Below are 56856 nucleotides of genomic sequence, written 5' to 3' on the forward strand. Positions count from 1 at the left end.
GCGGGTCTCCTCGGCGGCAGTCAGCAGCCGACTGTCCATGCGGCGCATCTCTTCCTTCAGCAGACCGGAGGCGGAGTCCAGCCGCTCAGCCTTCAGGCTGTTGGAGCAGATCAGCTCCGCAAAACCCTCGCTTTTGTGGGCGGGGGAAAAGTGGACGGGCTTCTGCTCGTACAGCTCTACCTGCACGCCCTTGCCCGCCAGCCAGAGAGCCGCTTCGCAGCCCGCCAGACCCGCGCCCAGAATGGTTACTTTATATTCGTTCATTTAGTCTTTCCTTTAATCCAACCCTCTCAGTCATTGCCAAAGAGGGAGGGTGTAGCGTATTCTCTGAAAAGCTTCCCCCGTCCGGGGGAAAGCTTTCCATCTGCCGGTTCAGTCCTTTTTGGGCACCGGCATCTCAAAGCCGCAGCCTTCCTTGGCGCAGTACAGCTTGCCGCCCTTGCGGAACAGGGTGCTGCCGCACTTTTCGCACTTGGTGGCCACCGGCATATCCCAAGTCATAAAATCGCAGTCCGGGTAGCGCTCGCAGCCGTAGTAGATGCGTCCCTTGGAGCTCTTGCGTTCCAACAGACGTCCCTTGCCGCACTTGGGGCAGATGCCGCCGGTATCCTTGACAAGGCGCTTGGTGCCCCGGCACTCCGGGAAGCCGCTGCAAGCCAAAAACTTGCCGTACTTGCCCACCTTGATGACCATGGGACGGCCGCACAGGTCGCACACCTCGCTGGAGGGCTCGTCCGGCACCTTGACCTTTTTGCCCTCCATGTTCTTTTCGGCCTGCTCCAGACTGGCCTCAAAGCCCTGATAGAAGTCGTCCACGGTCTTGCGCCAGTCGGCCTTGCCGCTTTCCACCTTATCCAGATTCTTCTCCATCTGGGCGGAGAAATCCACGTCCACGATGTGGGGGAACTGTTCCAGCATCAGCCCATCCACAGCCCTACCCAGCAGGGTGGGCTTGAGCTTTTTCTGGTCGCGCTCCACATAGCCGCGGTCGATGATGGTGGTAATGATAGGTGCGTAGGTGGAAGGGCGGCCGATGCCGTTTTCTTCCAGCGCCTTGATGAGGGTAGCTTCGGTGTAGCGGGCGGGCGGCTGGGTGAACTTCTGCTCGCTCTTCAGCTCCCGCAGCTTGAGCACCTGTCCCTGCTCCAGCGGAGGAAGGTTCGTTTCCTTCTTTTCCTTTTCATCGGTGGCTTCCTCGTACAGGGCGGTAAAGCCGTCAAAGGTCACGGTGTAGCCGCTGGCCTTGAAGTGGTAATCCGCCGCGCTGACGGTGACCGACACGGTATCCTGCTGGCAGTCTGCCATCTGGCTGGCCATAAAGCGGCTCCAGATCATGCGGTACAGCTTTGCGGTATCGCCGCTGATGCTCTTGTCCACCTCGTCCGGGGTCAGGGACGGCACAGAGGGACGGATGGCTTCGTGGGCGTCCTGTGCTGCCGTGGCGCTCTTGGTCTTCCATGTGCGCTTATAGGGGCAGATATACGCCTCGCCGTAAGCACCGGCGATATACTCCTTGGCGGCAGCTACGGCTTCGTCCGAGATGCGCAGACTGTCGGTACGCATATAGGTGATCAGACCCATCATGCCGTGTCCGGCAATGTCCACGCCTTCGTACAGGGTCTGGGCGGCGCGCATGGTGCGGGTAGCCGTAAAGCCCAACCGGCGGGAAGCCTCCTGCTGCAGGGTACTGGTAATAAAGGCCGGGGTGGGCTGCTTTGCGCGCTTGCCGCGCTTGAGCTCGCTCACCACATAGCTTGCACCCTCCAAGCCCTTCTCGATGGCGCGGGCCTCCGCCTCGCTTTTGGGCAGCAGCTTTTTGCCGTTGGCGTCCGTGGCAAGGCGTGCCACAAAGCTTTTGTGCCCGGCACCCAGGGTGGCGTCCACGTTCCAGTATTCATCGGGTTTAAAGTTTTCGATTTCCTTTTCCCGGTCGTCGATCAGCCGCACCGCCACGCTCTGCACACGGCCTGCGGACAGGCCACGGCGCACCTTGCGCCACAGGAATGGACTGAGCTTGTAGCCCACCAGACGGTCCAGCACGCGGCGCGCCTGCTGGGCGTTGAACAGATCCTCGTCGATGGCGCGGGGGTGGGCCATGCCCTCCTTCACGCCCTTTTTGGTGATCTCGTCAAAGGTGACGCGGTTGGGCTCGTGGGGGTCCAGCCCCAGAATGTTGGCCAGATGCCAGCTGATGGCCTCGCCCTCACGGTCCGGGTCGGTCGCCAGCAGCACGCCGTCGGCGTGTTTGGCCTTGCTCTTCAGTTCCTTGATGAGCTTTTCCTTGCCCTTGATGCTGATGTATTGCGGGGTATAGCCATGCTCCACATCGATGCCCAGCTGAGATGCGGGCAGATCGCGGATATGGCCCATGCTGGCGGTGACCTCGTAGTCATCGCCCAGATATTTGCCGATGGTTTTCGCCTTTGCAGGCGACTCCACGATAACCAGTTTCGCCATTTCTTTTTTTCTCCTCTATCTGCAACGTGCCCCCAAAGGGATGCACGGTCATTCGCTCATATTATTGTACCACAGCTGTTGTGTGCTTTACCAGCGGAAATATTCCACAATTTTACCGCAGCACATACCGCTGCCCCGGCTGCTTGTACACCCGGCCGGTCAGTTCCAGCTTCATCAGGGTACCCAGCAGTGCGGACATAGGCAGGCCGGTGCTCACGCACAGTTCCTCGATGCCCACGGGCTTTGGCCCGATGCCCGCCAGCACCCGGCGCTCGGTATCGCTCAGGGGTGCAGGTTGCTTTGCAGCTGCCGGTGCCGCCTGCCGGGTGTGCAGGCCCAGCGCCGCCAGCAGGTCGGCTGCACCCGCCACGGCCCGGGCGCGGCCGTCCCGCAGCAGGCCGTTCGTGCCTGCGGAGTTGGGGGAGTAGATACTCCCCGGCACGGCGTACACCGGCTTGCCGTAGCGCTCGGCGTGGGCAACGGTGGACATGGTGCCGCTTTTTTCCCGCGCTTCCACCACCAGTACGGCAGAGGACAGCGCTGCGATGAGCCGGTTGCGCTGCAAAAAGCAGGTAGGGCCAATATATTCACTGTAAGGCGGGTACTCGCTGATGACGCAGCCCTTGCGCTCGATCTGCTGGCGCAGGGCGGCATTGGCTGCCGGGTAGGTGCGGTCGATGGGTACGCCCATCACTGCAATGGTGGGGCAGTCGTTCTTCACCGCCGCCCGGTGTCCGGCGCTGTCCAGCCCATCGGCCAGACCGCTGACGATGACAGCCCCGTTTTTTGCCAGTTCCCCGCCGATGTCCGCCGCCGCGTTCAGGCCGTATTCCGTGGGCTTGCGGCTACCCACGATACCCACCGCCCCGGGCTCGTTGAGCCAGCGGGGGTTGCCGGTGCAGTAAAGCACCAGCGGCATATCCGGAATGCGGGAAAAGGCCAGCGGGTAGTCCGGGTCGTCAAAAGGCAGAATGCGCACCCGCAGGGCATCGCACTGCATCACCAGCGTGTGGAAGCCTTCTGCATCCAGCTGTACTGCACGCTTAAAGGCCGTATCCCCTGCCGCCTGCCGGAACTCCTCGGTCTCCCGCGCTTCCCACGCCTCCTGTGCGCCGCCAAAGGCGTCCAGCACCTTTCCGGCGTGGAGGCTGGCGGGTCCCAGCACCTGCGACAGCCACAGCCAGCACAGCAGCGGGTCAGGTGCAGGCTCCGGCGGGAACAGGCTGGTCTGCCCGGTCACAGGCTCTCCTCCCGGAAATGCCACAGCAGGATGCTGCCCGCAATGCCGGCGTTCAGGCTTTCCACCCGGTCGGTCATGGGAATGCGCACCGTGCTGTTGCAGGCGGCGATGGTCTCATCGGTCAGACCCTGACCCTCGCTGCCGATGACCACGCAGACGCCGCCGGGATACCCGGCCTTTGCCGCGCTGAGCGGCTGGGACTGGTACAGCGCCGCCGCAAGGCAAGTGATACCTTTTTCCCGCAGCAGGGCGATGGCCTGCGGCATGGCACCGGTCTCGATGACCGGGATGCGCACCGCCGCGCCCATGGAGGCGCGCAGGGTCTTGGGGGCGTAGACACTGGCGCAGCCTTCGCTGAGGATGACACCGTCAAAGCCAAAGGCGGCCGCACTGCGCAGCAAAGTGCCCACGTTGCCGGGGTCCTGCACCCGCTCCAGTGCCAGATACCGCCCGCCGGGGCGCACCTCCTCCAGAGTGTGCACCGGGGTGCGGAACACCCCGAACACCCCCTGATGGGTGCCCACGTCAGCCAGCTTGTCCGCCACATGATCCTCTACCAGATAGTGCTCGCCCGGCAAAGCGGCAAGCTCCGGGCACTTTTCCAGCGCATTTTCGGTATAAAACAGGGTCTCCAGCTCTGCGCCCCGGGCAAGCTCCGGGCACAGTTTGCGCCCTTCGGCCAGAAAACGCCCCTCGGTGCGGCGGAATGCTGCACCGGAAGCAAGGCGGCAGGCGTATTTTATTTTTGCGTTTTCCCGGCTGGTGATCTTTTCGTCCATGCGTTCCTCCCGAACAGGTGTGTATGCTTTGGATACAATAGAAAAAGGGCAGCGTCTGCCGCAGATTTCTGCGGCAGGGCGCTGCCCCGTTGCCTTGTTTCCCTGGCCGCAAAAAATGCCCGGATACAAAACGGACGCCCGCGTATACGCGCGGGCGTCACGATGCAAGGTCTTTATCAGGCGTTCTTCACGGTCTCGACCAGAGCGGCAAAGCTCTTGGGATCGTTGATAGCCATCTCGGACAGCATCTTGCGGTTCAGCTCGATGCCTGCCTTCTTCAGGCCAGCCATGAAGGTGGAGTAGTTCATGCCCAGAGGACGAACTGCGTTGTTGATACGGCAGATCCACAGGTTGCGGAACTGACGCTTCTTCATGCGGCGGCCAGCCAGAGCGTAGTTGCCGCTCTTCATGACCTGCTGCTTGGCCATCTTAAAGTGCTTGCTCTTGCAGCCGTAGAAGCCCTTGGCCAGCTTCAGCATCTTCTTACGACGTTTGTGGGTCATGGTTGCGCCTTTGATACGTGCCATTTTTTATATCTCCTTTAGTATCTCGTAGAAAGTTTTGTGTACCTGCGGCTCGCTCTTAGGCGTAGGGCAGCATGCTCTTGATGGTAGCTGCGTTGGTCTTATCAACGTAGCTGGGCTGACGGTAACCACGGGTCAGCTTGGTGGTCTTCTTGGTCAGGATGTGGCTGCGGAATGCATGACCGCGCTTGATCTTGCCGTTCTTGGTCAGCTTAAAGCGCTTCTTAGCGCCGGAGTGCGTCTTCAGTTTCATCTTAGCCATTTTAGTTTCCTCCTAAAATTAGTCCTTATTGGGTTTCGGGATCAGCAGAATGGACATCGTGCGGCCCTCGAGCACGGGCGGCTTATCGGTGGATGCCTGAGGCAGAGCCTCGGCAAACCGCTTCAGCACGTCTGCGCCCAGAGCACTGTGCGCCATTTCGCGGCCGCGGAAACGGATCGAAACCTTTACCTTGTGTCCGGCTGCCAGGAACTTGGCAGTCTGGTTGAGCTTGGTGTTGAAGTCGTTGGTGTCAATATTGAGCGAAAGGCGGGTCTCCTTAACCTCGACCACCTTCTGGTTCTTCTTGGCTTCCTTCTCCTTCTTCTGCTGTTCAAAACGGTATTTGCCGTAGTCCAGCACCTTGCACACAGGCGGCACAGCCTGCGGTGCGATCTTTACCAGATCGAGCCCGGCTTCTTCTGCAGCGCGCATGGCCACCTGAATGGACACAACGCCCTTCTGCTCGCCGTCAGCACCGATCAGGCGAACCTCACGATCACGGATCTGGCCGTTGATCTCCAGTTCCTTCGACTTTCCAGCGGTAGCGATAATGAATGCACCTCCAAACAAAATCCATAGTGTTGCAATATTTGGCATAGAAAACGCGGCCGCCCATATTCTGGACAGCCGCGCGAAATTTCACACAAAGCCGCAGCATTCACAAAGGAATAAGCTGCTGTTTCGGGTATAGCCCGGGGACATCCTCCCGCAAGGCGAGCGCGGCACAGGCCGTAGCTGCTTTCTTTACCCGGCTATTCTACCACGCTTTATCTGCCCTGTCAAGCACTTTTTATGCGTTCTTTGGAAAAAATATGACTTTTCCCTTTTACGCTTCGATCAGTTTGCCCAGTGCAAAGGAGTAGATGCCCTTATAGGTCACCTTTTTCGGTGCAAAGCGCTTTTCGATGGCAATGGCGTAAAGGTTCAGCTGGGCGCGGTAGGCGCGTAGGAAGTCACTTTCCGCCTTGCGGTGGTCGGTCTTGTAGTCCAGCAGCTCCAGATGGTCGGTGTACACCAGCACAAGGTCGGCGATGCCCTGCACCAGCACCTGCGCATCTGCGGCAGCGGGCAGTTCCTCGTGCCCCTGCGCCGCCAGCACAGCACCGGCGGGCAGCGCGGTGATAAAGGGCAGCTCCCGCAGCACCTGCTCGGCGGCGCAGATTTTTGCAAAGGCCTCGCTTTCCACAAAACGCCGAATACACACCGCATCCAGCTTTTCCGCGATCTCCGGGGCGGTCAGCTGCACCGCCACCTGACGGTCCCGCTCTGCCGGGATGGCCGCGTCCAGCGTGCCCGCAGCCTTGGCCTCAGCCAGCCGGGCAAAGTCTGCGTGCTCCAAAAAGGCGTGCAGCGCGGTGCCCATCTCGGCGGCGGTCAGGCCGTCCTTGGAAAGGAAGCCCGGGCGCTCCAGCGTGGTCTGTTCGGCCTTGTGCACGATGCTGGTCACGCTGACCTTGGCGGGCACCTGCGCAAGCGCTGCCGCCGGGTACTGCCACGCAAAGTTCTGCCGCAGCGTTTCAACCAAGGCCGAGTCCGTTTCCGGCGCTTCGTCCGGCGTATCTGTATCTATTTCTTCGGACAGCTGCACGGCATCGTCACACACTTTGATTGCCATCGTACTCTCGGTCTGCACAAACAGCAGTTCCCGATTGCAGGAAAGCTGCCGCAGCACCCCGCCGTCCGGGTGCACCAGCAGCGCCGCCCGCAGCCAGTCGGCAAAGCTGTTGGCCTGCTGGTGCAGTGTGGCCCCCGCCCCGGCAGCCAGAAAAGCCGCCGCCTTGGCAAAGGGCTTGGCGCTCTTGCCGCTGCTCAGGGGCACGGTGAGGATGAGCTTATCCTGTGCACGGGTGAGCGCCACATACAGAAGGCGCATCTGCTCGCTGCGCAGTTCCCTGGCGTGGACATTAGCCAGTGCGGTGTAGGCGGCGGTCTTGTAGGCGCCCTCGCCGTTTTCCGGCCGCAGCCGCAGCCCCGCGCCGAAAGTGCGGTGCACCAGCACCGGCTGACGGATATCCGAGGCGTTGAACTTGCGGGCTGTATCCCCCACGAACACCACCGGGAACTGCAAGCCCTTGGAGCGGTGGATGGTCATGATGGACACGCACCCGGGGTGCACCCCGCTGGGTACGGTGTCCTGTCCGGTACTGCCGGCCTGCGCGGCGGCATCGATGGCGCGCACCAGCGCCGAGATGCCGCCTGTACCGGAGGCGGCGCAGAAGGAGGCAAACCGGCGGGCATCCTCCCGGCGGCGGGCACCGTTTTCCAGCACGCCCAGCGCCGCCAGATAACCGGTGGAGGCAAAAATTTCTTCCAGCAGCTGCTCTGCCGGGGCACTGCGCGCCATCTGCCGCAGGGCGGTGAGATGAGCGTAGAAGTCCTTCACCTTCTCGGTAAAGGGGTCGTCGGCCGGGTCCTCCAGCGCCAGCAGCAGTGCGCCGTACAGGCTGATGCGGGCGGGCTTTTTGTCCGGCTCGGCCTGTACCTGACGGCTGCGGGCGCGCAGCCGCACAAGATCATCCTCCGTAAAGCCGAACATGGGGCCCAGCATGGCGGCGGCCAGATAGATGTCCTGCGAGGGGTCATCGATGACCTTGAGCAGGGCGATGAGGGGGCGGATGTGGGGCGCAAGCATCAGGTTCTCCCGGGCGTCGGCATATACCGGGATGCCCCGGGCGGTCAGTGCCTCCACATACGCCGGGAACTCGGTGCGCGCTGCCAGCAGTACACAGCAGTCCTCGTACCGCACCGGGCGGGTGGTACTGCCCTCCCGCACCGGCTCTCCGGCAGAAACCAGCTGCGCGATGCGCTCCGCGATCCAGCCTGCATCAGTCTCGGTCTCGTCGTCCGGCAAAAACTGCACTTCCACGCTGCCCTGATATTCCCCGGGCGCGCCGCAGACCAGACGCTGCCCATCTCCATAGGCGGTATCGCCCAGCTCCGGGGTCATGAGCTGCTCAAAGAGATAGTTGATGCCCGCCACCACCTGCGGTGCGGAGCGGAAGTTTGCATCCAGCGCCAGCAGAGCGTCCATGCCCGGGGTGCCCTCCGGCGGGCGGGGACGGGCTTTTGCGCCCGGCAGCAGCGGCCAGCTGTCCAGCTTTTGCCGGAAGATGCCCGGCTCTGCCTGCCGGAAGCGGTAGATGCTCTGCTTTAAATCGCCCACTAGGAAGAGGTTATCCCCCGCCGGGGCGGCAAGGCAGCGGTAAAGGGCGTCCTGCAGGGCGTTCGTATCCTGATATTCGTCCACCATCACGGCGGCGTAGTCCTGCCGGATGTTCTCGCACAAGGGGGTAGGCGTGCCCTCCGGGGTGCGCAGCAGCCGCAGGGCAAGGTGCTCAAAATCGCTGAATTCCAGCAGCTTGCGCTCCCGTTTTCTGGCCGTGAACCGGGCATCGAAGTCCCGCACAGCAGCAAACAGCGCCCGCAGCCGGGGCAGGGTGATCTGCCGGTCGGTCTCGGCCTCGGCCTCGGAGCAGCAGATGAGCTGGGTCATCTGCTCAAACAAAGCGGCAGCTTCGTCCGAGCGGGTCTTGATCTCCGCCTTGTGGTCGCCGCCCAGACGCTTTTTCATGCCCTTCAGGCCGGGGGCTTCCTCCATACCCAGCACATAGGGGGTAAGCAGGTCATACAGCGGGTCCCACTGTCCGGCAGCGGCCAGCTGCTCCGCCTGCGCAAAGAGGGCGGCGGCTTTTTCCAGCCTTGTACCGGCCTCTTCGTATTTTTCTGCCACCGCAAGCTGTGCCTTTGCCCGGGCGGATGGGGTCTTTTTTTCCCCGGCAGCTGCCTGCTCCTGATCAAAATCCGCATGGCAGTCGGCCAGCGCTGCCGTCAGCAGTTCCCGCGCAGCCTTGGCGCAGCGGGCAGCTTCGGCCAGCAGCAGGTCGTGCCAGCAGGTGGAAGCAAAGCCGTTTTCCTGCTCGTATGGCGCAAGAAATTCATCCAGCTTGCGGTCGTAGTCCGGCAGTGCCCGCAAAAAGTCGTAGATCTGCAAAATGGCATCGCCCGCCGGTTTATCCGTGCGTCCCTTGCCGTACAGGTCTGCAAAGGCGCAGAAATCCGGGTCGCGGTAGGCGTTTTCCAGCGTTTCAGCCAGTGCCGCCCCCCGCAGCAGCTGCACGGTGCCGGGGTCTGCCGGGGCAAAATCCGGCGGGATATCCAGCGCCTGAAAGTGCTTGTGCAGCAGGTTCAGACAAAAAGCATCAATGGTGCAGATAGGCGCACGCTGCAGCAGCATCCGCTGGCGGCGCAGCATGGCGTTGCCGGGCTGCAGCTGGCTGCGGTGCAGCAGCGCCTGCCCGATGCGGGCGCGCAGCTCTGCCGCCGCCGCGTTGGTAAAGGTGACGATGAGCAGCCGGTCGGCGTTGACCGGGTGCTCCGGGTCGGTGATCAGCTGCACCGCCCGCTCGGTCAGCACGGCGGTCTTGCCGCTGCCTGCGGCTGCGCTTACCAGCAGCGCACCACCCCGGTCGGCAATGGCGGCCTGCTGCGCCGGGGTCCATTTGGGTCCGCTCACGGCTGTTCCTCCTCTTCTTCGGGTTCTTCCTCGGGTTCAAAGGGCTTTGCAGGGGCTTCCAGCGCACGCTCGTGCACCCCGGTCTCATGGCAACAGATAAAGCTGTAATCGCACCAAGTACAGGGGCTTTTGCTGCTGCTCACCACCAGCGGCTCGGCGTCGATCTGCCCGCCGTAGAGCTGCTCGCCCATCTGGGTAACAAGGTCGTCCAGATGCAATTGAATGCGGCTGAGCTTGGCGCTGTCCGCCCGCTTGTCCTTCTGGTAGGGGCTGGGTGCGCCGTTGCGATAGCCAAAGGGCAGATACTTGCCCGTTTCGTCTGCGTCCATCGCATCAAAGATCTTCTGCTCGTCCCGCACAAGGCCGTCCAGCTGGTACTCCACCGCCCGGGCGGCCTGTCCACGGGGCAGGGTCTGGGGGGCGGGGTCGGCCAGCAGATACAACACGCCCGCCGGCTGTGCGCCGGTAAAGCGCCCGCCGGCATCCCGGGTCAGGCTGAACAGATACAGCAGCATCTGACAGTCCAGCCCGCAGTAGACTTCCTTCAAGTCCAGCTTTTTGCTGCCGGTCTTGTAGTCCACCACCCGCACCCAGCGGGTGCCGTCGTCCTCGATCCACTCGTCTGCGCGGTCCACCGTACCCACCAGCTGCACCGTGCGCCCGTCCGACAGGCGGTACACCTGCCCGGGCACGGCATCCTCGCCCCGGCCTATTTTCAGCTCGCAGGCCACAGGCTTGAATTGGGACTGGTTCTGCTCGTCCCGCAGATAGCACAGCAGGCTGGTCATGCTCTTTTTCAGCCGGGAGAGCAGGTAGGCAAAGCGTGCGGTATCCTCCGGCAGATAGCGCCGCGCGTACTCGTCCACCAGTGCGGCGGCAAGGTCGGCCATGGCGGCATCATCCAGCTCCAAAAAGGGGCGCAGCCCGGCGCATGGGTTGTCTGCCCCGGGGTGGGGGTCCAGCGCCATTTGCAGCACCCAGTGCATCAGGGTACCGCTCTGGTCTGCCGAAAGCTCCGCACGGCGGCGGGGTTTGAGCCCCAGCACATACTGCAAAAAGTAACCGTAGCGGCAGGTATAGTATTTTTCCAGCTGGCTGGGCGAGATGTGCAGCCGCCTGCCCAGCAGCGCTTCCAGCGTGGGCAGATCCTGCACCTGCCGGGGCGGGTCCTGCTCCATGCGCTGTAACAGTGCCAGCCCCCGGGGTGCCTGCACCCCCTCGCCGGGGGCGCGCAGCGCCTCGGTCAGGCTGGCGCGTTCCAGTTCGGTCAGCGGCCAGCCGCCGCCCAGCACGTCTAAGCCGTCTGCGGGGGTGGCGGCAAGGTCAATGAGTTCCAGCTGCGGCGCAGCAGGTTGCAATGTCTCCACGATGGGTTCCAGCGCAGCGCACAGGGTCTGCCCCTGCCCCTTCGGCCAGCTCATCCACAGCCCCTTTGCCGGGGCAGTAAGGGCCTTGTAAAAACAGACCTGTTCCCGCACCACACGGTTCTCAAAACAGTCCGGCAGATCGATCTGTTTTGCCATCAGCAAATCGCGGTCGGCGTGGGTCAGCAGGCCGCTTTCTGCGGGGGTACAGGGAAATTCGCCCTCTGCCAGCCCCAGCACGAACACATAGTCCGGCGCATCCAGACGCATTTTACCGGCGCTTGCCAGCACCACCGCGTCCAAGGTCTGCGGGATGTGCCCCAGGTCAGAGGAGCGCAGCAGCAGGCTGAAAAGATCCTCGTACTCCGGCACGGTGATGCCCTGACTGCCCAGCAGCCGCGCCATCTCGTCCAGCAGCTGCATCACCACATTCCACTCGCGGGCGGCTTCCTCTGCCGCCGGGATGCCCCGAGCGGTGCGGATATCCTCCACCTGTGCGGCCTGCTGCCCTTCTGCGCCCAGCTCCTTCAGGCAGAAATACAGCGCCCGGCTGATCTGTTCCGCGTTGGCGCTGCGCACCTTGCCGCGCAGGGTATCCACCGCCGTCACCAGCTTTTTGCGGGCATTCTCGGCGCGGGTAAGGTTCTGGGTATCCTCCTCGGTCAGCTCAGCATCGCCAAAGCCCCGGGGGCTTTTGGTAAATTCTGCCCGCCACGCCGCTGCATTAGGCGACCATGTGTAGGCGTAGTTTTCCAGCGCGCAGACCTCCGGTTCGGTCAGGGCGCACAGGCCGGTCTTGGCCAGCACGGTCAGCTGCTCGGTCATGTCCGCACCCCGCAGTAATGCCAGCAGTGCCCGCACCGCCGTGGCGGGGGCGCTGAACTCCGGGGTGGTGGGCTCGTCGCAGTACAGAGGGATCTCTGCCATGCGGAACTCGTACCGCACCGCAGCCCGGTACAGGCTGATATCGCGGCAGACCACCGCAATTTTCCCGCAGCGCACCCCCTGCCGCATCAGGCGGCGGATGGCGGCTGCGGCGCAGCGGGCCTCCTCCTCCCGGCTGGCGGCGGCAAACAGCCGCAGCTCCGGGGCGCTTTCCGGCGGGGTGCAGCTGCCTGTCTCCAGCAGCTCGGTCAAGGCGGCAAGCCCCGGGGCATCCTTATGGCGCAGATCCCGCCGCAGCAGCTCCGGTGCGGCCACCTGTGCGCCGTTTTTGCGCGCCAGCTGGCGCAGCTGCGCCGCCACCTGTTTTGCACCGGAGAACAGTTCCAGGTCCCCGGGCTGCATGGGTGCGCCGTCCTCGCACAGCGCCACCGTTACAGCGGGCAGCGCAGCCAGCATGGCACCCATCAGCCGCTTTTTGGGCGCGTTGAAGGTGTCGAACTCATCAATGAACACCTCGCGCTCGCGCAGAAAGTCCGGCAGCTCGTCCCGGGCAAGCGCAGCTTCCAGCCGGTCGGCAGCCAACTCCAGACGGTCGGCAGGATCCATGCCGGTGCCCGCCAGCAGGCTCTCGTAGCCCTGAAAGATGAGCGCCAACTCGCCCAGCTTTGCGCTCTCGGTGCCGCAGTCCCGGGCAAGCTCCTGCAACTGCTGCCCGGAAAGCCCGGCGCTTTTCAGCTCGTCGATGGTCTCTGCCGCCATCTGGCAAAAAGCTGCACGGCGCCGGTGGCGGTAGTAGTAGTGCACGTTATCCTGCAATTCCTCCAGCGCACGGCGCACCAGCACCGCCCGCCCGGCATCGGTCAGGGTCTGCACCGCCGCGCCGCCCTCTATCGCAAGGATATGCTCGGCCAGACTGGTGAAGGAATAGCTTTCCACCATGCCGGAAAGGGCATCCCCCAGCTCCCGGTAGATGCGTGCTTCGGTGCTGGAGGTAAACTGCTCCGGCACCAGCAGGATGCTGCGTTTCCCCGCCTCGGCACGGGCGCGGATGCGGGCATACAGCAGGGTGGTCTTGCCGCTGCCGGAAGTGCCCAGAACCAGTTTCAGCATTTCGGTCTCCTCCCGCTCATTGATTTTTGCCTTTATTGTAACACGAAAGCGGAGATAAAACCACCGCTTTTCTTTGCAATCCCGCCGCCGCTGTGGTACACTGAAAAAAACACTCTGCACACCGGAAAGGGACTTTGTATGAAGATTTTAGCCGTTGACTACGGGGACAGCCGCACCGGCCTTGCCACCTGCGACCGCACCGAATTTCTTACCACCGCCATTACGCCCCAGATCACCTTAAAGGCGCGCAACAAGGTTGCCGCCCGGGTCTGCGAGGTAGCCAAGGAGATCGAAGCCGAGATGATCCTGATTGGTCTGCCGCTGAATATGGACGGTACCGAGGGCGAACGCGCCGCCAAGAGCCGCAAGCTGGCAAAAACTGTGGAGCTTTGGAGCGGCCTGCCGGTGCGGATGTGGGACGAGCGTCAGACCACCTGCGCCGCCGCCGATCTTCTGGACGAAAGCGGCACCTACGGCAGCCGCCGCAAGGAGATCTTGGATTCGGTCAGTGCCACGGTGATTTTAGAGGACTACCTTGCATGGCGCAAGGAACACCCCGGGGAGATATAAAAAAAGATGCCTGTGCTCACGCACAGGCATCTTTTTTTTGCTATACTATTTACCCCTGATAGGTCTCGATGCTCACGCTGTTGATGGTGATATCGGTGGTAGGCTTCTGGTTTTCGTCCACGGCGGTCTGGGCGATGGTGTCCACGATGTCCATGCCCTCGTACACCTGCCCGAATACGGTGTCGGTGTAGTCCAGATAGGGCGCACCGCCCGCCGTCTGGTAAGCGGATACCACCTCGGCGCGGTAACCGGCGGCGTTCATCTGGTCTGTCAGTTCCTGCGTTACCGACTGGTCTCCCGGCAGCGATTCCACCACATAGAACACGCTGGCGCACGCGCCGGAGGCGTCCACGCCCATGCACAGCGCCCCGGCGTAATGGTGCAGGCTGTCCGATGCTTCCACCGGGTAGCGGCTGCCCTTCCAGATGGTAGAGCCCTTACCGTCTGCGCCCTGCCCGGCTTCCACCACGAACTGGTTCTCCACCCGGCTCACGGTAAGGCCGTTATAATAGCCCTGCTGTACAAGGCCGATAAAGTTATCGCAGGCCTGCGGGGCCTTTTCCGGGAAGAGCACCGCACGGAAAACACCCGCAGAGGTATCGAACACCGCAACCGTGTCCCCTGCTGCCGGGTGGGTGAACTGCAGCTCGGCGGATTCCACCGCCGGGCGGCTGATGCTCTGGACCTTGCTGCCGTTTTCCTGCGGCCGCAGACTGCAGCCCGTAAGCAGCAGCACCGCCGCAAGACAGACTGCCCCGAATTTTTTCAACATACTCCCGCTCCCTGTTCCATATACTGTACTACAACGCCGCACAGCGCAGCGCAAAAGCTTTAACCAGTAGTATACCATATTCTGCGCGGCAGTGCGAGAGGAAATTGCGTGAAAATTTATCCAATGATTTCTGTGCGAAAAAGCATCTTGACGAACTGCGCAAAACACGCTACACTATAAGCAGACCAAGCGGGACGCAGCCCGCTGCATCAACTGCTTTTTGTGATAAAGCAATACAGGAGCGTATTATGTCTGACGAGATCAAGAACCCCAATACTGAGGAAGAATATCAGCCCGACCTGATGACCCTTGAGGACGAGGACGGCAACGAGGTCACCTTTGAGGTGATCGATGCGCTGGACCACAAGGGCGTGCATTATCTGGCTGTTGTGGAATACGCCGAGAACGAAGAGGACCTGAACGAGGACGCCCAGCTGGTAATCCTGAGTGTCGGGGAGGACGATGAAGGCGAATATCTGGACGTTGTAGAGGACGACGAGGTGCTGATGGAAGTCAGCAAGCTGTTCGAGCAGCGTCTGAGCGAGGACTACGATATCGAGTAAGTCCTTTGACGGATTGACCCGTGCAAGACTTCCTGCCCGGCTCGATTTGTTGCGGTTTGTATGATCCTACTAATCATTCAACGGGAGCCCGGAGTTCTCCGGTGGATTGCAGACCTCCCCGCCATGGGTCGACCATGGAGGTTCGATGAGGAAGCGTGATTCCGGAGACAGGGCACCCACCTGTCCGTAAGGGTAGGTTTGATTGACCGCAGACGACCGGGCGGGATCTTTATAGTAATCCAATCCACCGCTTGTGCCCCTGCAAACACAGGGCACGGCTGTGGATTTTTTTATCACCATTTGAAAGGATGTGCAATTGCGGCATGAGTTCTGAGCATCTGGTTGGTACTTCCATTCCCCGGTTCACCTTCGACACCCCCACCACCCCGGGCAACGATTTTTACGCCCTGTGTGCGGGCACCGAGCCCCTGTGCATGATCTTTCTGCCCGGGTTCGACCACCCGGTCACCCGGGAATACCTGACCCGCTACTTAAAGACCCTGCCGCGGCTGCGGGGTGTGCGGCTGGCCTGCGTGGTGCGCTCAGCGCCCCGCGCGGTGGCCGAGGCTACACAGGGGAAGGAGTTTCCCTTTCCCATCATCTGCGATGCGCCGGGGGTGCTGTACAGCTATCTGGGGGTGGAGCAGGCACGCGGGCTTTTGAGCTGGAGCTTTTCTGCCCAGCGCATCTACAAAAGTGCCCGGGATGCCGGTTATCACTACGACCGCAATGCCCCGCAGATTTTGCCCATGACCCTGATCGTAGGCCACGAGGGCAAGATCCTGTTCACCCACTCCGGCCGCAGCCAGACCGACCTGCCGGAGGACTGCATTGCCATCCGGGAGCTTGCACGCGAGGTGGTGCACACCAAGGCCGCCGACCAGCGCCGCGCAAGCCACCACTGCTCGGACGAAACACTGACCCTGCCCGACCTCATTGGCTGGGACGATGTGGATAACGACCAGTAAACCACACAGAAAATATTTTATATTTTCGCTGGAAAAACTATAACCTGAAAACGGCTGCTGCACGCAAAGTGCAGCAGCCGTTTTGTTATTCTTCCTCCGGTTCTTCGCTGAACAGTTCCGGAATGCAGCCAAGGGCAGCCAAGCCCACCAGCGCAAACACGATGCGGGACCACACCGAGGTGCTGCCGCCCAGCAGCCAGCCCACAAGGTCGAACTGAAAAAGCCCCACGAGCCCCCAGTTCACACCGCCCACAATGAGCAGCAGCAGGCAGATTTTGTAAAAGGTCTGCACAAAAAAGACCTCCTTCCTTTGGGGCCAGTATGCCCTGCGGGAAGGAGGTTTATACTTTTTTATCGGATCACCCGTGCACCGCCGCGGTCGGGCTTGGCAACGTAGACCTGCGGCCACTGCCGCTTTGCTGCCGCTGCGGCGGTTCTGGCGGCAGCTTCGTCCCGGAACACGCCGAACACCGCCGCGCCGCTGCCGGTCATCAGGGCGGTGACAGCGCCGTGCGCGCGAAGAAGGGACTTGATCCTTTCGTTGTCTTTTGCGCCGCTGCACTCTTCCAGCGCATTCCCGGCGGCAGCACATACGGCATCCAGGTCTCCGGCGCGGATGGCCTTTTCCTGCGCCTCACAGTCCGGGTGGGTGCGGCTGCCCACGGTATCATAGGCGGCAAAGGCCTCCGGGGTGGATACGCCGTAGTCCGGCATCACCACCGTGAACCAGCAGTCCGGCACAGGGGGCAGCGCCTTGAGCAGGTCGCCCACGCCCTGCACCCGGCAGGTGCCGCCCATCAGGGCAAAGGGCACATCCGCACCGATGCCTGCGCCCAGCGCGCACAATTCGCTCATGGAAAGCTTTGCGCCGTACAGGGCATTTAAACCCACCAGCACGGCGGCGGCGTCTGCGCTGCCGCCCGCCATGCCCGCCCGCACCGGGGTATTTTTGTAGATGGTGATATCCACCCCCGCCAGCAGGCCGGTGTAGTGGAAGAACGCCAGCGCTGCCTTGATGGCAGTATTTTTATCGTTGGGCTGCACAAGGCTGCCCGGCAGACGCAGACTGAGCCCGGCGCTGCGGCGCAGCATCACCCGCTCGTACAGGGTGATGGTCTGCATGGTCATGTCCAGCGCATGATATCCGTTAGGCAGCAGCCCTACCACATCCAGTGCCAGATTGAGCTTGGCCGGGGCCAGCACGGTCACTGCGTTTTTCCGCTCTCGCCGTTCCATCTGTGTTCCTCCTCAGTTGCCGTGGTAGATGTTGTTTTCCACCAAAAACTCTCGGATGCGCTTCAGCGCCTCGGTCAGGTGTTCCACGCTGTAAGCGTAGGAAACGCGGCAGTACCCCTCGCCGGAAGCGCCAAAGGCATCGCCGGGGATGATGGCAACGTGCTTTTGCTCCAAAAGCTTTGTGCAGAACTCCTGACTGCTCATGCCGGTGCTCTTGATGCAGGGGAAGGCGTAGAACGCGCCCCGGGGCTCAAAGCAGGTCAGACCCATATCGTTGAAGCTGCGCACCACCAAGCGGCGGCGCATATTGTATTCGTCCCGCATCCGGTCGATTTCGCCATCGCACTCCTTCAAGGCGGTGATGGCGGCGTACTGGCTGGTGGTGGGGGCGCTCATGATGGCGCTCTGGTGGATCTTGGTCATGATCTTAATGACCGCCTCCGGGCCGCAGGCGTAGCCCAGCCGCCAGCCGGTCATGGCATAGCTTTTGGAAAAGCCGTTCACCACGATGGTGCGCTCTGCCATACCGGGCAGGGTGGCAATGGAAACGTGCGGCCGCAGACCGTAGTTCAGCTCTGCGTAAATTTCATCAGACAGCACCATGATATCGGTGCCGCGCAGCACCTCAGCCACTGCTTCCAGATCCTCCCGCTCCATCACTGCACCGGTGGGGTTGTTGGGGAAAGGCATGATGACCAGCTTGGTCTTGGGGGTAATGGCTGCCTTCAGCGCCTCGGCACGCAGACGGAACTCGTCCTCCTGACGGCAGGCAACGTGCACCGGCACGCCGCCGGACAGGGTGGTGATGGGCTCGTAGCACACAAAGCAGGGCTCCGGGATGATCACCTCGTCCCCGGGCTTGACCAGCGTGCGGATGCACATATCAATGGCCTCGCTGCCGCCCACGGTCACAAGGATCTGCCGCATGGGGTCGTAGCGCAGGTTCATGCGCCGCTCCAGATACCGGCTGATCTCGGCACGCAGCTCCTTTAAGCCGGCGTTGGAGGTATAGCGGGTGCGGCCGTGCTCAAGGCTTTCAATGCCGGCTTCGCGCACAGCCCACGGGGTCTTGAAGTCCGGCTCGCCTACGCCAAGGCTGATGCACTCGGGCATTTCGGCGGCCAGATCGAAAAATTTGCGGATGCCGGAGGGGCGCATGGCCTTGGCGGCAGGCGCGATCAGTTTATCATAATCCATCACAGCACCGTGCACTCTCTTTCATCAATTTCTTCATCCTGATACAGCCGCCCTTCTTTTTTGTAGGTGCGCAGCACAAAATGGGTGGCGGTGGACAGCACATCGTCCAGCGGCGAAAGCCGCTTTGCCACAAACAGGGCGATCTCCTGGAAGGTCTGTCCCTTGATCACCAGCTGCAGGTCGTACCCGCCGCTCATCAACAGCACGCTCTCCACCTCGTCAAAGGCGGCGATGGTGGCGGCGATCTCGTCAAAGCCGCGGCTCTTTTTGGGGCTGACGTTCAGCTCGATGACCGCCTCCACGCGGTTCACCTTGGCCTTTTCCCAGTCCACAAGGGTCTTGTAGCCCTTGATGATGCCCTGCGCCCGGGCAAGATCCATCATCGCCGCCACCTCGGCGGGGGATTTGTTCAGCATGGTGGCAATGTCCTCCACGGGCAGCCGGGCGTTGTTTTCCAGAATCTTCAAAAGCTGTTCCATTGTCATATACTCCTTATCAACCCTCTACACGGAAATCCGCGGGAAATTATGTATAAGTATAGCACAAGCCCCGGCAGATTGCACTTGATTTTTATATAGAATGTCTTTTGCCCCCGTATTCTGCTCTTTTTTACAAAAAGTGTGTTCAAATTTTGCTAAATCTGCTATACTGGAAGGGTAAGCGTGTGCCGGGTCTTTGGCGGCACCAATCACTATAAGGAAAACGAGGGTGGAAACCATGAAAGCTTTCATTACCGTCATTGGACACGATACCGTGGGCGTTGTCGCAAAGGTGGCCGGTCTGTGCACCGAACTGAACATCAACATTGAGGATGTGACCCAGAGCATCCTGCAGGGGATGTTTGCCATGATCATGCTGGTGGACCTGAGCAACTGCAATGTTGACCACGACCAGCTGCACAAGCGCACCGATGCACTTGCCGCCGAGATGGGGATGCAGATCAACGTGACCCGTCAGGAAGTTTTTGACGCCATGCACACCATCTGAGCCGGAAAGGAGCCCGCAACCGCTATGAGTATGTTTAACACCGGGGATATCCTGGAAACCATCGAGATGTTCACGCAGGATAATCTGGACGTGCGCACCGTGACCATGGGCATCAGCCTGCTGGACTGCATCGACCCGGACCCCAAGAAGGCCTGCGAGAACATCTATAACAAGATCACCACCAAAGCCGCGAACCTTGTCTCCACCGTGGAGCGCATCAGCGCCGAGTACGGTATTCCCATCATCAACAAGCGCATCAGCGTTACCCCCATCGCCATGCTGCTGGGCGCCTGCCCGGAGGCAGACCCCGTGGACTTTGCAAAGACGCTGGACGCCGCCGGCAAAAAGGTGGGCGTCAACTTTGTGGGCGGCTACAGCGCACTGGTGCACAAGGGCTTTTCTGCCGGTGACCGCCGCCTGATCGAGTCCATCCCCCGCGCACTGGCCGAGACCGACATCGTGTGCAGCTCGGTGAACATCGGCGCCACCAAGGCCGGTCTGAACATGGACGCCATCAAGCTGATGGGTGAGGCCGTGAAGAAGGCCAGCGAGCTGACCGCCGACCGTCAGTGCATCGGCGCTGCCAAGCTGGTGGTGTTCTGCAACGCCCCGGAGGATAACCCCTTCATGGCCGGTGCTTTCCACGGCCCCGGCGAGCCGGACTGCGAGATCCATGTGGGTGTTTCCGGCCCGGGCGCTGTGCGCGCCGCGCTGGCACGTCTGCCCAAGGACGCCCCCATCGATGAGGTGGCAGAGCTGGTAAAGCGCACCGCCTTCAAGATCACCCGCGTGGGTCAGCTGGTGGCAAACCTTGCCTCCAAGGCACTGGGCGTGCCCGCCGGCATCATCGACCTTTCTCTGGCTCCTACCCCGGCCATCGGCGACAGCGTGGCCAATATTCTGGAAGAGATGGGTCTGGAAACCTGCGGCTGCTGCGGCACCACCGCCTGCCTTGCCCTGCTGAACGATGCCGTGAAGAAGGGTGGCGTGATGGCCTCCAACCACGTTGGCGGCCTGTCCGGTGCCTTTATCCCGGTCAGCGAGGATGCCGGTATGATCCACGCTGCCGAGATCGGCTGCCTGACCATTGAAAAGCTGGAGGCCATGACCGCCGTCTGCTCTGTGGGCATCGACATGGTCATCATCCCCGGCGACACCACCCCTGCCGTCATCAGCGCCTTGATCGCGGACGAAGCCGCCATTGGCATGGTGAACAGCAAGACCACCGCCGTGCGTGTGATCCCCGCCATCGGCCGCAAGGCCGGTGAGGTGCTGGACTTCGGCGGTCTGCTGGGCTATGGCCCCATCATGCCGGTGAACAGCCACGACCCCTCGGTGTTCATCAACCGCGGCGGCCGCCTGCCCGCACCCATGCAGTCTTTGAAGAACTGATACGAACCCTCTCAGTCATTGCGCAGCAATGACTGAGAGGGTTTATTTTTTTGTATAATCCCGCTGCAACAGACCCATCCTCTGGTTATCATTTCCAGAAGAGGGGTCTGTTTTTTATGCTTCGCTGGTTTTTAAAGCCGCTTTCCGTCCGGCAGATGCGGCTGCTATGCGCCAGTGTGCTGGTAGGCTTTGCGCTGTGCGGCGCTTTGCAGGGGCTGTGCTGGGGGCGCACCCAGCTGGATGCCGGGGCAGCGCTGTGCGCCGACACCCTGCGGCTGCACATCCGGGCGGCCAGCGATGCCGTGGCTGACCAGAGCGCCAAGCTCCGGGTGCGGGACGCGGTGCTGGCCGTGATGCAGCAGTGTCCGGCGCACAGCGCACCGGAGGCGCGGGCGTGGGCGGCGGGGCGGCTTTTGCAGTTTCAGCTGGCGGCGCAGCGGGCACTGGCCGCGCAGGGCATCCGTGCCCCGGTGCGGGTGTATCTCGTGAATATGTACTTTCCCGCCCGGCGCTACCCCACTGGTCAACTGCCCGCCGGACGGTACGATGCCGTGCGCATTGATATTGGCAGCGGCGGCGGGCGCAACTGGTGGTGTGTGCTGTACCCGGGGCTGTGCAGCTTTGCGCAGGGCGGCTACGCCCTGCCTGCGGAGAACGACCTTGTCTGCGGGCAGTACATCCTGCGGTTCCGGCTGGTGGACTGGGCGCACCGGCTGACTGCCCGGCGGCAGACAGTGCTGCTGGTGGGGTGACGCCGTGTCCCGCCGGAGCATAGCATGGAGGGAAAGGAGGGATCCCTCTATGGCGATTCCCGGTTATTATTCCCTGCTCCAGCGCGGCTCCTCCGGGCCGGACGTGGCACTTGTGCAGACGTGGCTCAACGGTGTGCGCGATGCGTGCACATGGTACGATGCGCTGAAGGCAGACGGCAAGTTCGGCGCAAGCACCCAGCGTGCCGTGCAGGAGTTCCAGCTGAAGAACAAGATGAACATGGACGGCAAGGTGGGACAGAACACATGGAACGTGCTCTACACCCGCTACACCGCAAAGCACGGACTGAAGGTGCCCTACCCCGGCATCGTGCTGCACACTGGCTCCTCCGGCGGCACGGTGCGGCTGGTACAGCAGAAGCTCAACTCTCTGGGCGAGCGGCTGAAAGATGACGGCAAGTACGGTGCGGCCACCGCTGCCGCCGTGCAGCGGTTCCAGCGGCGCAACGGTTTGACGGCAGACGGCAGTGTGGGCTGCGCCACTTGGGAAAAGATGTTCTGATATACGCAGGCCGTAAAACGATTTGGAATGGCCTCCGCGTGCGCTTTGGCCATATTCAGCGGAAGAATCATTTTAAATTTCGGGACACCGGAGCGTCCGCAGACGCTCCGGTGTCCCATTTTCACAGAAGGGGTCGCAACGGCAAACAGCAGTTGTCCGTTTTTCTGTTCTCCTTGGTTGCGCGTGCAGCGGCGGCTGCGTTATAATAGGGCAAAGCATTTTTTGAAAGGCGGTGTTCCTGTTTGCGTTTTCTGCATTTATCCGACCTGCATCTGGGCAAGCGGGTGTGCGAGTTTTCCATGCTGGAGGAGCAGCGGTATATTCTGGAAGAGATTTTAGCCCTGCTGGATGAGACCCCTGTGGACGGCGTACTGCTGGCCGGGGATCTTTACGACAAGCCCGTTCCCCCTGCCGAAGCGGTACGGCTGCTGGACTGGTTCCTTACCCAACTGGCGGCGCGGAAGCTGCCGGTGTTCGCCATCAGCGGCAACCACGATTCCGCCGACCGGGTGGCCTTTGGCTCTGCCCTGCTGGCCGACAGCCGGGTCTACGTCAGCCCGGTGTTCACCGGCGCGCCGCAGCCCATCCCCCTGCAGGATGCCCACGGCACGGTGGATGTGTACTTACTGCCCTTTTTAAAGCCCGCCATGGTGCAGCACGTCTGGCCGGACGAGCCTATTGAGAGCTACAACGACGCCCTTGCCTGCGTGCTGCGGCACTGCACCCCGGACCCCGGCCACCGCAGCGTGCTGGTGGCGCACCAGTTTGTGGCGGGCGCTGCCGCCTGCGAGAGCGAGGAGCCCTCGGTAGGCGGGGTGGACAGCGTGGACGCCGCCCTGTTCGATGCCTTTGACTATGTGGCGCTGGGGCATCTGCACAGCCCGCAGAAGGTGGGGCGGGAGACCTTGCGCTACTGTGGCACACCGCTGAAGTACTCCTTCTCGGAGGCGGGGCAGTGCAAAAGCGCTACCTTTGTGGAGCTGGGTGCAAAGGGCGAGGTGCACATCACCACCGCGCCCCTGACCCCCCGGCACGAGTTGCGCGGGCTGCGGGGCAGCTACATGGAACTGACCGACCGCCGCTGCTACGAGGGCACCGCCGTGGACGACTATCTGTACATCACCCTGACCGACGAGCAGGATGTGCCGGATGCGCTGGCGCGGCTGCGGGTCATCTACCCCAACCTGATGCAGCTGGACTACGACAACCAGCGCACCCGCCAGCAGCAGGAGATCTGCGCCCCGGAGCGCACCGAGAGCATCTCCCCGCTGGAGCATCTGGCTGCCTTTTACCAACTGCAAAATAACCAGCCCCTGACCGCCGAGCAGACGGCATTCTGTCAGGAGCTGATTGAGGAGATCTGGAAGGAGGGCGACACTGTATGAGACCGCTGCGACTGACCCTTTCGGCCTTTGGCCCCTATGCCGCCCAGACCACCCTCGACCTTGAAAAGCTGGGCAGGGGCGGACTTTACCTCATTACCGGCGACACCGGCGCGGGCAAGACTACCCTTTTTGACGCCATCACCTATGCGCTGTACGATCATTCCAGCAGCGGCATCCGGGAGGGCTCCATGCTGCGCTGCAAGTACGCAGACGACAAGACCCCCACCTTTGTGGAGCTGGAATTTGAGGTGCACGGCGTGCGCTACACGGTGCGCCGCAACCCGGAGTATCAGCGCCCCAAGGCCCGGGGCGAGGGCATGACCACCGAAAAGGCGGATGCCACCCTGACCTACCCGGACGACCGCCCGCCGGTGACCAAAGCCAAGGACGTGACCGCCGCCGTGCAGGAGATCATCGGGCTGGACTACAACCAGTTTTCTCAGATTGTGCTCATCGCGCAGGGGCAGTTCACAAAGCTGCTCAACGCCTCCACCGAGGAGCGCAGCCGCATCTTCCGCAAGCTGTTCCGCACCCAGCGCTACGCCCAACTGCAAGAGCGCTTACAGGCCGAAGCATCCGCGCTGAACCAGCAGCGCACCGCCCAGAACGCCAAACTGGACAGCCTGCTGGGCGGGCTGCAATTCAGCCCGGAGGACCCGGACGCCGAGGCGCTGCGCGCCCTGTGCGCCCAGACCGTGCCGGAAACGGCGCTTGCCTTGCTGGACGCCCTGACTGCCCGGCAGGCTGCGGCGCTGGAAGAAGCCGGCGCCGCCCTGCACACCACCGAAGCCCAGCTGGACACGGTGCAGCAGCAGCTGGGTGCTGCCGCGCAGGCGCAGCGGCTGGCGCAGCAGCTGGCTGCCCGTCAGGCAGAGCTTGCCGCCGCAAAGCCCGCACTGGATGCTGCCCGCGCCGAGGCCGACCGCCACGCCGGAGATGCTGCGCAGCTGGATGCCCTGACCGCGCAGGTGACGCAGGCGCAGAGCGCCCTTGCAGCCTATGACGCACTGGACGCGCTCTGCCGCCAGCAGACCGAAGCGCAGGACGCTGCCCGGCTGGCGGCGGCGCAGGCGCACAAGCGGCGCACCCAGCTGGACAGCCTGAACGCCGCCCTTGCCGCTGCTGAGACCGAGCTTGCCGCGCTGGCAGACGCGGACACCCGGCTGTTGGCACTGCAAAACCGCAGCGCCCAGTTGACACAGCGCGGCGAAGCGCTGGCAAAGCTGGAACAGCGCCTTGCGGACTGCCAGCGACAGGCCAAGGCTGCACACAAGGCGCAGGAGAATTACCGCGCCGCTGCCGCCGCACAGGACGAAGCCCGCGCCCGGCGGGACGCGCTGGAACGGGCATTCTTGGACGCACAGGCCGGACTGCTGGCCGAGAGCCTTGTCGAGGGCGCACCCTGCCCGGTGTGCGGCAGTACCCATCACCCCGCCCGCGCCCTGCTGCCCCATACTGCGCCCACGCAGGCACAGGTGGAAGCCGCACGGCAGGCCGCTGCGGAAGCTGACCGGCAGGCGCAGAACGCCAGCGCTGTCGCCCAGAGCGCCCTTGCCGCTGCCAATGAGGCGAAAACTTCTCTCCGGCGGGACGCCGAGACCCTGCTGCCGGAGCGCTTTACCGCCCCGGAGGGCACAGTCCCCCTCACCTTTGCCCTGATGACCAACGTTCTGGCCGAAGAGAATGCCGCTTTGCAGACGGCACAGACAGACTGCAAAGCACAGTGCCGACAGGCCGAGGCCGACTGCCGCCGCAAGGCACAGCTGGAAGCCGACCGGCAGGCCAAGACCCGCCAGCGCCCGGCGCTGGAGCAGGCCGCTGCCGAGGCCGACCGCAGCGCCGCCGCCCAGAATGCAAGTGCTGACGCGCTGGAGGGTCAAATCGCAGAGCGGCGCGCCGCCCTGCCCTACTCCCGGCGCGCGGACGCACAGGCGGCGCTGGACAAGCTGGAGGCTGACCGCAGCACCCTGCGCACCGGTATGGACACGGCACAGCGCAAGCTGAAACAGGCTGAACAGACCGTTGCCGCCGCCGAGGCCGCTGTGGAGGCGCTGACCGCACAGCAGACCGCCGCCCAAAAGGAGCTGCCCGCCCGCAGCGCCGAGGAACTTACCGCACAGCAGACCGAACTGACCGCCGCGCGGGAGACCCTACGCAGCCGGGAAAAGCAGCTTTCGGCACAACTGCTGCCCAACCGCAAAACAGCGGCGCAGTACCGCGCTGCCGCCGAGGCGCGGCAGACGCTGGAAAGCCGGTGGCAGTGGGTCAGCGCACTGGCTGCCACGGCGGGCGGCACTCTGACCAGCAAGCAGAAAATCAAGCTGGAAGCCTACATCCAGATGAACTATCTGGACCGCATTCTGCGCTACGCCAATACCCGCCTGATGCAGATGACCGCCGGGCAATACGAGCTGGAGCGCATCGGTGCAGAGAACCAGCGCAGCCAGTCCGGGCTGGACCTTGGCGTCATCGACCACTACAACGGCACCCGCCGCAGCGTAAAGACCCTTTCCGGCGGTGAGAGCTTCAAGGCTTCGCTGGCGCTGGCGCTCGGCCTTTCGGACGAGGTGCAGAGCAGCGCCGGGGGCATCCGGCTGGACACTTTGTTCCTGGACGAGGGCTTCGGCTCGCTGGACGAGGAATCGCTGGAACTGGCCATCCGGGTGCTCTCCGGCCTGACCGAGGGCGACCGGCTGGTGGGCATCATCTCCCATGTGGGGGCGCTCAAGGACCGCATCGACCGGCAGGTGGTGGTGCACAAGGCCCGCACCGGCGGCTCCACCGTAGAGCTGCGGGTGTAAAACGCCGCCGACGGGGCACACTAGGGGCGGAGGTGAATTTGATGAATTCTCTGGAACCCTTCATCCGCCACGAACTGGAAAACCAGCCCGGCACCGCTGCCGCCCCGCAGGCAAGCAGCACCCGCAATGCCCCGCCGCTGGGCAGTATGCCCCTGCAGCCCCCGGCTGCGCCGGACACGCCCGGCACCCAGCTGCCCCCGCCGGAGCTGCCGCAGCCCGAAAAGCCCGGTGTCCCCATGACTGACGGCACCCCCATGGCCTGCCGCCAGAAGAATGCCGCCGCCTTTCTGGCCGGGGACGTGCAGACCAGCGTGATGGCGCACTACGCGCCGGGGCTATTCAGCACAAAGCAGAAGCTGCACAGCCGTCACCCTGCCCCGGACGAGGACACCGCCGCCGTTTTAGAGCTGGTGGAATGGCGCGAGGATGCCCCTTACGGCTGAGCGTAACAAAAATTTTTTAAAATATTTCAGTTTACCTGTTGAAATCTCGCCGCACTTCCCTTATTATGGTAGCATACAAACATAAAGGCAGGTTTTGCAATATGGCAGAGATCAAATACGAAGTTGTCCAGCGTGTAGCCGTGCTGAGCCAGCGTCCCCGCGGCTGGGAGCGTCAGCTGAACCTTATCAGCTGGAACGACGGCGAGCCCAAGTACGACATCCGCGACTGGTCCCCGGACGGCACCCGCATGGGCAAGGGTATCTCCCTGAGCCACGATGAGCTGGCCATCCTCAAGGGCATTCTGGAGGACATGGAGCTGTGAGCGGGGGCGACCGCGCAGAGTTTCTGGACGTGTGGCAGCGAAACGTCACCCGCCCGGGCAGCGAAAAGCTGCTGGACTGGCTGGACAAAAAGACGGATTTTTTCACCGCACCGGCGTCCACCCGTTTTCACGGAGCTTGTGAGGGCGGGTTGTGTATGCACAGCCTGAACGTCTACCACGCGCTGCACGACAGCTTTTTCACCGAGGGCGAAAGCGAGGAGAGCTACGCCATCTGTGCCCTGCTGCACGATCTGTGCAAGGCCAACTACTACAAGCTGGGCACCCGCAACGTGAAGAACGAAGCCACCGGACAGTGGGAGAAAGCGCCCTTTTACAGTGTAGAGGATCTGTTCCCCTACGGTCACGGCGAAAAGAGCGTGTTCCTGATCGAACGGTTCATGAAGCTGAAGGTGGAGGAAGCGGTTGCCATCCGCTGGCACATGGGCGGCTTTGACGATGCTGCCCGGGGCGGCTGTTTTGCCATCTCGGAAGCCTACGACAAGTACCCGCTGGCGGTCAAGCTGCACATCGCAGACCTGCAGGCTACCTATCTGATGGAGCATCGCACCAGCAATATGCGCTGAATAAACTAAACAGGCGGCTGTACAGCATTTTGTACAGCCGCCTGTTTTGCTATGAAAAATCTCAGCAACGGTCTCTGCGGAGAACGGCAGCAGGATTGCCTGTTTCCCGTTACGCCCCTTCTTGTGAAAATGGGGGACAGGAAAGTCCTCAAACTTTCCTGTCCCCCGAAATTCAAAATATTCTTCCGCTGAATATGGCCAGAGCGCACGCGGCGGCCATTCTAGATGGTCTATAGCACCTTTCAGCAACCTTCCCCGGCGCAGAGGGCTTTCACCTTCTGCACAGCGGCAGCTACAAGGCTGCCGATGGGCTGGTCGGGCACGCCGACAATATAGTTTTCGCAGTGGTTCACCGGGATCAGCACCCGGGTGGCGCTGCTCTGGCACACCGCCGTGGCCATGGCGGGGGTGATCTCCCCCAGCAGCGCGTCTGCAATGACGATGCCGATGGGCCCCACGATGATATCCGCGCTGCGGCAGTTCACCACCACGGCATTCTCACCGGTGGCGGCGCGCTGCGCCCCGGCCTTGTGCATGGCCTGCGCGGCAACGCTGTTGGTGCCCACGGCCACCAGCCGGATGTCCGGGCACTGGGCGCTGAGGGCGGCCACCAGCTGGCGGCCCAGTCCCCCGCCCTGCCCGTCAATGACAAGCACGTTCATGCCGTACCTCAGAAGTCGATCTCTTCCAGCCGCAGCAGCGCCAGAATGTAGATCTTGACAGCCTCCAGCAGCTTGTTGATGGGGGCAGCTTCGTTAGCGCCGTGCATCGGGCCGCCGAACTCCGGCAGCTTCACATCCTCATGCTCCGGGCCGAAGCTGACGGCATAGGGGAAGTGGCGGGCATAGGTGCCGCCGCCCATGGTGAAGGGGGTGGCGTTCTCTCCGGTCACCTCGTTGTAGGTGTCGATGCAGGCACGGATGGCGGGGCTGTCGGCCTCAATGTAGAAAGGCTCGGCAGCATCCACATCCTCCAGCTTTGCGCCCTCGCCCAGCGCAGCGGTGATTTGTGCGGTCAGCTTTTCGCCGTTGGTGCAGGTGGGGAAGCGGCTGTCGATGGTCTGCACCAGCTTGCCGTCCTCCATATAGATGCGGCCGCCGATGATGGTCAGCGGGCCGAAGGGGCCGTCGGCGCAGTCGATGCCAAGGCCGGTGCCTGCGGTGGAGCTGTGCAGCTTGCGCAGTGCCTCCAGATAAGCACGCTCGGCGTCGTTGCACAGGCCGTTGTCCAGCAGATAATCCGCCACCAGACCGATGGCGTTCACCGTGCCCTCCGGCATGGCGGCGTGGCCGGATTTGCCCCAGCCGCGCACCCGCACGCCGTCCCCTTCCGGTTCCAGCGTGATGTTGGGGGCGTTCTTCAGCTTGCGGATATCGGTCTTGACCAGTGCGCTGGCGCGGTCCGGCACCGCGTTGTTGGCAACACCGCCCTCAAACTCTGCAATGACGCCGTTGCACACCGGGCTGACGATCTTGCCGCCGAAGTGGCCCTTTTCGCCGTTGCACACCGGGAACTCCGCATCCGGGGTAAAGCAGAACACCGGGGCGGGATAGTTTTCCAGATAGTACTTCACATCGTTCATGTGGGTCTCCTCGTTGTCGCCCACAATGGCACGGATGGGGTAGCGCAGCTGGTAGCCCTGCTCCTTGAGGAACTTCAGCGCGTACAGGGTAACGATCATCGGGCCCTTATCGTCCGAGACACCGCGGCCCAGCAGCCAGCCGTCCTGAATGCGCATCTTAAAGGGGTCTGCCGTCCAGCCGTTGCCCACGGGCACAACGTCCACATGGCAGATGGTGGCCAGATATTTTTCCGGGTCCGCACCGGCCAGCTCGGCATAGCCGATGTAGTTTTCGCAGTTGCGGGTGGCAAAGCCCATGCCTGCTGCCAGCTCCAGCGTCTTGTCCAGTGCGGCCCGAGGGCCTGCGCCGAAGGGTGCGCCCTCCTCCGGGGTGCCCTCCACGCTGTCGATGGCGACCAGCGCTGCAATGTCCTGCAGCAGCTGCTCCTTGTTTTCCGCAATGTATGCGTCAATTTTCTGATTCAGTGCCTGATCCATGTTCTATAACGTCCTTTCTGACCGGGAGCAGATCCCGGTTTTCACAACTATTATCCAGTATAACACACTCCGGGCGGAAAAGCTACCGGCATTTTTCACGACAAAAGCGTCCGCGTTTTGTCAGCCTGCCGCAAACAGCCCGCTGAGCGCGCCCAGCAGCCCGGCGCTTGCCAAGCCCATGATGATGCCCGCCAGCAGTACACCGCCCATACAGGCGATCAATACATCCTTGAATTTCATATCCAGAATGGAGGCTGCCAGCGTGCCCGTCCACGCACCGGTGCCCGGCAGCGGGATGCCCACGAACAGCAGCAGCGCCACGGTCATGCCCTTGCCGGCCTTGGCCTCCAGTGCGCGGCCGCCCTTTTCGCCCTTGTTGATGCAAAAGCGGCAGATGGGGCCGATGAGGGGCTTGTGGTAGCCCCAGATGAGGAACTTGCGGGCGAACAGGTAGATGAAGGGCACCGGGATCATGTTGCCCAGTACGCACAAAAGATAGGTGGGCAGCACCGGCAGCCCCATGCCCAGCCCGATGGGGATAGCTCCGCGCAGCTCAATGATGGGCACCATGGAGATAAGGAAGATCAGAAGATAATTTTTCAGCATTGGCTTCTCCTTATATTACAGGTCGATCTGCAGCTCCACCGGGCAATGGTCGGAGCCGAAGATCTCGTTGTGGATCTCGGCGGCGCGGATGCGGTCTGCAATGCGCCGGGAAACGATAAAATAGTCGATGCGCCAGCCCGCGTTCTTTTCCCGCGCGTGGAAGCGGTAGCTCCACCAGCTGTACTTCACCTCGTCCGGGTGCACCACCCGGAAGCTGTCCGCAAAACCCGCCGCCAGCAGCTCGGTCATTTTGGCGCGCTCCTGATCGGTAAAGCCTGCGCTCATGCGGTTGGTCTTGGCGTTTTTGATATCCATCTCGGTGTGCGCCACGTTCAGATCGCCGCACAGGATCACCGGCTTTTTTGCGTCCAGTGCCAGCAGGTACGCCCGGAAGGCGTCCTCCCACTCCATGCGGTAGTCCAGCCGCTTCAGCCCGTCCTGACTGTTGGGGGTGTAGCAGTTTACCAGATAAAAGCCGGGGTATTCCAGCGTCAGCACCCGTCCCTCGTGGTCGTGCTGTTCCAGCCCGATGCCGGTGGTCACTGCCAGCGGTGCCGTTTTGCACCAGCAGGCTGTGCCGGAATAGCCCTTTTTCTCGGCAGAGTAGGTATATTCGGTGTAGCCCTCCGGCGCAAAATCTGCCTGTCCCGGCTGCATCTTGGTCTCCTGCACCGAGAAGATGTCCGCGTCCAGCGCGGCAAAACTCTCGGCAAAGCCGTGGGTCAGGCAGGCGCGCAGGCCGTTCACGTTCCAGCTGATCAGTTTCATGCTTTTCTCCTTATTGTTATGCCTGATATTTTGTTTTCCATGCGCCGCTGCGGAAGCGCAGCACAAAGCAGGTCACGCGGCAGGTCCAGTCGATGACCATAGCCACCCACACACCCACAGCGCCCCAGCCCATGCGGACGCACAGCAGATAGCTGAAGCCCAGCCGCCAGCATGCCATGCTGAGGATGGACACCACCATGGTAAATTTTACGTCGTTGGCCGCGCGCAGGGCGTTGGGCAGCACGAAGGACAGCGGCCAGAAGATAATGGCGCAGCCCGCATGGATGGTGACCAGCGTAATAGCCAGCTCCATGGTCTCGCCGGAAAGGGCGTAGATGCCCACCAACTGCCGGAGGAACAGCAGGATCGCGCCGTTGGAAAGCCCCATCGTAATGTAAGCCCACAGCAGCAGCTTGCGGGTGTAGTAAACGGTCTGTTCGTGGTCGCCGGCACCGATGCAGCGCCCCACCACCGTGATCATGGCCAGACTGATGGCCTTGCCCGGGATGACACCCATGCCGTCCAGATTGTTGGCCACCGCGTTGGCCGCGATCTGCACCGTGCCGAAGGTGGAGATCATGCTCACCACCAGAATGCGCCCGGCCTCGAACAGGCTGTTTTCAAAGGCCGAGGGGATACCGATCCCCAGAATGCGCTTTGCCATGCCGCCGTCCAGCCGCAGGGTCTTGGGCACGGTAAGCACCGCATCCTCCCGGTAGCACTTGCGCAGGATCAGCGCCGCAGCCACCACGCGGGATACCACGCTGGGCCATGCTACGCCGTCCACGCCCATTTTGAAGCCGAAGATGCACACCGCGTTGCCCACGATGTTGATGATGTTCATCAGAAAGCTGATCTGCATGGAGATCTTGGAGTTGCCGATGCTGCGGAACAGTGCCGCACCGCCGTTGTACAGCGCCAGAAACGGGTAGCTGAGGGCGATGATCTGCAAATACTTCACGCCCGCGTCCAGCACGTCGGTATCAATAGAGCCGTAGAACAGCCGGATCATAGGGCGGGCCAGCACAAAGCATACCACGCCGATCACCACACCGGACAAGCCGCTGAGCAGCAGCAGCTGACCGGCGCTTTTGTCGGCATTCCCGCGCTCTTTTGCGCCCAGATACTGGCTTACCACCACCGCGCCGCCGGTAGCCAGCGCCGCAAACAGCACGATGATAAGGTTATTGATCATATCCACCAGACTGACGCCGGAGATAGCCGCCTCGCCGCAGCGGGACACCATCATGGTGTCGGCCATACCCACCGTCACTTCCAGCAGCTGCTCCACCAGCAGCGGAATGGCCAGTACCAGCAGTTCCTTCTGGCTGAACAGCGGCTCCCGCCCACCGGTCAGTCTGCTTTTTTCATTGCCATGCAGTAGCTTTGTCATCCGTTTCTCCCCTCCCGGCGCCGGGTGCTTTTCCGATACGCCCCCGCTGTCCGGCGCGTGCATTCTTCCGGTTGCAGCAGATGTGTCCATCTTAACACACCACCGGCTGCTTGTAAAGCGGTGCAGGCTACATCCCGCGAAAATCAGTTTTCCAAGCCCATCTCCCATTGCCTGCCGGTTTTATAAAGGTGTCCCTGTGCGGTTTTCCGACTGCCATTCCGTTTTATGCTTGTTCGTCAGTTTGCCGGGAACTTTCCATAAAATTTGTGCGTTTCTACAAAAATGCGATTTCCCGCGTATTTTTGGGGAGAAATTTTAAAAAACCTCTTGCAATTTCTATTCCAAAGTGGTATGTTGTATCCAACAAAAGCGAAGCTTGGATACATCTTCTCTTTGGAGCGGCAAGTTCGGCTCCGTATGCGCCTTTGTTTTTACCTTGCTATTTTCTTCATTTACCTTCTTATCATTTACCCTGCCTGTCCCGCAAGGGACGAGAAAAGCGATGACCCACCTGCACGGGTCGTCGCTTTTTCTTTTGCCCGCAGAGGGCAGAGTACAAGCCGCCAAAGCACTGCTCTACAGATGACGTGCCGCAGCTGCTTTTCCCTGTCCCGCCCCAAAAAGTTTGTTTGAATAAACATCCCTGCTTTTTCTTGACATCCCTTTGTATGCGTGTTATCTTAATTTCCGTCAATTAGCTTACCCTAACCATCTGAGGGGCTTTGCCCCGCAGGTTTTTCTTTGCGCGCAATGTTAGGTAATGCTAACTACATGATTCCTATTCCCTGCCAGTGTGATGAAAGGAGCATTTTTTCATGAGAACAAAGAAATTTCTTTCCCTGCTGCTGTCGGCGGCTATGGCGTTCAGCCTGCTGACCGCTACCGCCTTTGCAGCAGCCCCTGCCGAGGAGGAAAACAGCTTTTTCGATTTTCTGCTGGGCAAGAAGTACACCTATCTTTATGCTGCCCTGACTTGGGACGAGTATTGGGCAAACGAGAAGGTCTACGCCGCCGGCAGCACTGCCGCCTCTGCGCAGCTGGACAGCCACGAAGAGCAGGACCTTGGCGCATTTGACGCGGTCTCCCGCGCAACCGTCAACCACGGTCTGCACCGCGGCAGCTTCCAGAGCACTGCCGTGATCTACGCCAAGGACGGCAGCAGCTACACCGTTTCCCACTGGTCGGACGATGGCAAGACCATCTATCTGGCCGATGGCACCACCGTGGGCTGGAACCGCGGCACCATTACCAAGGCCGATGGCTCCACCGTGCAGATGGAGCACTACGAGGTGCTGGGCACCAAGTATGTGCCGGTGCGCGTAGCCACCAGCGACCTTGCAGATTTCTGCTCCAAGTACACCGTGGTGGAAAACGGCGGCCAGCTGGTGGGCGGCTACTCTGAAAAGAACCTGACCGCCTACACCCTGACGGCTGCGGTGGACAAAAACACCAACGGCCTGAAGTACGCAACCAAGAGCGGCGACGGCTACACCTTCTCTGCCGCGCACACCGGCTCCGGCTCCGGCGTGGCAGAAGTCGCCCAGAAGGCTGCCGAGGGCCTTACCGTGAATCTGCGCAGCGGCAGCGATGTGGGCAGCTTTGGCGAGTTTATCCGTGTGGACCTGAACGGCAACTACGGCGAGCTGGGCTCCCGGATGCAGTCTGTGGTGTGGACCTACTACGGCAACGACAGCACCTACACCCACGCCAAGGCCTCCTACGGCACCAAGTTTGCAGCCGACAACTGGATGCACAAGTCCATGGGCATCCAGCTGGGTCTGAGCGACTCCGCCCGCTGCCAGCTGCCGGAGGGCACTGACGGCACCGGCTACTGGACCATCACCATCCGCGCACTGGGCTACGCCGATACGGTGGTCAAGTTCCAGACCACTGCCGAGAACCTTGCCAAGCACGAGCTGGCAAGCGATGCCGACCGCGCCGCCCTGCAGGCTGTGGTCGCCGAATCACAGAGCAAGGCAAAGGCCGCTTACACCGCCGACAGCTATGCCAATCTGGAGACCGAGCTGGCCGAGAGCGTGGAACTGCTGAGCCGCGAGACCCTGTATAAGGCCGCTGCACTGGAGCAGGTGACCCACCTGACCGATGCCGTGCAGAACCTGAAAGCTGCCTGATCCGGCAAAAACAGAACACCCAAAAAGCAAGGTCGCTTTATGCAGGCGGCCTTGCTTTTCCGTGTCAGGAGGAGTTGGAATGAACAAAAAACGATGCAACACACTGCTCCCACTGGTGCAGTTGCTCCCGGCAGTGGCGGCAGCGGCAGCGGTGCTTTTTGCCCTGCCCCGCACCGCGCCGGTGCTGGCTGCCGTACCGGAAAGGCTGGCAGTGGTGATGGAGCAGCCGGTGGAAGCCGCTTCCGTTGAAGCGGAGGAAGAAGCCCTGCCCAAGTTGCCCTATGCCGATGGCGTTTATGTTGGCTCTTCCCGGGGCTACGGCGGTGCCGTCCGGGTGCAGGTCACCATGGAAAACGGCAGCATCACGGAGGTGGAGATTCTGGACGCTTCCCACGAGACAAAGCAGTTTCTGCGGCGCGCCAAGCGGCTTCTGACCACCGTAGTGGATGCCCAGAGCTGGGAGGTGGATGCCGTTTCCGAAGCCACCTACACCAGCCGGGGCATTCTGGGCGCGGTGCAGAACGCCCTGACCGGCGAGGTGGTGAATAATCCCCTGCCGCCGCAGCCGAAGCCTGCCGCACCGCTGGTGGTGGAGGAATTTACAGCACCCTCCACCTACCTTGACGGCATCTACACCGCCGAAGCCATAGGCTATGAGGGCAAAATTACGGTACAGGTCACGGTGGCAGAGGATAAGATCACCGATATCACGGTTTTGAGGGCTGAGGATGAGGAAGAATATCTCTCCCGGGCAAAGCGGGTCATCCCCGCCATTCTGGAGGGGCAAAGCCCCAATGTGGATGCCGTTTCCGGTGCGACCTACTCCTCCAGCGGCATCCTGAACGCCGTCAAGCTGGCGCTGGCAAAGGCAGCGGTTGCCCCGGCAGAGGAAGCCGACCCGAAGCAGGCAGCCTCGGAAGAAGTGGTGGAAGAAGCCGCGCCGTCCGAAGCAGCAGAACCCGAGGAAACGCCGGTCACTGCGCCCACCGTGGAGGTGGTGCAGCCGGAGGAAAAGAGCGCTGTTTCCGCGTGGTTCAAGGAAGTGTGGCAGCAGCTTTTCCCGGCAGAAACACCGGACGATTCTGAACCGGAACCGGCATCTTCTGCGGAGGTGCTGCCGGCATCCGAGGCGGCGCTGCCGCCGGAAGAAACCGAACCTGAAACGGAAGGAGCAGCGGAATGAAATACAAGAATTTTCTCCTCCGGGCGGTAAATCTGCTGCTGATTTTGGGGGTACTGTGGCAATACCAGCAGGTGGCGCTGGTCCGGGCTGCGGCGGTAAGCCAGCGCAAGCAGGAGATTGCTGAAGTGGAAGCCTACAACGCTTCCGTTTTGCAGGCGCAGAGCGCAGCGCAGGCAGAGCAGAGCCAGAGCGGCTACCGGGACGGCACCTACGAGGGCAGCGCCTTTGGTTTTGGCGATGTTATCCGGGTGTCGGTGACCATCCAAAGCGGAAAAATGACCGATATTGCGGTGCTGGATGCTTCCGGTGAGGATAAGCCCTACTATAAACAGGCGCTGCCTTTGCTGGACGAGATGCTGGCAGTGCAGTCTGCCGAGGTGGATACCGTTTCCGGCGCTACCCTTACGGCAGAAGGTCTCATCGGTGCAGTAGAGGACGCACTGGGAAAGGCGGCAGGATGATGGAAAAAATACAAGCAAAGCCTTTGACGGCGGCGCAGCAGCGTCAGCGGGACAAAAAGCGCCGTACATGGCTGCGCGCCGGGGTGCAGCTGTTCTTCTTTGTGTCCATGCCGGGCGCATTCGTGGCCGGGTTTTCCGGGGTAAAGCAGCTCTTTCTGCACATCGGTGCAGGCGAGGTGCTCTCGGCGGACAGCTTCACGCTTTCCCTGCTGGGGCTGTGCGGCTTCACGTTGCTGTTCGACCGGTTTTTCTGCGGATATGCCTGCGCCTTTGGCAGCTTGGGCGATGCCGTCTGGGCACTGTCCGGGCTTGTCCAGAAAAAGCTGTTCCACCGCAAAAAGCCGCTCCGTCTGCCGGAGCGGGCGGTACTTTGGGGACAGAAGGTCAAATATCTGCTGCTGGCAGGACTGGTGGCGCTGTATGTGACCCGGCAGGAAAAGCTGCTGACCGGCGCAAGCCCGTGGGAGGTGTTTTCCCGCCTGACGGCACTGCGTCTGCCGCCGGAGGGCTTCGGCGTAGGCATCGCGCTGCTTGTGCTTATTTTGCTGGGCATGGCAGTGCAGCCCCGGTTCTTTTGTCAGTTCCTCTGCCCCATGGGTGCGGTGTTCGCCCTGCTGCCGGTGCTGCCCTTTGCACGGCTGCACCGGCAGAGCGAGGGTTGCATCCCGGGCTGCAATGCCTGCAAGCAGCAGTGCCCGGTGTGCCTGAAGCTGGAGGAAAGCAGCCTGCGCAGCGGGGAGTGCATCGCCTGTGAAGCCTGCGTGGGCACCTGCCCCAAGCAGAACATCCACCGGTGGGATTTGTCTCTTTGCAAGCACCGGTGGCTGCCGGTGCTTGCAAAGGCGCTGCTCTTCTTCCTGCTGGGCTGCTGGCTGGGCTTCTGCCGGTTTATCTGAAATAAAAAGGGAGGCTGCTGCACAGTATTTGTGCAGCAGCCTCCTTTTGGCTGGGAGATCTATCATTTCGGTACGCCGGAGCGTCTGCGGACGCTCCGGCGTTCCATTTTCACGGTAAAGGCTTCTGCTCCAGCAGGTCTGTCATGCTGCGCAGGCTGATGCCAAGGGTGGAAAGGTTATGCAGCATTGCGCTGGTAGCCGGGGGCAGGATGCCCAGTGCGCCCAGAAGGATGAGCGCAGAGTTGAAGCTGAGGACAAAGCGGTAATTGCTGCCCACCCGCTTTTGCAGGGCGTTGGCAATGGCTTTCAGGGTCACCAGCTCTTCCAGACTGTCTGCGCGGATGGTCACATCGGCGATCTCCCGGGCAATGGCGGCACCGGAATGGATAGCGATGCCGATATCTGCCGCCGACAAGGCAGGAGAATCGTTGATGCCGTCGCCGATCATCACAACGGTGTGCCCCGCGGCCTTGGCGTCGCGGACAAAGGCGGCTTTATCCTCCGGCAGCACCTCTGCAAAGCAGCGGTCTACCCCCACCTGCGCCGCAATGGCGCGGGCGGTGCGGTCGCTGTCGCCGGTCATCATGACGGTCTGGGTGATGCCCAGTCTCCGGAGCTTATGCAGCACCTGTGCCGCCTCCGGGCGCAGGGGGTCTGCGATGCAGATGACCCCCGCCAGCACCCCGGAAGCAGCCAGATACAGGTGGGAATACTGGGGGTCCAGTGCATCGAACTTTGCCTGTTCCCCTGCCGGGATGGTGCAGCCCTCGTCCTCAAAAATGAAGTGGGCGCTGCCGATGACCACCCGCGTGCCGCCCACCCGGCTGGCAATGCCGTGCGCCACGATATACTCCACCTCGGAGTGCATCTCCTCGTGGGAGATGCCCCGCTCCTTGGCGGCGCGGACGACAGCGTTTGCCATGGAATGGGGGAAATGCTCTTCCAGACAGGCCGCAAGCTGCAATACCTCCTGCTCCCCGCAGCCGGAGAAGGGCACCACCTGCACCACCTGCGGAGTGGCGTGGGTGAGGGTGCCGGTCTTATCGAACACGATGGTGTCCGCCTTTGCCAGCGCTTCCAGATACTTGCCGCCCTTTACGGTGATGTGGTATTCCCCGCACTCCCGCATGGCAGAGAGCACCGCCAGTGGCATGGAAAGCTTCAGCGCACAGGAGAAATCCACCATCAAAATGGAGATGGCGCGGGTGACGTTGCGGGTAAAGGCGTAGGTAGCCACCGTACCGGCAAGGCACCAAGGCACCAGACGGTCGGCCAGCAGCAAAGCCCGGTTCTCGGTACCGGACTTGAGCTTTTCCGATTCCTCGATCATGGCCACGATCTTATCGTAGCGGTTGGCGCCGCCCTCTGCCTTGGCTACAAGGACGCACTCGCCCTCTTCCACCACTGTTCCGGCGTAGACGGTGGCACCGGTGGTCTTGCGCACCGGCATGGACTCGCCGGTCAGGGCGGCTTGGTTCACCATGGCCTCGCCCTCCAGCACCGTGCCGTCCAACGGGATCATATTGCCGGAGCGCACCACTACTTCGTCCCCGGCGTGAACGCGGGTCAACGGCACCAGCACCTCGCCCTGCGGGGTGCGCACCCAGACCTTATCCACGTTCAGCGCCATGCTGCGGGCAAGGTCGTCCAAGCTCTTTTTCCGCGTCCACTCTTCCAGCAGGCTGCTCACCGTCAGCAGGAACATCACCGAGCCTGCGGTGCTGTAATCCCCCCGCAGGAGGGAGGCAGTGATGCTGAGCGCATCCAGCACCTCTACTTCCAGCTTGCGGTGCAGCAGGCAGCGGATTCCCTTCCAGACAAAGGCGATGGAGCGCCACACCGTATAGGCCGCCGCGATGGGCGCAGGCAGGAACACATTGCGGAACATCCGGCCTGCCACAAGGCCGACCATCTTTTCCTGATATTCCTGATTGATCTTCCGACTGTCATGGGAGGTGACCAGCACCTCTAATTCTTCGTTGTCAAAGCGGTAGGCCGCCAGCAGGGCGGCGGCGTCCTTCCGGCTGCCCCGGTAGGTCAGCACCACATCTCCGGTGCGCTCGTAGACGGTGGCTTTCTGGATAATGTCCTGCCCGTTCAGGTAGGCTTCCAGCACATCTGCCCGGTGCAGCGTCATTCGCACGGCGCAGACGTGCACCCGCATCCGTCCCCTGCCTTCATGTAAGATCGTACATTTCATTGCTTTTCTTTCCCCTCTGTGTAAAAAAGAGCCGCCCAAGGGCGGCTCCGCTGCGCTATATCACTGTGCAGTCTGCTCTGCGGGCTGCTCTTCTTCAGCCGTATCCTCGATGACCTCCTGTGCAGCCTCGGCGGCGCGGCTCTCGTTGATGGCCTTTGCATCGGCAAGGATGTCACCGGCCTCCTCCTGCACCTTATTCACAGTCTGCATGGTGCAGTCCTTCATCCGCAGCACCGCTGCGGTGGTCTGGGTGTAGACCTTTTTGGCGTCCTTGCTGGACAGCACCTTGAAACCGGCAGAGCCGAACACCACACCGCCCAAAAACAGTGCAAGCTTTTTTGTATCAAACATATTTACCCCTCGTTTCTGTATTTCCCATCTGTGTACCTGCGCCCGGAGCGGGGCGGGCTCTTTATTTTTATATTTTAGCACGCTTTCGGGCGTTTTCAATATTTTCCGACGATGTTAGGTAGTATTAACATTGTTAGCAAAAGTTTGCGCAGCAAAAAAAAACAGGGCACTCCCCCGGAAGGAGTGCCCTGTTTGATGCATCTGTTATGCAAGGTGGAACAGATCGATCAGCACGACCATAGCAAGGCCATAGTAGACCACGACCGCCACCAGATCGTTGATCGTGGTGATCAGCGGGCCGGAAGCAACAGCCGGGTCGATATGGATCTTGTGGAACAGCATCGGGATCAGCGTGCCCACCAGACTGGAAATGACCATGGACACGATCAGCGACAGCCCGACGCAGCCGGACAGCAAAAAGGCCGAGGTCCAGACATAGCCCTTGAAAAAGTGGATGTAGCAGCCCAGAAAGCCCAAGGCCATCACGGCCAGAATGGCACCGTTCAAAAGACCCACGCGGGTCTCCTTCCAGAGCAGCTGCAGCTTTTTGGAAAGGGTCAGGTTTTCGTCCACCAGCACACGGATGGTCACCGCCAGCGACTGGGTACCGACGTTACCGGCCATATCCAGCACCATGGACTGGAAGCAGATGACCACCGGCAGCACCGCTACCACCGATTCAAACGCGCCGACGACCGAGGAGACCAGCATCCCGAGGAACAGCAGCGCGATCAGCCACGGGAGACGCTTTTTCACGCTTTCAAATACGTTTTCGTTCAGATCCTCCTCGCCGGTCAGACCGCCCAGCTTTGCGTAATCATCGCCCATCTCATCATCGACCAGCTCGACCACATCGGACGAGGTGATGATGCCCACCAGCTTACCGGCATCGTTCAGCACCGGCAGGCTGCGCTCCGCGTAGTCCACGATACGGTCGATACAATCGCTGACCTGCTCCCGGTCTGTGACATAGGGATAGGAGCGGACGATCAGGCTTTCCAAGCTTTCCTCTGCCCGGGCAATGATGAGGTCTTTCAGGTCGATGGCGCCGTAGAAGTGCTCGTTTTTATCCACCACATACAGGGTGGAGATGTTGTCGTTTTCTCCGGCCTGTTTTACCAGCTCGCTCATCGCCTGCCGGATGGTCATATCGTTTTTGATGGAGATGTAGTTGGTGGTCATCCTGCTGCCGATCTCATCCTCGTCATAGGAGAGCAGCATCTTCACATCTTCCACCGAGTCCTTGTCCAGCTTGTTGACGATCTCGTTTTTATCGGTATCGTCAAGATCCTCCAGTGCGTCCACCGCATCGTCCGAGTCCATGTTGGAAATGACCTTGGCGGCCTCGTGGCTGGGCAGCTCCTTCAGGTACGGCTCGGCATCGTCCAGATAGGTAAAGATCTCGGCAACGGTATCCACGCCCAGAATGGAATAGAGCGACTGGCGTTCGGCGGGGGTCAGCGCCTCCAACGCATCCGCCAGATCTTTTTCATGGTAATCAGACAGTTTTTCAGCCAGTTCCGCTTTGGGCAGACCGCTGTGAATGATGCTCAGAATTTCCTGTACATAATTCTTCTGCATGGGTAGTTCCTCCTGATTCCGCGAGCTTGACAAATCAAAATCCATCGCTACGCTTCAAATTTTGCACTTCATCATAGCACATCCGGTATGCGGCGGCAACCCTGCCCGCGTGAATTTTTTGTAAAAATCCGGGCATAAAAATCCCCGCCAAAGCAAAAGGCTCCTTATCCGCAGAGCATAACTTTGGCAGAGAAAACGCCATTCTGATGGGTAAATGTGCTTGCACCGCCGGTCTTTTCTGCAATATGGCGGACAGACTGGATGCCGATCCCGTTTTCCCTTCGCTTGGAAGAGCGGAACACCCCGCTTTTTTCGTGAACTGCGCCGTCAAATGCGTTTTCCACTTCGACCAGAAGAAGCCGCTCGGCATGGACATACGCGGTGATCTCGATCTTCCGCCGGGCGGGTGCAGTGCGAAGGCTGGCTTCAAATGCATTTTCCAGAAGATTAGACAGCACCAGACACAGATCGATCTCGTCCACAGGAAGCACCTGTGGTAAGTCGAGTTTGGCACAAAAGGGAACACCCTCACGCTTTGCAAGGGCGCAATAATGGCCGACAACACTGTCCGCTGCACGGTTTTCGCAGAAATTCATATCCAGATCCGGGATCCGGGAGACCGTTTTTGCAAGGTAGGCTTTCAGGCCGTCCAGATCTCCTGTTTCTGCCAGTGCGGAGATCTGATTCAGCTGGTGGCGCATATCGTGCCGCGCCTGCCGGGCTTCTTCAATGGCGGCTTTCAGGCTTTCATAGCGCTGCTGCTGCATGGAAAGCAACTGGTTTTCCTGCTGCAATCTCGCATTCCGGTTAAGGCTGGTTGCCATCAGCAGAAAGATCGCATTGAACATGAACATCAGAAACAAAAGCGCGATGCTCATAACGATGTAGACCTGCAAGACCCGCCCTGTCCGGAGCGTTATCTGGTAGCGCGGGGTTATAAAAAGGTTCAGCAGGATGAACACCAGCGGCAGTACCCAGAACACATACCACGTCTGCGCAAAATTGTCATCCTCCACCATCGCGCGTACTGCGTGGGTGGCGGGATAATAGGCTGCGGCAGTGATCAGCCAGCAGACCGCATTATAAAAGATGCAGGCGCCAAAGCAGAACCACGGCTTGTCCGGCGGCAGCTGCATCCGGATCACGATTGCCGTGCCGACGGCCCGGGACAGGCTGTTCAGGCACGCAAATACCGCGCAGACCGCAAGCGCGATGGTTCCGGATTTCCAGAGAGAGAGCCGCAGCGTTTTGAGATACAGGAAAATTGTCACAATCGTTATGAGCAGCAAGGGGAATGCGGTCGAGAGACCGAAATGATAGCAAAGCAGCCCGCCGCCAAGGCAAAGCCCGAGCAGCAGCGGCACCGCCCCTGCTGCAAGCTTTGCGGGCGGCAGCTTCAGATAGGAACCTACCGGAAAATACGCAAGCAGCAAACCGGGAAACACGACCGTAAGTTCCAGAACCGGGCGCAGAACGTCCTTCAATCCGCACGCCCCCTTTGCAGCAGAAATTCCATAAAGGCCTGCCGGGCAGCTTTCAAAAGCTCCTGACTGACATAGATGCGGCTGCCGTCCGTCATACAGAAGGCGGCAGCCTGAAAATCGGCAGCATTCTCCATATTGATGATCGCGCCACGTCCGCAGACAAAAAAGCGCGGGTCCTTTTTGAGCGGCTCGGTGAACGCTTTGAAGCTCTGGCGCGTAGCAAGCGTTTTGCCGGCAGTGGTGCGGATGTTGATCATGTGGGCGAAATGCTCGGCGGATATGATATCACGATAGCGCAAATGGATGTCGCTGCCACCCACCTTCACCGTCAAAACCGGCTCCGGGCGGGGGAGTTTTGCGAGCATTTCATCCAACAGACCGGACAGCTCGGCTTCAGAAAAGGGCTTGACCAGATAATGAAATGCCCGCACCTGAAAGCCCTCGAGTGCGTGGTCTGTCGAGGTGGTGGTAAAAACCAGAAGGCAGTCTGCATCGGTTTTCCGAAGTTCCTTTGCCGCATCCATGCCGCTTAAACCATTCATGTAAATATCCAGAAATGCAGCGGTAAAGCGCTGCTCTTTTTCTGCCGCCAGAAAGGCTTCCCCGCTGTCAAACTCTAAAAGCTCTGCATCTGCGCCGCGCTGACTCAGCTGCCGCACCAAGCGCTCCTTCAGCAGTGTGCGCTCGGTATCAAGGTCATCGACGATTGCGATCCTCATGCTGTATCAGGAAGCCGTTTTACAGCTTCCAACCTCCTTTATAAACTCTTTCATCCTGATTATAGCACAGTTGCCCGGTTATGTCGCAGCCGAAAATGGGATTTCGTGACGGAAAAGGGGCTTTCGTGCTAAATGGCTTGAAAAGACCAGGCCTGTCCGTATACTGAAAGCAGAGAACGCCAACGATGGCGCAAGAGAAAGGAGGCACGCTGTGTACCGAATTGCCGTGCTGACAAGCAGCAGGGCGCAGGAAGCTTTTCTGGCAGAGCAGATCTCGCGGTTCTGCGCCGAACATTGCTTGTTCCCGAAAATGGACTGTTACCACGATCAGGAAAGCTTTTTTGAGGCTGCACGCAACGAGCCGCTGACAAATGCCGTGATTGCCCTGCCGGGGGTCGACGGATTGAATGCAGTAGAGCATCTGCGCGCGCTTTGTCCACAGACACGCATTATCTGGTGCAGCGATCTGGATTTTTCGCTCCATGCCTTCCGGTTGCGTGCAGACTATTTTCTGCTGGAGCCGGTGACCGAAGCCGCCTTGCGGCAGGGATTCCGCATCTGGCTGGATGGAAAAAAATCAGGCGGAGCAGCACTGGTCTGACCGCAACGAACACAACAAGGAGAACTGTTTATGAAAAAGAGAAACATCGTCCATTCTGCGTTAAGCCTGTCGCTGACCGCAGCATTGTGCCTTTCCATGGCTGCCTGCGGCGGAACACAGACGCCGGCAGACAGTGCTGCCGCTTCGCAGCCCGCTGCCCCGTCCGCCGTGGTGCAGCCCTCTGCTGCGGAGACGACCTCTGCGGCGCTGCCGGTAAAGGCTCTGAACCCCAAGCAGGTAGAGGAAAACCCTTACATGGCCAAGAGCGATGCAAACATTCATCACGATGGCTACAACACCGACTCGACGGATGAGATCCTGCCGCTTGCCATCTATCCGGAGATCAACGTTTCCTATGAGACAACGAATGCAAATGCTTCGCCCGCCATCTACTTTGACAGCTACGGTCATGCCGTTGTGCCGCTGCTGGGCGGCATCGCCATCCGAGACCTGAACGCCGAAGAGACAAAGACGCTCGGCTATTTCTCCCCCAAACAGCATGACGGCGGCGGTTACGTTATCCAGAGCTCCTATACCTTCCTTGACGAATCCAACCGCATCGTCTGCCCCACGAGCAACAACCATGTGCTGATGCTCCGCGCAACGGATGAAAACGGCAATGTGCTGCCCGAATTTGAGAAGGTGCTGGACATTGATATCAAAGCTGCTGCCGAGGCCGCGCTTGGAAAAGAACTGACGCAGAATCTTCTGTCCGTGGTCTTTGACTATGACGGAAACCTCTGGTTTGCAACGGGAGGCTTCCGCATTTATCCGCAGCGCCAGCAGCAGGGCGTCATCGGCTATATTGCCCGCTCGGCCATTGATGCGATCCTGAACGGCGAGCAGACAGACCTTTCAAAGGCTGTTTTTGTCCACGAACTGACCCCCGGCGAGGGCGCTGAAAACGGCATCGCCGCCTCCAAGGACGGTGCGGTGGTCCTGACCAACCAGAACTGCTATCTTCTGCGCGCAGAAGAAGGCGTAGACGTTGTGTGGTGCACGCCCTATGAGAGCGCGGGTGCAAAGGTGAGCGGCGAAGGCGATAAGACCACCGGCGGCGGTCTTGCGTGGGGCGGCGGTTGCTCGCCCACGCTGACACCGAACCTTGTGCTGTTCACGGATAATCAGGACCCTGTAAACCTTCTTGCACTCGATATGAAGACCGGCGAGGTCGTGGCAAGCACCCCGGTGCTGGATGACCTGCCCGAGGGCTATCAGGTAGCCGTTGAGAACTCTGCCATCGTCTATGACGACGGCGAGGGCACCGTCAGCACCATCGTCTGCAACTGGTTCGGTGCGGGCAATGCAGGTCTGGCTGATCCCAACAACGACTCCTCCATCCAGAGCTACGCCAATATTTACGACCAGAACTGGCTCATGAAGGGCAACATCATGATCGCCCCCGGCATCGAGCGTGTGGACACCGTAAAGACCGCAAACGGCTACGAGATGAAGAGCGTCTGGAGCCGGAACGACCTGAGCGACACCTCCATCATGAAGCTTTCCACCGCAACGGGCTATATCTACGGCTATGTGCAGGATGTGACCACCGGGATGTGGCAGTACATCATTCTGGATTTTGAAACTGGCGAGACGGTTTTCACGATGGATGTTTCCAACAAGTACGGCTATAACAACATGGCCATTGGAATGTATGCCGGCAACAGCGGCAATGCGCTCTACTGCCCGACAGGTTATCTGGAACTGCTTCGTTTGCAGGACCGTTTCGTTTATCTGCCCGAAATGCCCTACCGCAAGGTCGATCTTGATCAGGCAGCAAGAAATGTCCTCTCGCAGGAACAGTTTGCGCAGGACGGCGGCGAAGGCACCGTTGCAAGCTGGCGCAACACTGTGACCGTCCGCAACGTACATCCCAACACCACGGTAGCTTTCCGCATGAATAACCTGTCCGGCAGCACCTCCGGTCTGACCCTCTACGCCTATGGCGTGGACGGCAAGCTGGCAAAGGTCGATCCTGCACTGTGGTCGATCACCGACGAGGACGGCAAAGCAGTAACGGAGCTTACCGCCGGTACGCTCTATGAGCTGCGCGTGACCGTCGCCGATGGCGGCGCTCTTGACCTGAGCGAGACGGAAAAGGAGATCAGGCTCTCCGTTGTACTTGGAAAGTAAATCCGTTCCGGACTGTTGCAAAATAGCTCTCTGAAAAATATACAAGCCCCGGAATCTTTTTCGGAGCCTTTATGGCTCGAAAAATTAAAAGCCTTGCCTGAGCCGTAAATTCCGGCACGATCCAAGAACCAATAAACCAAAAAATCCGAACCCTTCTCCTATCGAGAAAAGGTTCGGATTTTCTATTTCAGTGGCAGTCCTCCTGGTAGACATTCCTACACGTTGCCCCGCCTGCGGCGTTGCAGTGCTGTTCAAGTCCTGTTATCCGCCGTTGCAGCCAAAGGGAAATAGTCATGTAAAACAAAAAAGACAGCTTTTGATAGCTGTCTTTTTTGTGGTGCAGGAATGCAATCCAAATCCGAACCACTTCCCTCGGATGCAACTTCTGTCGCTTCTCCAAAGGTCACGGTCTGTGTTCCCTCTTTATAATTGAAGGTTATCAAAACCTTATCGTCATACAGGTAAATCGCATTGATGAAGGTATCCACCAGTGCCTGCCGCTGGTCTTTCAGGCTCATGTCCAGCTTGCGGAACCGCAGCAGCCAGAACCAGATGAACTCCTCCGTGACCTTGGGCTTTGCCAGCTTCTCTTCTGCAATGCGGGCTTCAAGTTCACGCTTGGTTTCTTCGAGCTGCTCCAGCCGCTCCTTGGTGGAACTGGTCAGGATTCCAGTCTGAATCGCATTGAGCATATTCTGGATACCCGATTCCGCATCCCGGAGCTGCTTTTCATAAAGAGGAATGTTGGTGTTCTCCTTGTTTTGCAGTTCCATCACCTTGGCAATGATAGACTCCATGGCGGCATCGTCCTTCACAAGCTGCATGGTCTGGTTGACCACAAGATCTTCCAGCCACTGTTTACGGACAGTTTTCTTCTTGCAGCCCTTGTGCTTTTTGGCAGTAGCGCATTTATAATAGCGGTAGGCTTCGCCCGTCCGGCTCGTACCGCTTTCGCCAAACATCAGTGCACCACAGTAGCCGCAGAACAGCTTGGTGGTGAGCAGGGAGTCATCCTCTGCCTTTCTACGGGCAGGGGCTTTCTTGTTTTTCAACATCTTTTCCTGTACATCGTTGAAAAGCTCTGCGGACACAATGGAGGGAATCGCATCGGGAATCAAAACATCACGATATTTCAGCTCCCCGATGTAGCGGCGATTCTTGAGCATATGTTCAACGCTGTTATAAGTAAACGCACCGCCCACCGGGTTCTTGATGCCGTTTTCGTTCAGCCAATCACGGATCTCCTTCATAGTGGAGCCTTCATTGTACTTCCTGAACGATTCCAGCACAAAAGGAGAGGTGAAAGGGTCAATATGGAACTTCCGTTCCGAATCCAGCGTATAGCCAAAGGTTCCACGACCACCGTTGCAGCGGCCTTTCAGGATGTTCTCAGTCTGTCCACGCACGACCTTCTCGGCAAGGTCGGCGGAGTAGTATCCGCATAACCTTCCAGCACCGATTCCAGAATGATGCCTTCCGGCCCCTCGGAGATGACCTCGGTGGCAGACATAAGCTTGACACCGTTCTTCTTCAGCTGGGTCTTGTACCGGGCACTGTCGTAGCGGTTTCGGGCAAAGCGGTCCAGTTTCCAGACCAGCACAATGTCAAACAGCTTCTTGTCACTGTCCTTGATCATCTGCTGAAACTCCGGGCGGTTGTCCGTCTTGGCAGAGATAGCACGGTCAATGTAGTGCTTGACGATGGTGATGCCGTTCTTTTCGGCATAAGCCGTACATTCCCGGATCTGACCTTCGATGGATTCTTCGCGCTGGTTGTCGCTGGAATAGCGGGCATAGATCACGGCGGTCATGGCGGGCACCTTCATTTATACATCATTGAACGGTAATATGTTCAGCAAAGCAATATTTCGTATAATGTATATACCATGCTTTGCAGAAGATGGCAAGTCTTTTATAGTCTTTTTGTAAGAGTTAGCAAAAAGATCCTCTAATGCCCGATAAATATAAAACATAGTCATACACCATTATGCTAAACATCCCTAGAGGAATTGTGTCATTTTGACATAAATCCTCCTGCTTCCCTTGTAAAGTCCAACGGTTTTAGCGCACTTTTGCGATATTGTAAGGGGCTTTGCCCGGTCGCCTTGGCAAACCGGGTGGAAAAGTTGCTGGCATCGCCAAAACCGACCTGCTGCGCGATCTCAGTAACGCTGTGGTCGGTGAGAACCAGCAGTTCCTTTGCCTGCGTGATACGGAAGTTGACGAGGTAGTTGTAGGGCGTTGTGCCCATATACCGCCGGAACAGCCGCAGAAAGTAGCTTTTGCTCATGTGGGCATCGGCCAGCAGGTCGGCAAGGCAAAGCTCCTTCTGGTAATTTTTGCGCAGGGTCTCCGCTGCCTGCAAAATCACCTGCCGCGCGCTGGTGGCTTCGGCCTGTGAAAGAATGCTCCGGGCGCACAGCGCCAGCATCTCGTGGAGCACCAGCCCGGCGGTCACCATGCTGTCCACGGTGCTGCGCTCCATCTGCCCCAAAAGCATTTCAAAATATTCCTGTATCTTGACCCCGGTGAGCTGCACCGGGGTCAGTTTTTTGCCCGGAAGCAGCAGCGGCTCCATGGCGGCGACTCCTGCACCGTCCAGATGCACCCAATAATGATGCCAGCAGCTTTGCCCCGGGGCGGTGCAGTAGCTCTGCGGGATGCGGCAGTTCAGCAGCAGCGCCTGCCCAGTGCGGAGCTCCACATGGCTTTCCCCCTGCTCGATGAGCCCTGCACCCCGGAGGGTGTAAAACAGAAGATAGCTTTCTTTATCCGTGCGGGCGGTGGAAAAATGCTGCTGGGCGTAGAACACCCCTGCCTCGGTGCAGTAATAGGGCTGCGCCAGCTCTGCTTCGCTGGGCGTTGTGCGTTTCCAGATGCTTTCCGGGGTCACATCCATGTTGTAGGTCAGCATTTTCCGGTTCCTCTCTTTCTGTGTTCAGTATAGCGCACCAGCCTTTGCAGTGCAAGAGTAGACTTTTCACAAAGAATGCGTCACCTTTGCAGATGGAATTGCGAGCATCATGCCGCTATACTGGTAGCAGTCAAAGCCACACAGGAGGCGCATTATGCAGAAAAACTATCTTGCTATCGACATTGGTGCGTCCAGCGGGCGGCACATTGTGGGATGGATGGAGAACGGCGTTCTCCGCACCGAGGAAGTGTACCGTTTTCCCAATAGCGTCCGGCGGGTGGACAGCCATCTGGAATGGGACATCGACAGCCTGTTTGCTAACGTGAAGCAGGGCATCCGGGAAGCGTTTGCAAAGTTCCCGGAAATTGAGAGCCTTTCCATCGATACATGGGCGGTGGACTATGTGCTGCTGAAAGACGGTCAGCCCCTCTACCCGGTCTACGCCTACCGGGACGACCGGACACTGGCCGTGATTCCCGAAGTCCACAGCATTCTGCCCTTTGAACAGCTTTACCAGCGCACCGGCATCCAGTTCCAGCCCTTCAACAGCATTTATCAGCTGTACGCTGACAAAAAAGCCGGACGGCTGGCCGAAGCCGAGGACTTTTTGATGATCCCGGAATATCTGCTGTGGAAACTGTGCGGCGTAAAGGCGCGGGAGTACACCAACGCTACCTCCACCGGCCTTGTGAACGCCCAGACCAAAGAGTACGACCCTGAGATTCTCAAAGCTTTGGACTTGCCGGAGGCGATGTTCCCCAAGCTCACCGCACCCGGCACGGTGCTGGGACCCCTGCTGCCCCACATTGCCGCCGAGGTGGGCGGGCAGACCAAGGTGGTGCTGTGCGCCACCCACGACACCGCCAGCGCCGTGGAGGGCATCCCCATGGAGCAGGGCGATGCGCCGTTTTTGTCCTCCGGTACATGGAGTCTGCTAGGGGTCAAGCTGGCAAAGCCCATCACCAACCCGGAAAGCTGCCGCGCAAACTTTACCAACGAGGGCGGCGTGGGCTACATCCGCTACCTGAAAAACATCATGGGTCTGTGGATCATCCAGTGCGTGCAAAAGCAGCTGGGCATCTCCTTTGCCGAGATGGTGGAGCTGGCCAAGACCAGCACCTATACCCGCATTTTTGATGTAAACGCAGCCCGTTTCTCCGCGCCGCAGGACATGCGCGCGGAAATCAGAGCCGCTCTTACCGAGACCGGCGAAGCCCCTGCCACGGATGCCGACCTCATCAACAGTGTCTATCATTCGCTGGCGTACTGCTACGGGGAAGCATTCCGGGAGCTGGAAGCCCTCACCGGCCAGCACTGGGATAAACTCTACATCGCAGGCGGCGGCGCAAAGAACGCCACCCTGAACGAGTTGACTGCCCACTACACCGGAAAACAGGTGGTGGCGCTGCCCATCGAGGCCACCGCCATCGGCAATTTGAAGATCCAGATGAGCATTTCTGAAGGAGGAACCGTATGAGTTACGCAGAAGCAAAAGCCCGCTACACCGCCATTGGCGTGGACACCGAAGCTGCCATTGCCCGGTTAAAGACCGTGCCCATTTCTCTGCACTGCTGGCAGGGAGATGACGTCCGTGGCTTTGATACCGACCCCACCAAGCCCCTGACCGGCGGCATCCAAACCACCGGCAACTACCCCGGCCGTGCCCGCACCCCGGAGGAACTGATGGCAGACATGGACAAGGTGCTGTCCCTCTGCCCCGGCACCAAAAAATCAACCTCCATGCCTCCTACGCCATTTTTGACGAGGAGAATCCGTGGGTAGACCGGGACAAACTGGAGCCGAAGCACTTTAAAAAATGGGTAGATTTTTGCAAGGCAAGAGGGCTGGGCGCAGACTTCAACCCCACCTTTTTCTCCCACCCCAAGTGCGACCCGCTGACCCTTGCCAGCCCCAACGAGGAGACCCGGAAATTCTGGGTGGAACACGGCAAGGCCTGCATCCGCATCAGTCAGTATCTGGCCGAGGAGCTGGGGCAGCCCTGCACCATGAACATCTGGACGGGCGACGGCTTCAAGGACGTACCGGCGGATCGCAAAGGCCCCCGGGACCGCTACAAGGCCAGCATTGACGAGATTTTGAGCGAGCCTTACGACTTCAAGCTGGTGAAGCCCTGCATCGAGAGCAAGGTGTTCGGCATCGGCGTAGAGGCTTACACCGTGGGCAGTGCCGAGTTTGCCCTGAGCTACGCCGCCTTCAACCGGGAAAAGTGCATTCCGCTGATGGATAACGGCCACTACCATCCCACCGAGGTGGTCAGCGACAAGATCCCCGCCCTGCTGGCCTTCTTCCCGGAGATTGCCCTCCACATCACCCGCCCCATCCGCTGGGACTCCGACCATGTGGTGCTGTTTGACGATGAAACGAAGGAGATCTGCAAGGAGATCGTGCGTTGCGGCGGTCTGGACGGCCGGGTGAACATTGCACTGGATTACTTTGATGCCTCCATCAACCGCATCTCCGCATGGACGGTAGGCTTCCGCAACGTGGAAAAGGCGCTGCTGTCTGCCCTGTGCACCCCGCACACGGCGCTGAAGGAGCTGCAGGACACCAACCAGTTCACCGAGCTGATGGTGCGGCAGGAGGAGCTGAAGACCCTGCCCTTTGGCGAGGTCTGGGACGAATACTGCCGCCGGAACGGTGTGCCGGTGGACGGCGCATGGTTTGAGGAAGTCAAAAAGTACGAGCAGAACGTGCTGAGCAAGCGCATTTGAATGAGAGAGGTTTTTGAAGATGGGTATTCTGGATATTGAAATTGTCAAAGGTTTTATGCGGATGTGCAACGATGGCTGGCTGCAGGGCTGGCACGAGCGCAACGGCGGCAACCTGACCTACCGCATGAAGGAAGAGGAAGTGGCACAGTGCCGCCCCTTCTTTGACGAGCAGCCCCGGGAGTGGGTGAACATGGGGGTGCAGGCAGATAATCTGGCCGGGGAGTATTTCATCACCACCGGCTCCGGCAAGTTTTTCCGCAACGTGGAGCCGGACCCTGTTCACAGCATCGGTATTGTGGAGATCAACGACAAGGGCGACAGCTGGCGCATCGTCTGGGGTCTGGAAGATGGCGCAAAGCCCACCAGTGAGTTCCCCAGCCACTTTATGAACCACAGTGTCCGCAAGGCTGCCACCAATGGCGCAAACCGTGTCATCTACCACTGCCACGCCACCAACGTCATTGCCCTGACCTACATCCTGCCCCTGACCGACCGGGACTTCACCCGTGCGCTGTGGCAGAGCGCCACCGAGTGCCCGGTGGTGTTCCCGGAGGGCGTGGGTGTCTGCCCGTGGATGGTGCCCGGCGGGGCAGACATTGCCATGGCCACCAGTGAGCTGATGAAGACTTATCAGGCGGCCATCTGGGCACAGCACGGTCTGTTTGCCTCCGGCCCGGACTTTGACATCACCTTTGGCCTTGCCCATACCATTGAGAAGAGCGCCGAAATTTACGTCAAGGTGCTCTCCATGGGCGGCGGCATCATCCGGCAGACCATCACCGACGACGACCTGCGCGCCATTGCCCGCGACTTTGGTGTGACCCTGAACGAGAAGTTTCTCAACTAAGGAGCAGAACATGGAGCACATGGCATGGAAAGGCCGCATCAAGCCCGGCTGCAAGGCTGAATACCAGAAACGTCACGCGGAGATCTGGCCGGAGATGGTTAAAGTTCTGAAAGACGCCGGCATCTGCAATTACAGCATCTTTTACTGCAACGATGAACTGTTCGGCTATTACGAGTGCGAAAAGGGCGTTGCCTATGCCGAGAAGGTGCAGGCAGAAAGCCCGGTGGTAGACCGTTGGAACGCGTACATGAAGGACATTCTGGAACTGGAAATGGACCCCGTGACCGGTGCACAGCCCAAGCTGGAGCAGGTGTTCCGGCTGAACTGAGCGGCAGCCTTTTATAAAAGAAACATATCAAGAGCCATCCGTAACAAACTACGGGTGGCTCTTTTCTGTTTGCGCTCAAACAATATTGCGCAGAAAAAACGGACGAATTGATCTAAAAAATTATTTGTATGTAGAAGAATGGCAAGAAATATTATCCATTTCAGCAAAACAATAGAGAAAAGCGCAAGAATGTATACAGCACAAGCGCAATATCGTTTGAATTTTTGGCTTCATTCGCAATTCTTTGCGAGAAAGCTGGCCCCAAAGGCTGTATAATTATAATCAGGAAGTCGCACCGAACGAGCAAATCATTTAGGAGGAATGACAATAAAAAAGACATCAAAAGTCTTGTTGACCGTCATTGTCGTCGTGCTGCTGGGAATCGGAGTTTCCACCTTTTTCAAGGTAAACGGCCGCATTGGCAGTGACAAGATCCAGCTCCGGCTGGCGCACGGTCAGGCGGGCGATTCCGAGATCGGCGGCACGATCACTCCTCCCGTTGGCAACGTCCTGTTCGTGGGATGCTCGTTGGCAAAGCAACGCCTAGAGAATGTGATGAAAAGTCTGGTTCCGTTCTTTGTGGCAATTTTCATCTCACTGATGCTGGTCACATACATCCCTGCTCTGAGCGAGTGGCTGCCTACTACGCTGGGCCTGATGTAAGCCCCACGGTGCAAATGCTTGTCAAACCTGAACAGATATGACATAATCAAGGCAAGAACACCGCCTGTTCAGGAGAAAAGGAGCATTTCATGAAAACAACATGGCTGCACAGCATGGTTCAGGGTGACGCGACCCAATATTACCGCAAACGAAACGGCATTATGGTGGAACACATGGTTCGTCCGGCAAACTTTGATATGCGGTACAACCACTTCCATCAGGAGTACGAAATTTATCTCCTGCTCCGTGGGCGGCGGCAGATGTTCTTTGAGAACCGCGCCTATGAAGCACAGGCCGGGAACCTGATTCTCGTGGACAGCGGCCAGATTCATATGTCCCATTCCATCGTGGGAGACCCGGAAACCGAATACGAGCGAGTGATCCTCTATGTAGACTGGGACATTGTGGAAAAGGTCGATAAGATGTTCCCGGAACTGAAGATCGGTGCGTTCTTCCACAAGCACTACGGAATTTACGAACTGACCCCGAAGCAGACAGCGAATACCCGCCGATTGTTTCTGCAAATCATGGAGGAACTGGACAAGGCAGAGCCTATGAGCCAGACCGCTATTCTTTCGGAGTTGATTCTAGGCTTCATCTACTTCCGGCGCAGCAATCAGCAGGTCGCCTGCCTGAACGATGTGCAGGAGGGTAAGGCCAGCGGCGGAAAGTTCGATGCAGTCTACCAAATCTCAGACTACATTTCCGATCACTTTCAGGAAAAGCTCTCGCTGGACAGCCTTGCCGAGCAGTTTTATATCAGCAAGTATTATCTCAGCCGTTCCTTCCATGAAGTGACTGGCTTCGGCATCAACGAATACATCAACATCCTGCGGGTAAAAAAAGCGCAGAGCCTGTTAGAAACAACAACACTTTCCGTTTCCGAAATCGCAAGCCGTACCGGGTTTGAGAGCATCACCTATCTGGGACGTGTGTTCAAGAAATATCAACACGTTACGCCTGCACAATATCGAAAATCGCTTACTTCAACCGCTGAGAAAAACAATACAAATACATGAGGTGTTTTTTATGGCAAACGAAATCAAAAAAGAACTGATTCAGAAAAAGCTGGATCTTGTTATCCAGAAGCTGATGCACCTTGGTGCCCCCGAAAACGAGGACACTTTGAAAGAAGGCGGCGAGGCCATCGGATTTTTTAGCCGTGACTTCGGCATCAAGGAGTGGGACTGGCCGCAGGGCATCGGCCTGTACGGACTGCTCAAAATCGCCAAGATACAGGATTCGGAGGAATACCGCACCTTCCTGCATGATTGGTTCAAGGAGAATATTGCGCAGGGTCTGCCTTCCCGCAATATCAACACGACTACTCCGCTGCTGACTCTGTGTGAATTGAACGAGCTTTACCACGACCCTGAGTTTGAAGCCCTTTGTCTGGATTGGGCAAAGTGGCTGATGGAGTGCATCCCGCGTACCCGTGAGGGTGGCTTTCAGCACGTCACCAGTGCCAACGGCGACCGTCAGGGCGTTCGTCTAAACGAGAGCGAGATGTGGATCGACACCCTGTTCATGACCGTCTTGTTCCTCAATCGGATGGGCCAGAAGTACGGCAAGCAGGAGTGGATCGACGAATCCATTAAGCAGGTGCTGATGCACATCAAGTATCTGTACGATACCCACACCGGTCTGTTCTTCCACGGCTGGTCGTTCAATCGGATGGACAACTTTGGCGGCGTGTTCTGGTGCCGCGGCAACAGCTGGTTCACGCTGGGTATTCTGGACTATCTGGATATGTTTAAGGGTACGCTGAATCAGGGCGTCAAGACGTTCATTCTGGATACCTACAAAGCACAGGTGCGCGCACTGCGTGACCTTCAGGGTGAGGACGGCCTTTGGCATACGGTTCTGGATGACTCCACCAGCTACGAAGAAACTTCCGGCTCTGCTGCTATCACCGCTGGCATCCTGAAAGGCATCCGCATGGGGATTCTGGATGATTCCTACCTGCCCTGTGCCAAGAAAGCTATCCGTGCAATCCTCAAGAACATCGACACCGATGGTACGGTGCTGAAAGTATCCGGCGGTACGGGTATGGGCTACGACCGCGACCACTACAAAAACATTCTGATTGCTCCCATGGCATACGGCCAGTCGCTGACCATCCTTGCACTGGTGGAAGCACTGGAAACCCTTGAATGATATTTCACTGAGGCTTTTGTTGCTGCGCAAACGCGAGCTTGCCTATGGCAGGCGGAGCAGGCTCATCATGCCCCAGCAAAGAAAAGCAGAGCGTTCCCGACTGCTGGGTATCCGTAAAACAGTTTTCGAAAAATGACACGGCAACTGCCTGTCAGGATTGGTTACGGAGTACCCGGCTAGGCCGAGGAAGCATCAAGTCCCATGTCCGCACCGTTAAGGTGTTGGGTATGGGGCTTTTTGCATTTCAGGAACGTATACACCTCTGGAAAGGTGTAACACACTAGACTTTGTACCAAAGTCGTGTGCCAAGGGTGCTGCGCCCCTTTGGAATCCCTGCTTACATCGCCTGTGGGCGATGTAGATTCGCCGCACAGAAAGCTCTCACAAAAGGCACACCCGGCTGTCTGCGGCGAGGAGAAGGCACTTCTGCGGAAGTGTAATAACCCACTATGACACTTTCATCCCTGTGGTCTGCAAAGTGTAGTGGGCTCTCCGAGGGGGAACGGCTGTATAGGCTGCGTTTCGGGCAAATCGCTGCGTACGTGCGTACAGGAGGTTGGTACGCACGTACGCAGTAAAATGGTCAAGTTCTATAATATAGGGGGTGCGTTTCGATCAGCAATATGATATACTTACCTTAATCCGACAATTCACCCCTTTGCCATTAGTTGCTATGCTATGGAGGTTATTATGGAAAACCTTGTCATGTACGGCCTGATTAAAATTTGGTGGATTTTTCCATTTGCTTTCGTTTTCTCATTGGTTGCGGCTATTAAAGAAGCTGTCAAAGATGGTTCTAATGATTTGAAGTATGCGCTAATTTCCGCAGTTAGCTTATTTATTCTTGTGGCTGTTTGTATGCCTTACTATAATTACTAGTAAGCAGGGTTTGGGGCAGGCACGCCCCAACAAGAAGCTGTCCCAAAGGGGCAGGAAATTTTCAAAAATTGAAAATTTGTGGCCACGGGACGATTCTTGCTCTCACGAAAACCCATACTTTTTGAAAAAACGCTTTTCGCAGC

At 59.6% G+C, this 56856-nt stretch carries 51 protein-coding genes, 1 other RNA gene and 2 pseudogenes (1 of these 54 cut by a window edge); 27 read left to right on the plus strand and 27 right to left on the minus strand.

Annotated features, from left to right (window positions below; genetic code table 11):
* The 9 genes from trmFO to C7J97_RS08935 form a co-directional block, all read right to left on the minus strand.
* Nucleotides 1-264, minus strand: the 5' end (the start) of a protein-coding gene (gene trmFO, locus C7J97_RS08895; protein ID WP_113992764.1) for a methylenetetrahydrofolate--tRNA-(uracil(54)-C(5))-methyltransferase (FADH(2)-oxidizing) TrmFO. It extends 1113 nt beyond the left edge of the window; only the first 264 of its 1377 coding nucleotides appear in the window; it begins with the start codon at nt 262-264; its stop codon lies off the left edge, out of view.
* 108 nt (nt 265-372) lie between these two features.
* Nucleotides 373-2457, minus strand: a complete 2085-nt coding sequence (gene topA, locus C7J97_RS08900; RefSeq protein WP_005928228.1) for a type I DNA topoisomerase — start codon at nt 2455-2457, stop codon at nt 373-375.
* A gap of 112 nt (nt 2458-2569) precedes the next feature.
* On the minus strand, nt 2570-3697 hold the full coding sequence (gene dprA / locus C7J97_RS08905) for a DNA-processing protein DprA (RefSeq protein WP_113992765.1): 1128 nt from the start codon (nt 3695-3697) through the stop codon (nt 2570-2572).
* Nucleotides 3694-4476 carry a TrmH family RNA methyltransferase gene (locus tag C7J97_RS08910; RefSeq protein WP_015536731.1) on the minus strand — a complete coding sequence of 261 codons (783 nt, stop codon included), beginning with the start codon at nt 4474-4476 and terminating at the stop codon, nt 3694-3696. The genes dprA and C7J97_RS08910 overlap by 4 nt, the downstream gene beginning before the upstream one ends.
* Before the next feature lie 176 nt (nt 4477-4652).
* On the minus strand, nt 4653-5003 hold the full coding sequence (rplT, locus tag C7J97_RS08915; RefSeq protein WP_005928218.1) for a 50S ribosomal protein L20: 351 nt from the start codon (nt 5001-5003) through the stop codon (nt 4653-4655).
* A 55-nt stretch (nt 5004-5058) separates the two neighbouring features.
* The gene (gene rpmI / locus C7J97_RS08920) at nt 5059-5262 is read right to left on the minus strand and encodes a 50S ribosomal protein L35 (protein ID WP_005928215.1); all 204 of its coding nucleotides are present in this window, start codon (nt 5260-5262) and stop codon (nt 5059-5061) included.
* Nucleotides 5263-5280: 18 nt separating this feature from the next.
* The gene (gene infC, locus C7J97_RS08925; RefSeq protein ID WP_212792169.1) at nt 5281-5832 is read right to left on the minus strand and encodes a translation initiation factor IF-3; all 552 of its coding nucleotides are present in this window, start codon (nt 5830-5832) and stop codon (nt 5281-5283) included.
* Nucleotides 5833-6088: 256 nt separating this feature from the next.
* A complete protein-coding gene (locus tag C7J97_RS08930) occupies nt 6089-9775 on the minus strand; it encodes a UvrD-helicase domain-containing protein (protein WP_113992766.1) in 3687 nt (1228 codons plus the stop codon).
* Nucleotides 9772-13134: a PD-(D/E)XK nuclease family protein gene (locus C7J97_RS08935; protein ID WP_113992767.1), complete on the minus strand. Its 3363-nt coding sequence runs from the start codon at nt 13132-13134 to the stop codon at nt 9772-9774. Before C7J97_RS08935 ends, C7J97_RS08930 begins: the two co-directional genes overlap by 4 nt.
* A gap of 138 nt (nt 13135-13272) precedes the next feature.
* On the opposite strand from C7J97_RS08935, the gene ruvX reads away from it, so the two are divergent.
* A complete protein-coding gene (ruvX, locus tag C7J97_RS08940) occupies nt 13273-13704 on the plus strand; it encodes a Holliday junction resolvase RuvX (protein WP_015536729.1) in 432 nt (143 codons plus the stop codon).
* A gap of 49 nt (nt 13705-13753) precedes the next feature.
* On the opposite strand, the gene C7J97_RS08945 is transcribed toward ruvX, so the two are convergent.
* Entirely contained in the window at nt 13754-14476 is a 723-nt protein-coding gene (locus C7J97_RS08945; RefSeq protein WP_113992768.1) for a peptidylprolyl isomerase, read from the minus strand.
* Nucleotides 14477-14724: 248 nt separating this feature from the next.
* On the opposite strand from C7J97_RS08945, the gene C7J97_RS08950 reads away from it, so the two are divergent.
* From C7J97_RS08950 to C7J97_RS08960, 3 genes are all read left to right on the plus strand, one after another.
* Nucleotides 14725-15039: a DUF1292 domain-containing protein gene (locus C7J97_RS08950; protein ID WP_005928201.1), complete on the plus strand. Its 315-nt coding sequence runs from the start codon at nt 14725-14727 to the stop codon at nt 15037-15039.
* 26 nt (nt 15040-15065) lie between these two features.
* Nucleotides 15066-15270, plus strand: a non-coding RNA gene (ssrS, locus tag C7J97_RS08955) — 6S RNA.
* 92 nt (nt 15271-15362) lie between these two features.
* Nucleotides 15363-16007: an AhpC/TSA family protein gene (locus C7J97_RS08960; RefSeq protein WP_005928199.1), complete on the plus strand. Its 645-nt coding sequence runs from the start codon at nt 15363-15365 to the stop codon at nt 16005-16007.
* A gap of 85 nt (nt 16008-16092) precedes the next feature.
* Here the strand turns inward: C7J97_RS08960 and C7J97_RS08965 are convergent, their stop codons facing one another.
* Genes C7J97_RS08965 through C7J97_RS15235 form a run of 5 tightly spaced genes read right to left on the minus strand, consistent with a single transcriptional unit; the run spans nt 16093 to nt 19171 of the window.
* Nucleotides 16093-16299 (minus strand): DUF378 domain-containing protein, encoded by a 207-nt coding sequence (locus tag C7J97_RS08965; RefSeq protein ID WP_005928196.1) that lies wholly within the window; start codon nt 16297-16299, stop codon nt 16093-16095.
* A gap of 59 nt (nt 16300-16358) precedes the next feature.
* Nucleotides 16359-17243, minus strand: coding sequence for a 4-(cytidine 5'-diphospho)-2-C-methyl-D-erythritol kinase (gene ispE / locus C7J97_RS08970; RefSeq protein WP_113992769.1), 885 nt, complete (start codon nt 17241-17243; stop codon nt 16359-16361).
* 12 nt (nt 17244-17255) lie between these two features.
* Nucleotides 17256-18440 carry a pyridoxal phosphate-dependent aminotransferase gene (locus C7J97_RS08975; protein WP_097782360.1) on the minus strand — a complete coding sequence of 395 codons (1185 nt, stop codon included), beginning with the start codon at nt 18438-18440 and terminating at the stop codon, nt 17256-17258.
* Nucleotides 18440-18919, minus strand: coding sequence for an Lrp/AsnC family transcriptional regulator (locus tag C7J97_RS08980; protein WP_015536725.1), 480 nt, complete (start codon nt 18917-18919; stop codon nt 18440-18442). The genes C7J97_RS08975 and C7J97_RS08980 overlap by 1 nt, the downstream gene beginning before the upstream one ends.
* Before the next feature lie 24 nt (nt 18920-18943).
* The gene (locus tag C7J97_RS15235) at nt 18944-19171 is read right to left on the minus strand and encodes a hypothetical protein (RefSeq protein ID WP_207657567.1); all 228 of its coding nucleotides are present in this window, start codon (nt 19169-19171) and stop codon (nt 18944-18946) included.
* Between C7J97_RS15235 and C7J97_RS08990 the strand changes: the two genes are divergently transcribed.
* The 9 genes from C7J97_RS08990 (at nt 19158) to C7J97_RS09035 (ending at nt 27627) form a co-directional block, all read left to right on the plus strand.
* On the plus strand, nt 19158-19427 hold the full coding sequence (locus tag C7J97_RS08990) for an ACT domain-containing protein (RefSeq protein WP_005928182.1): 270 nt from the start codon (nt 19158-19160) through the stop codon (nt 19425-19427). The two genes, C7J97_RS15235 and C7J97_RS08990, sit on opposite strands and share 14 nt — an antisense overlap.
* 30 nt (nt 19428-19457) lie before the next feature.
* On the plus strand, nt 19458-20819 hold the full coding sequence (locus C7J97_RS08995; protein WP_170126655.1) for a PFL family protein: 1362 nt from the start codon (nt 19458-19460) through the stop codon (nt 20817-20819).
* Between the two features lie 116 nt (nt 20820-20935).
* Nucleotides 20936-21571 (plus strand): stage II sporulation protein R, encoded by a 636-nt coding sequence (locus tag C7J97_RS09000; RefSeq protein WP_113992770.1) that lies wholly within the window; start codon nt 20936-20938, stop codon nt 21569-21571.
* Nucleotides 21572-21620: 49 nt separating this feature from the next.
* The gene (locus C7J97_RS09005; RefSeq protein ID WP_112121670.1) at nt 21621-22091 is read left to right on the plus strand and encodes a peptidoglycan-binding domain-containing protein; all 471 of its coding nucleotides are present in this window, start codon (nt 21621-21623) and stop codon (nt 22089-22091) included.
* 242 nt (nt 22092-22333) lie between these two features.
* Complete coding sequence (locus tag C7J97_RS09015; protein WP_113992772.1) at nt 22334-23476, plus strand: exonuclease SbcCD subunit D; 1143 nt, start codon at nt 22334-22336, stop codon at nt 23474-23476.
* Nucleotides 23473-26277 (plus strand): AAA family ATPase, encoded by a 2805-nt coding sequence (locus tag C7J97_RS09020; RefSeq protein WP_113992773.1) that lies wholly within the window; start codon nt 23473-23475, stop codon nt 26275-26277. The genes C7J97_RS09015 and C7J97_RS09020 overlap by 4 nt, the downstream gene beginning before the upstream one ends.
* A gap of 41 nt (nt 26278-26318) precedes the next feature.
* Nucleotides 26319-26720 carry a hypothetical protein gene (locus C7J97_RS09025; RefSeq protein ID WP_005928165.1) on the plus strand — a complete coding sequence of 134 codons (402 nt, stop codon included), beginning with the start codon at nt 26319-26321 and terminating at the stop codon, nt 26718-26720.
* Nucleotides 26721-26821: 101 nt separating this feature from the next.
* Nucleotides 26822-27043 (plus strand): YdbC family protein, encoded by a 222-nt coding sequence (locus C7J97_RS09030; RefSeq protein WP_015536721.1) that lies wholly within the window; start codon nt 26822-26824, stop codon nt 27041-27043.
* Complete coding sequence (locus C7J97_RS09035) at nt 27040-27627, plus strand: hydrolase (RefSeq protein ID WP_113992774.1); 588 nt, start codon at nt 27040-27042, stop codon at nt 27625-27627. Before C7J97_RS09030 ends, C7J97_RS09035 begins: the two co-directional genes overlap by 4 nt.
* Nucleotides 27628-27869: 242 nt before the next feature.
* Here C7J97_RS09035 and C7J97_RS09040 read toward each other — a convergent pair whose 3' ends face one another.
* From C7J97_RS09040 to C7J97_RS09060, 5 genes are all read right to left on the minus strand, one after another.
* A complete protein-coding gene (locus tag C7J97_RS09040) occupies nt 27870-28289 on the minus strand; it encodes a DUF3842 family protein (RefSeq protein ID WP_113992775.1) in 420 nt (139 codons plus the stop codon).
* 8 nt (nt 28290-28297) lie between these two features.
* Nucleotides 28298-29686: a Sapep family Mn(2+)-dependent dipeptidase gene (locus C7J97_RS09045; RefSeq protein WP_113992776.1), complete on the minus strand. Its 1389-nt coding sequence runs from the start codon at nt 29684-29686 to the stop codon at nt 28298-28300.
* A gap of 120 nt (nt 29687-29806) precedes the next feature.
* Complete coding sequence (locus C7J97_RS09050) at nt 29807-30292, minus strand: COG2426 family protein (protein ID WP_005928148.1); 486 nt, start codon at nt 30290-30292, stop codon at nt 29807-29809.
* A gap of 15 nt (nt 30293-30307) precedes the next feature.
* Complete coding sequence (locus C7J97_RS09055) at nt 30308-31060, minus strand: exodeoxyribonuclease III (RefSeq protein ID WP_005928145.1); 753 nt, start codon at nt 31058-31060, stop codon at nt 30308-30310.
* 16 nt (nt 31061-31076) lie between these two features.
* Nucleotides 31077-32453, minus strand: a complete 1377-nt coding sequence (locus C7J97_RS09060; protein ID WP_113992777.1) for an MATE family efflux transporter — start codon at nt 32451-32453, stop codon at nt 31077-31079.
* A gap of 815 nt (nt 32454-33268) precedes the next feature.
* Here C7J97_RS09060 and C7J97_RS09065 point away from each other — a divergent pair.
* The 4 genes from C7J97_RS09065 to C7J97_RS09080 all read left to right on the plus strand — a co-directional run bounded on the left by C7J97_RS09065 (nt 33269) and on the right by C7J97_RS09080 (nt 37125).
* Nucleotides 33269-34585, plus strand: a complete 1317-nt coding sequence (locus tag C7J97_RS09065) for a penicillin-binding Tp47 domain A-containing protein (protein ID WP_113992778.1) — start codon at nt 33269-33271, stop codon at nt 34583-34585.
* Between the two features lie 79 nt (nt 34586-34664).
* Nucleotides 34665-35768: an FMN-binding protein gene (locus C7J97_RS09070; RefSeq protein ID WP_113992779.1), complete on the plus strand. Its 1104-nt coding sequence runs from the start codon at nt 34665-34667 to the stop codon at nt 35766-35768.
* Nucleotides 35765-36229: an FMN-binding protein gene (locus tag C7J97_RS09075; protein ID WP_005928127.1), complete on the plus strand. Its 465-nt coding sequence runs from the start codon at nt 35765-35767 to the stop codon at nt 36227-36229. The genes C7J97_RS09070 and C7J97_RS09075 overlap by 4 nt, the downstream gene beginning before the upstream one ends.
* Nucleotides 36226-37125, plus strand: a complete 900-nt coding sequence (locus C7J97_RS09080; RefSeq protein WP_113992780.1) for a 4Fe-4S binding protein — start codon at nt 36226-36228, stop codon at nt 37123-37125. Before C7J97_RS09075 ends, C7J97_RS09080 begins: the two co-directional genes overlap by 4 nt.
* A 109-nt stretch (nt 37126-37234) precedes the next feature.
* Here the strand turns inward: C7J97_RS09080 and C7J97_RS09085 are convergent, their stop codons facing one another.
* The 5 genes from C7J97_RS09085 to C7J97_RS09105 all read right to left on the minus strand — a co-directional run bounded on the left by C7J97_RS09085 (nt 37235) and on the right by C7J97_RS09105 (nt 43460).
* Nucleotides 37235-39325 carry a heavy metal translocating P-type ATPase gene (locus tag C7J97_RS09085; RefSeq protein ID WP_242983481.1) on the minus strand — a complete coding sequence of 697 codons (2091 nt, stop codon included), beginning with the start codon at nt 39323-39325 and terminating at the stop codon, nt 37235-37237.
* Nucleotides 39326-39385: 60 nt separating this feature from the next.
* Nucleotides 39386-39676 carry a DUF6110 family protein gene (locus C7J97_RS09090; protein ID WP_005928119.1) on the minus strand — a complete coding sequence of 97 codons (291 nt, stop codon included), beginning with the start codon at nt 39674-39676 and terminating at the stop codon, nt 39386-39388.
* 204 nt (nt 39677-39880) lie between these two features.
* The gene (gene mgtE, locus C7J97_RS09095; RefSeq protein ID WP_223452019.1) at nt 39881-41257 is read right to left on the minus strand and encodes a magnesium transporter; all 1377 of its coding nucleotides are present in this window, start codon (nt 41255-41257) and stop codon (nt 39881-39883) included.
* A 164-nt stretch (nt 41258-41421) separates the two neighbouring features.
* Nucleotides 41422-42741 carry a sensor histidine kinase gene (locus C7J97_RS09100; protein ID WP_113992783.1) on the minus strand — a complete coding sequence of 440 codons (1320 nt, stop codon included), beginning with the start codon at nt 42739-42741 and terminating at the stop codon, nt 41422-41424.
* The gene (locus tag C7J97_RS09105) at nt 42738-43460 is read right to left on the minus strand and encodes a LytR/AlgR family response regulator transcription factor (RefSeq protein WP_113992784.1); all 723 of its coding nucleotides are present in this window, start codon (nt 43458-43460) and stop codon (nt 42738-42740) included. Before C7J97_RS09105 ends, C7J97_RS09100 begins: the two co-directional genes overlap by 4 nt.
* Nucleotides 43461-43686: 226 nt before the next feature.
* On the opposite strand from C7J97_RS09105, the gene C7J97_RS09110 reads away from it, so the two are divergent.
* Together C7J97_RS09110 and C7J97_RS09115 are read left to right on the plus strand one after the other, a co-directional pair.
* Entirely contained in the window at nt 43687-44061 is a 375-nt protein-coding gene (locus tag C7J97_RS09110) for a response regulator (RefSeq protein ID WP_242983482.1), read from the plus strand.
* A gap of 30 nt (nt 44062-44091) precedes the next feature.
* Nucleotides 44092-46194, plus strand: a complete 2103-nt coding sequence (locus C7J97_RS09115; protein ID WP_015536711.1) for a hypothetical protein — start codon at nt 44092-44094, stop codon at nt 46192-46194.
* Between the two features lie 251 nt (nt 46195-46445).
* On the opposite strand, the pseudogene C7J97_RS09120 reads toward C7J97_RS09115, so the two are convergent.
* Nucleotides 46446-48004: pseudogene (locus tag C7J97_RS09120) on the minus strand (recombinase family protein).
* A 203-nt stretch (nt 48005-48207) separates the two neighbouring features.
* Nucleotides 48208-49107, minus strand: a complete 900-nt coding sequence (locus tag C7J97_RS09125; protein WP_113998221.1) for a helix-turn-helix transcriptional regulator — start codon at nt 49105-49107, stop codon at nt 48208-48210.
* 154 nt (nt 49108-49261) lie between these two features.
* Here C7J97_RS09125 and C7J97_RS09130 point away from each other — a divergent pair, with 154 nt between their 5' ends.
* From C7J97_RS09130 to C7J97_RS09165, 8 genes and pseudogenes are all read left to right on the plus strand, one after another.
* Nucleotides 49262-50584 carry a rhamnulokinase gene (locus C7J97_RS09130; RefSeq protein WP_113993395.1) on the plus strand — a complete coding sequence of 441 codons (1323 nt, stop codon included), beginning with the start codon at nt 49262-49264 and terminating at the stop codon, nt 50582-50584.
* Nucleotides 50581-51839, plus strand: a pseudogene (locus tag C7J97_RS09135) (L-rhamnose isomerase). The gene C7J97_RS09130 and the pseudogene C7J97_RS09135 overlap by 4 nt, the downstream one beginning before the upstream one ends.
* A gap of 19 nt (nt 51840-51858) precedes the next feature.
* Nucleotides 51859-52686: a rhamnulose-1-phosphate aldolase gene (gene rhaD, locus C7J97_RS09140; RefSeq protein ID WP_113621281.1), complete on the plus strand. Its 828-nt coding sequence runs from the start codon at nt 51859-51861 to the stop codon at nt 52684-52686.
* Between the two features lie 10 nt (nt 52687-52696).
* On the plus strand, nt 52697-53014 hold the full coding sequence (locus C7J97_RS09145) for an L-rhamnose mutarotase (RefSeq protein WP_005928088.1): 318 nt from the start codon (nt 52697-52699) through the stop codon (nt 53012-53014).
* Nucleotides 53015-53335: 321 nt separating this feature from the next.
* On the plus strand, nt 53336-53677 hold the full coding sequence (locus C7J97_RS15550; protein WP_341458549.1) for a TRAP transporter large permease subunit: 342 nt from the start codon (nt 53336-53338) through the stop codon (nt 53675-53677).
* Between the two features lie 89 nt (nt 53678-53766).
* On the plus strand, nt 53767-54696 hold the full coding sequence (locus C7J97_RS09155) for an AraC family transcriptional regulator (protein ID WP_113993376.1): 930 nt from the start codon (nt 53767-53769) through the stop codon (nt 54694-54696).
* Between the two features lie 10 nt (nt 54697-54706).
* Nucleotides 54707-55834: a glycoside hydrolase family 88/105 protein gene (locus tag C7J97_RS09160; RefSeq protein ID WP_113993377.1), complete on the plus strand. Its 1128-nt coding sequence runs from the start codon at nt 54707-54709 to the stop codon at nt 55832-55834.
* 690 nt (nt 55835-56524) lie between these two features.
* Nucleotides 56525-56713: a hypothetical protein gene (locus tag C7J97_RS09165; protein WP_113993379.1), complete on the plus strand. Its 189-nt coding sequence runs from the start codon at nt 56525-56527 to the stop codon at nt 56711-56713.
* Nucleotides 56714-56856: the final 143 nt, after the last annotated feature.

This window comes from Faecalibacterium prausnitzii (assembly GCF_003324185.1).
GTDB classification, from domain to species: Bacteria; Bacillota; Clostridia; order Oscillospirales; family Ruminococcaceae; genus Faecalibacterium; species Faecalibacterium prausnitzii.

Coding starts and splice junctions, on each gene's coding strand:
- C7J97_RS09000 (WP_113992770.1), top strand. CDS start 20,936: ATGCTTCGCTGGTTTTTAAAGCCGCTTTCCGTCCGGCAGATGCGGCTG.
- C7J97_RS09025 (WP_005928165.1), top strand. CDS start 26,319: ATGAATTCTCTGGAACCCTTCATCCGCCACGAACTGGAAAACCAGCCC.
- C7J97_RS09050 (WP_005928148.1), bottom strand. CDS start 30,292: ATGCTGAAAAATTATCTTCTGATCTTCCTTATCTCCATGGTGCCCATC.
- C7J97_RS09030 (WP_015536721.1), top strand. CDS start 26,822: ATGGCAGAGATCAAATACGAAGTTGTCCAGCGTGTAGCCGTGCTGAGC.
- C7J97_RS09080 (WP_113992780.1), top strand. CDS start 36,226: ATGATGGAAAAAATACAAGCAAAGCCTTTGACGGCGGCGCAGCAGCGT.
- C7J97_RS09115 (WP_015536711.1), top strand. CDS start 44,092: ATGAAAAAGAGAAACATCGTCCATTCTGCGTTAAGCCTGTCGCTGACC.
- C7J97_RS08995 (WP_170126655.1), top strand. CDS start 19,458: ATGTTTAACACCGGGGATATCCTGGAAACCATCGAGATGTTCACGCAG.
- C7J97_RS08980 (WP_015536725.1), bottom strand. CDS start 18,919: ATGGAACAGCTTTTGAAGATTCTGGAAAACAACGCCCGGCTGCCCGTG.
- C7J97_RS09065 (WP_113992778.1), top strand. CDS start 33,269: ATGAGAACAAAGAAATTTCTTTCCCTGCTGCTGTCGGCGGCTATGGCG.
- C7J97_RS08945 (WP_113992768.1), bottom strand. CDS start 14,476: ATGTTGAAAAAATTCGGGGCAGTCTGTCTTGCGGCGGTGCTGCTGCTT.
- topA (WP_005928228.1), bottom strand. CDS start 2,457: ATGGCGAAACTGGTTATCGTGGAGTCGCCTGCAAAGGCGAAAACCATC.
- C7J97_RS09160 (WP_113993377.1), top strand. CDS start 54,707: ATGGCAAACGAAATCAAAAAAGAACTGATTCAGAAAAAGCTGGATCTT.
- C7J97_RS15235 (WP_207657567.1), bottom strand. CDS start 19,171: ATGAAAGCTTTCATGGTTTCCACCCTCGTTTTCCTTATAGTGATTGGT.
- mgtE (WP_223452019.1), bottom strand. CDS start 41,257: ATGCAGAAGAATTATGTACAGGAAATTCTGAGCATCATTCACAGCGGT.
- C7J97_RS08950 (WP_005928201.1), top strand. CDS start 14,725: ATGTCTGACGAGATCAAGAACCCCAATACTGAGGAAGAATATCAGCCC.
- rpmI (WP_005928215.1), bottom strand. CDS start 5,262: ATGGCTAAGATGAAACTGAAGACGCACTCCGGCGCTAAGAAGCGCTTT.
- C7J97_RS08990 (WP_005928182.1), top strand. CDS start 19,158: ATGAAAGCTTTCATTACCGTCATTGGACACGATACCGTGGGCGTTGTC.
- C7J97_RS09005 (WP_112121670.1), top strand. CDS start 21,621: ATGGCGATTCCCGGTTATTATTCCCTGCTCCAGCGCGGCTCCTCCGGG.
- C7J97_RS09055 (WP_005928145.1), bottom strand. CDS start 31,060: ATGAAACTGATCAGCTGGAACGTGAACGGCCTGCGCGCCTGCCTGACC.
- C7J97_RS08960 (WP_005928199.1), top strand. CDS start 15,363: ATGAGTTCTGAGCATCTGGTTGGTACTTCCATTCCCCGGTTCACCTTC.
- C7J97_RS09060 (WP_113992777.1), bottom strand. CDS start 32,453: ATGACAAAGCTACTGCATGGCAATGAAAAAAGCAGACTGACCGGTGGG.
- C7J97_RS09165 (WP_113993379.1), top strand. CDS start 56,525: ATGGAAAACCTTGTCATGTACGGCCTGATTAAAATTTGGTGGATTTTT.
- ruvX (WP_015536729.1), top strand. CDS start 13,273: ATGAAGATTTTAGCCGTTGACTACGGGGACAGCCGCACCGGCCTTGCC.
- C7J97_RS09070 (WP_113992779.1), top strand. CDS start 34,665: ATGAACAAAAAACGATGCAACACACTGCTCCCACTGGTGCAGTTGCTC.
- C7J97_RS08935 (WP_113992767.1), bottom strand. CDS start 13,134: ATGCTGAAACTGGTTCTGGGCACTTCCGGCAGCGGCAAGACCACCCTG.
- C7J97_RS09045 (WP_113992776.1), bottom strand. CDS start 29,686: ATGGATCAGGCACTGAATCAGAAAATTGACGCATACATTGCGGAAAAC.
- C7J97_RS09130 (WP_113993395.1), top strand. CDS start 49,262: ATGCAGAAAAACTATCTTGCTATCGACATTGGTGCGTCCAGCGGGCGG.
- rplT (WP_005928218.1), bottom strand. CDS start 5,003: ATGGCACGTATCAAAGGCGCAACCATGACCCACAAACGTCGTAAGAAG.
- C7J97_RS09040 (WP_113992775.1), bottom strand. CDS start 28,289: ATGAACGTGCTTGTCATTGACGGGCAGGGCGGGGGACTGGGCCGCCAG.
- C7J97_RS09145 (WP_005928088.1), top strand. CDS start 52,697: ATGGAGCACATGGCATGGAAAGGCCGCATCAAGCCCGGCTGCAAGGCT.
- C7J97_RS09020 (WP_113992773.1), top strand. CDS start 23,473: ATGAGACCGCTGCGACTGACCCTTTCGGCCTTTGGCCCCTATGCCGCC.
- ispE (WP_113992769.1), bottom strand. CDS start 17,243: ATGGAACGGCGAGAGCGGAAAAACGCAGTGACCGTGCTGGCCCCGGCC.
- C7J97_RS09125 (WP_113998221.1), bottom strand. CDS start 49,107: ATGCTGACCTACAACATGGATGTGACCCCGGAAAGCATCTGGAAACGC.
- rhaD (WP_113621281.1), top strand. CDS start 51,859: ATGGGTATTCTGGATATTGAAATTGTCAAAGGTTTTATGCGGATGTGC.
- C7J97_RS09075 (WP_005928127.1), top strand. CDS start 35,765: ATGAAATACAAGAATTTTCTCCTCCGGGCGGTAAATCTGCTGCTGATT.
- C7J97_RS08975 (WP_097782360.1), bottom strand. CDS start 18,440: ATGGATTATGATAAACTGATCGCGCCTGCCGCCAAGGCCATGCGCCCC.
- C7J97_RS09090 (WP_005928119.1), bottom strand. CDS start 39,676: ATGTTTGATACAAAAAAGCTTGCACTGTTTTTGGGCGGTGTGGTGTTC.
- C7J97_RS08910 (WP_015536731.1), bottom strand. CDS start 4,476: ATGGACGAAAAGATCACCAGCCGGGAAAACGCAAAAATAAAATACGCC.
- C7J97_RS15550 (WP_341458549.1), top strand. CDS start 53,336: ATGACAATAAAAAAGACATCAAAAGTCTTGTTGACCGTCATTGTCGTC.
- C7J97_RS09155 (WP_113993376.1), top strand. CDS start 53,767: ATGAAAACAACATGGCTGCACAGCATGGTTCAGGGTGACGCGACCCAA.
- C7J97_RS09085 (WP_242983481.1), bottom strand. CDS start 39,325: ATGAAATGTACGATCTTACATGAAGGCAGGGGACGGATGCGGGTGCAC.
- C7J97_RS09105 (WP_113992784.1), bottom strand. CDS start 43,460: ATGAGGATCGCAATCGTCGATGACCTTGATACCGAGCGCACACTGCTG.